At 28.4% G+C, this 57,671-nt stretch carries 53 protein-coding genes (1 of these 53 running past the window's edge); 51 read left to right on the top strand and 2 right to left on the bottom strand.

All coding sequences use genetic code 11. The features are described from left to right. The 12 genes from VLM92_RS04590 to nhaA form a co-directional block, all read left to right on the top strand. Nucleotides 1-238: the 3' portion of a hypothetical protein gene (locus tag VLM92_RS04590; protein WP_325275177.1), read on the top strand. 137 nt of this gene lie to the left of the window's left edge; only the last 238 of its 375 coding nucleotides appear in the window; its start codon lies beyond the left edge, outside the window; its stop codon occupies nucleotides 236-238. 109 nt (nucleotides 239-347) lie between these two features. After that, on the top strand, nucleotides 348-2,309 hold the full coding sequence (locus tag VLM92_RS04585) for a fructose-1,6-bisphosphatase (protein WP_331681682.1): 1,962 nt from the start codon (nucleotides 348-350) through the stop codon (nucleotides 2,307-2,309). A gap of 448 nt (nucleotides 2,310-2,757) precedes the next feature. Then, nucleotides 2,758-3,597, top strand: coding sequence for a BglG family transcription antiterminator LicT (licT, locus tag VLM92_RS04580; protein ID WP_325275175.1), 840 nt, complete (start codon nucleotides 2,758-2,760; stop codon nucleotides 3,595-3,597). Between the two features lie 301 nt (nucleotides 3,598-3,898). Continuing rightward, the gene (ptsG, locus tag VLM92_RS04575) at nucleotides 3,899-5,935 is read left to right on the top strand and encodes a glucose-specific PTS transporter subunit IIBC (RefSeq protein WP_325275174.1); all 2,037 of its coding nucleotides are present in this window, start codon (nucleotides 3,899-3,901) and stop codon (nucleotides 5,933-5,935) included. A 167-nt stretch (nucleotides 5,936-6,102) separates the two neighbouring features. After that, entirely contained in the window at nucleotides 6,103-7,317 is a 1,215-nt protein-coding gene (locus VLM92_RS04570; protein ID WP_325275173.1) for a carboxylate--amine ligase, read from the top strand. Between the two features lie 15 nt (nucleotides 7,318-7,332). After that, entirely contained in the window at nucleotides 7,333-8,037 is a 705-nt protein-coding gene (locus VLM92_RS04565) for an aspartate/glutamate racemase family protein (protein ID WP_325275172.1), read from the top strand. 187 nt (nucleotides 8,038-8,224) lie between these two features. Further along, on the top strand, nucleotides 8,225-9,724 hold the full coding sequence (locus VLM92_RS04560) for a UDP-N-acetylmuramoyl-L-alanyl-D-glutamate--2,6-diaminopimelate ligase (RefSeq protein ID WP_325275171.1): 1,500 nt from the start codon (nucleotides 8,225-8,227) through the stop codon (nucleotides 9,722-9,724). Between the two features lie 111 nt (nucleotides 9,725-9,835). Then, a complete protein-coding gene (locus VLM92_RS04555) occupies nucleotides 9,836-11,494 on the top strand; it encodes a sensor histidine kinase (protein WP_325275170.1) in 1,659 nt (552 codons plus the stop codon). A gap of 13 nt (nucleotides 11,495-11,507) precedes the next feature. Further along, the gene (locus tag VLM92_RS04550) at nucleotides 11,508-12,245 is read left to right on the top strand and encodes a LytTR family DNA-binding domain-containing protein (protein ID WP_325275169.1); all 738 of its coding nucleotides are present in this window, start codon (nucleotides 11,508-11,510) and stop codon (nucleotides 12,243-12,245) included. A gap of 129 nt (nucleotides 12,246-12,374) precedes the next feature. Next, complete coding sequence (locus tag VLM92_RS04545) at nucleotides 12,375-13,811, top strand: carbon starvation protein A (RefSeq protein WP_325275168.1); 1,437 nt, start codon at nucleotides 12,375-12,377, stop codon at nucleotides 13,809-13,811. A gap of 185 nt (nucleotides 13,812-13,996) precedes the next feature. After that, nucleotides 13,997-14,275, top strand: a complete 279-nt coding sequence (locus tag VLM92_RS04540; protein WP_331681681.1) for a hypothetical protein — start codon at nucleotides 13,997-13,999, stop codon at nucleotides 14,273-14,275. A gap of 106 nt (nucleotides 14,276-14,381) precedes the next feature. Beyond that, nucleotides 14,382-15,578 (top strand): Na+/H+ antiporter NhaA, encoded by a 1,197-nt coding sequence (nhaA, locus tag VLM92_RS04535; protein WP_325275167.1) that lies wholly within the window; start codon nucleotides 14,382-14,384, stop codon nucleotides 15,576-15,578. Nucleotides 15,579-15,876: 298 nt separating this feature from the next. Here nhaA and ychF read toward each other — a convergent pair whose 3' ends face one another. Continuing rightward, nucleotides 15,877-16,974, bottom strand: coding sequence for a redox-regulated ATPase YchF (gene ychF / locus VLM92_RS04530; protein ID WP_325275166.1), 1,098 nt, complete (start codon nucleotides 16,972-16,974; stop codon nucleotides 15,877-15,879). 388 nt (nucleotides 16,975-17,362) lie between these two features. Between ychF and VLM92_RS04525 the strand changes: the two genes are divergently transcribed. From VLM92_RS04525 to VLM92_RS04510, 4 genes are all read left to right on the top strand, one after another. Next, complete coding sequence (locus tag VLM92_RS04525; protein WP_325275165.1) at nucleotides 17,363-18,481, top strand: hypothetical protein; 1,119 nt, start codon at nucleotides 17,363-17,365, stop codon at nucleotides 18,479-18,481. Between the two features lies 1 nt (nucleotide 18,482). Beyond that, a complete protein-coding gene (gene yfmF / locus VLM92_RS04520) occupies nucleotides 18,483-19,748 on the top strand; it encodes an EF-P 5-aminopentanol modification-associated protein YfmF (protein ID WP_325275164.1) in 1,266 nt (421 codons plus the stop codon). Between the two features lie 14 nt (nucleotides 19,749-19,762). After that, nucleotides 19,763-21,055, top strand: a complete 1,293-nt coding sequence (yfmH, locus tag VLM92_RS04515) for an EF-P 5-aminopentanol modification-associated protein YfmH (RefSeq protein WP_325275163.1) — start codon at nucleotides 19,763-19,765, stop codon at nucleotides 21,053-21,055. A gap of 394 nt (nucleotides 21,056-21,449) precedes the next feature. Beyond that, on the top strand, nucleotides 21,450-22,967 hold the full coding sequence (locus VLM92_RS04510) for a BCCT family transporter (protein ID WP_325275162.1): 1,518 nt from the start codon (nucleotides 21,450-21,452) through the stop codon (nucleotides 22,965-22,967). 205 nt (nucleotides 22,968-23,172) lie between these two features. On the opposite strand, the gene VLM92_RS04505 is transcribed toward VLM92_RS04510, so the two are convergent. Next, nucleotides 23,173-23,817 carry a TrkA C-terminal domain-containing protein gene (locus VLM92_RS04505; protein WP_325275161.1) on the bottom strand — a complete coding sequence of 215 codons (645 nt, stop codon included), beginning with the start codon at nucleotides 23,815-23,817 and terminating at the stop codon, nucleotides 23,173-23,175. Between the two features lie 266 nt (nucleotides 23,818-24,083). Here VLM92_RS04505 and lgt point away from each other — a divergent pair, with 266 nt between their 5' ends. The 35 genes from lgt to spoIVA form a co-directional block, all read left to right on the top strand. Next, nucleotides 24,084-24,821 (top strand): prolipoprotein diacylglyceryl transferase, encoded by a 738-nt coding sequence (gene lgt, locus VLM92_RS04500; protein WP_325275160.1) that lies wholly within the window; start codon nucleotides 24,084-24,086, stop codon nucleotides 24,819-24,821. Between the two features lie 118 nt (nucleotides 24,822-24,939). Further along, a complete protein-coding gene (gene rsmH, locus VLM92_RS04495) occupies nucleotides 24,940-25,875 on the top strand; it encodes a 16S rRNA (cytosine(1402)-N(4))-methyltransferase RsmH (protein WP_325275159.1) in 936 nt (311 codons plus the stop codon). Nucleotides 25,876-26,036: 161 nt separating this feature from the next. Beyond that, a complete protein-coding gene (locus tag VLM92_RS04490; RefSeq protein ID WP_325275158.1) occupies nucleotides 26,037-26,393 on the top strand; it encodes a hypothetical protein in 357 nt (118 codons plus the stop codon). A gap of 12 nt (nucleotides 26,394-26,405) precedes the next feature. Beyond that, the gene (locus VLM92_RS04485; RefSeq protein WP_325275157.1) at nucleotides 26,406-28,385 is read left to right on the top strand and encodes a stage V sporulation protein D; all 1,980 of its coding nucleotides are present in this window, start codon (nucleotides 26,406-26,408) and stop codon (nucleotides 28,383-28,385) included. A gap of 173 nt (nucleotides 28,386-28,558) precedes the next feature. Beyond that, nucleotides 28,559-29,932, top strand: a complete 1,374-nt coding sequence (locus VLM92_RS04480) for a UDP-N-acetylmuramoyl-tripeptide--D-alanyl-D-alanine ligase (RefSeq protein ID WP_325275156.1) — start codon at nucleotides 28,559-28,561, stop codon at nucleotides 29,930-29,932. Between the two features lie 38 nt (nucleotides 29,933-29,970). Beyond that, the gene (gene mraY, locus VLM92_RS04475; protein WP_325275185.1) at nucleotides 29,971-30,942 is read left to right on the top strand and encodes a phospho-N-acetylmuramoyl-pentapeptide-transferase; all 972 of its coding nucleotides are present in this window, start codon (nucleotides 29,971-29,973) and stop codon (nucleotides 30,940-30,942) included. A 15-nt stretch (nucleotides 30,943-30,957) separates the two neighbouring features. Continuing rightward, complete coding sequence (gene murD, locus VLM92_RS04470) at nucleotides 30,958-32,316, top strand: UDP-N-acetylmuramoyl-L-alanine--D-glutamate ligase (protein WP_325275155.1); 1,359 nt, start codon at nucleotides 30,958-30,960, stop codon at nucleotides 32,314-32,316. Nucleotides 32,317-32,350: 34 nt separating this feature from the next. Then, nucleotides 32,351-33,481 (top strand): stage V sporulation protein E, encoded by a 1,131-nt coding sequence (spoVE, locus tag VLM92_RS04465; protein WP_325275154.1) that lies wholly within the window; start codon nucleotides 32,351-32,353, stop codon nucleotides 33,479-33,481. 14 nt (nucleotides 33,482-33,495) lie between these two features. Continuing rightward, nucleotides 33,496-34,734: an undecaprenyldiphospho-muramoylpentapeptide beta-N-acetylglucosaminyltransferase gene (gene murG / locus VLM92_RS04460; RefSeq protein WP_325275153.1), complete on the top strand. Its 1,239-nt coding sequence runs from the start codon at nucleotides 33,496-33,498 to the stop codon at nucleotides 34,732-34,734. A gap of 75 nt (nucleotides 34,735-34,809) precedes the next feature. After that, complete coding sequence (gene murA / locus VLM92_RS04455) at nucleotides 34,810-36,090, top strand: UDP-N-acetylglucosamine 1-carboxyvinyltransferase (RefSeq protein ID WP_325275152.1); 1,281 nt, start codon at nucleotides 34,810-34,812, stop codon at nucleotides 36,088-36,090. A gap of 71 nt (nucleotides 36,091-36,161) precedes the next feature. After that, complete coding sequence (locus tag VLM92_RS04450) at nucleotides 36,162-36,896, top strand: cell division protein FtsQ/DivIB (protein ID WP_325275151.1); 735 nt, start codon at nucleotides 36,162-36,164, stop codon at nucleotides 36,894-36,896. Between the two features lie 30 nt (nucleotides 36,897-36,926). Beyond that, nucleotides 36,927-37,628 (top strand): DUF881 domain-containing protein, encoded by a 702-nt coding sequence (locus VLM92_RS04445; RefSeq protein WP_325275150.1) that lies wholly within the window; start codon nucleotides 36,927-36,929, stop codon nucleotides 37,626-37,628. A 3-nt stretch (nucleotides 37,629-37,631) separates the two neighbouring features. Then, on the top strand, nucleotides 37,632-38,324 hold the full coding sequence (locus VLM92_RS04440) for a DUF881 domain-containing protein (RefSeq protein WP_325275149.1): 693 nt from the start codon (nucleotides 37,632-37,634) through the stop codon (nucleotides 38,322-38,324). A 61-nt stretch (nucleotides 38,325-38,385) separates the two neighbouring features. After that, on the top strand, nucleotides 38,386-38,739 hold the full coding sequence (locus tag VLM92_RS04435) for a small basic family protein (RefSeq protein ID WP_325275148.1): 354 nt from the start codon (nucleotides 38,386-38,388) through the stop codon (nucleotides 38,737-38,739). Between the two features lie 105 nt (nucleotides 38,740-38,844). After that, entirely contained in the window at nucleotides 38,845-39,993 is a 1,149-nt protein-coding gene (gene ftsZ, locus VLM92_RS04430) for a cell division protein FtsZ (RefSeq protein WP_325275147.1), read from the top strand. A gap of 351 nt (nucleotides 39,994-40,344) precedes the next feature. Then, a complete protein-coding gene (locus VLM92_RS04425; protein WP_325275146.1) occupies nucleotides 40,345-41,181 on the top strand; it encodes a sigma-E processing peptidase SpoIIGA in 837 nt (278 codons plus the stop codon). A 27-nt stretch (nucleotides 41,182-41,208) separates the two neighbouring features. After that, on the top strand, nucleotides 41,209-41,931 hold the full coding sequence (sigE, locus tag VLM92_RS04420; protein WP_325275145.1) for an RNA polymerase sporulation sigma factor SigE: 723 nt from the start codon (nucleotides 41,209-41,211) through the stop codon (nucleotides 41,929-41,931). An 87-nt stretch (nucleotides 41,932-42,018) separates the two neighbouring features. Then, nucleotides 42,019-42,792: an RNA polymerase sporulation sigma factor SigG gene (gene sigG / locus VLM92_RS04415; RefSeq protein ID WP_325275144.1), complete on the top strand. Its 774-nt coding sequence runs from the start codon at nucleotides 42,019-42,021 to the stop codon at nucleotides 42,790-42,792. A 141-nt stretch (nucleotides 42,793-42,933) separates the two neighbouring features. Further along, nucleotides 42,934-43,398, top strand: a complete 465-nt coding sequence (locus VLM92_RS04410) for a hypothetical protein (protein WP_325275143.1) — start codon at nucleotides 42,934-42,936, stop codon at nucleotides 43,396-43,398. Nucleotides 43,399-43,409: 11 nt separating this feature from the next. Further along, nucleotides 43,410-44,063, top strand: coding sequence for an accessory gene regulator B family protein (locus VLM92_RS04405; RefSeq protein ID WP_325275142.1), 654 nt, complete (start codon nucleotides 43,410-43,412; stop codon nucleotides 44,061-44,063). 95 nt (nucleotides 44,064-44,158) lie between these two features. After that, nucleotides 44,159-44,278 carry a cyclic lactone autoinducer peptide gene (locus tag VLM92_RS04400; RefSeq protein WP_325275141.1) on the top strand — a complete coding sequence of 40 codons (120 nt, stop codon included), beginning with the start codon at nucleotides 44,159-44,161 and terminating at the stop codon, nucleotides 44,276-44,278. A gap of 80 nt (nucleotides 44,279-44,358) precedes the next feature. Continuing rightward, nucleotides 44,359-46,032 carry a diguanylate cyclase gene (locus VLM92_RS04395; RefSeq protein ID WP_325275140.1) on the top strand — a complete coding sequence of 558 codons (1,674 nt, stop codon included), beginning with the start codon at nucleotides 44,359-44,361 and terminating at the stop codon, nucleotides 46,030-46,032. A 75-nt stretch (nucleotides 46,033-46,107) separates the two neighbouring features. Next, nucleotides 46,108-46,371: a YlmC/YmxH family sporulation protein gene (locus VLM92_RS04390; RefSeq protein ID WP_325275139.1), complete on the top strand. Its 264-nt coding sequence runs from the start codon at nucleotides 46,108-46,110 to the stop codon at nucleotides 46,369-46,371. Nucleotides 46,372-46,392: 21 nt separating this feature from the next. Then, a complete protein-coding gene (gene nrdR, locus VLM92_RS04385; RefSeq protein WP_325275138.1) occupies nucleotides 46,393-46,851 on the top strand; it encodes a transcriptional regulator NrdR in 459 nt (152 codons plus the stop codon). Nucleotide 46,852: 1 nt separating this feature from the next. Continuing rightward, nucleotides 46,853-47,563 carry a peptidoglycan editing factor PgeF gene (pgeF, locus tag VLM92_RS04380; protein WP_325275137.1) on the top strand — a complete coding sequence of 237 codons (711 nt, stop codon included), beginning with the start codon at nucleotides 46,853-46,855 and terminating at the stop codon, nucleotides 47,561-47,563. A gap of 18 nt (nucleotides 47,564-47,581) precedes the next feature. Continuing rightward, nucleotides 47,582-48,271 carry a response regulator transcription factor gene (locus VLM92_RS04375; protein WP_325275136.1) on the top strand — a complete coding sequence of 230 codons (690 nt, stop codon included), beginning with the start codon at nucleotides 47,582-47,584 and terminating at the stop codon, nucleotides 48,269-48,271. Nucleotides 48,272-48,298: 27 nt separating this feature from the next. Beyond that, a complete protein-coding gene (locus VLM92_RS04370; RefSeq protein ID WP_325275135.1) occupies nucleotides 48,299-49,585 on the top strand; it encodes an ATP-binding protein in 1,287 nt (428 codons plus the stop codon). A gap of 97 nt (nucleotides 49,586-49,682) precedes the next feature. Beyond that, nucleotides 49,683-50,612: a YIEGIA domain-containing protein gene (locus VLM92_RS04365; RefSeq protein WP_325275134.1), complete on the top strand. Its 930-nt coding sequence runs from the start codon at nucleotides 49,683-49,685 to the stop codon at nucleotides 50,610-50,612. A gap of 18 nt (nucleotides 50,613-50,630) precedes the next feature. Beyond that, complete coding sequence (locus tag VLM92_RS04360; RefSeq protein ID WP_325275133.1) at nucleotides 50,631-51,560, top strand: YIEGIA domain-containing protein; 930 nt, start codon at nucleotides 50,631-50,633, stop codon at nucleotides 51,558-51,560. 1 nt (nucleotide 51,561) lies between these two features. Beyond that, complete coding sequence (locus tag VLM92_RS04355) at nucleotides 51,562-51,762, top strand: capping complex subunit for YIEGIA (RefSeq protein ID WP_325275132.1); 201 nt, start codon at nucleotides 51,562-51,564, stop codon at nucleotides 51,760-51,762. A gap of 105 nt (nucleotides 51,763-51,867) precedes the next feature. Continuing rightward, complete coding sequence (locus VLM92_RS04350) at nucleotides 51,868-53,196, top strand: DUF512 domain-containing protein (RefSeq protein WP_325275131.1); 1,329 nt, start codon at nucleotides 51,868-51,870, stop codon at nucleotides 53,194-53,196. Nucleotides 53,197-53,210: 14 nt separating this feature from the next. After that, complete coding sequence (gene der / locus VLM92_RS04345) at nucleotides 53,211-54,536, top strand: ribosome biogenesis GTPase Der (protein ID WP_325275130.1); 1,326 nt, start codon at nucleotides 53,211-53,213, stop codon at nucleotides 54,534-54,536. 23 nt (nucleotides 54,537-54,559) lie between these two features. Continuing rightward, nucleotides 54,560-55,168: a glycerol-3-phosphate 1-O-acyltransferase PlsY gene (gene plsY, locus VLM92_RS04340; RefSeq protein WP_325275129.1), complete on the top strand. Its 609-nt coding sequence runs from the start codon at nucleotides 54,560-54,562 to the stop codon at nucleotides 55,166-55,168. Nucleotides 55,169-55,195: 27 nt separating this feature from the next. Then, nucleotides 55,196-56,218: an NAD(P)H-dependent glycerol-3-phosphate dehydrogenase gene (locus VLM92_RS04335; protein WP_325275128.1), complete on the top strand. Its 1,023-nt coding sequence runs from the start codon at nucleotides 55,196-55,198 to the stop codon at nucleotides 56,216-56,218. Nucleotides 56,219-56,321: 103 nt separating this feature from the next. Next, a partial coding sequence (gene spoIVA, locus VLM92_RS04330) for a stage IV sporulation protein A (RefSeq protein WP_325275127.1) occupies nucleotides 56,322-57,671 on the top strand: 1,350 nt, incomplete at its 3' end.

Here is a 57,671-nt window from a genome sequence, read left to right as displayed (position 1 = left end):
TATAAAAGATCTTAAGCCGATATCTAAAGCAAATGTAATAAATATACTTAAGGCAGAATATGGAGATGTTATATCTGTATCAGAAAATCAAATAAAACAAGTAGGAGATGAATATTTAGTAGAAGTTTATCTCAACGATGAAGGTGAAGATGAACATGAAGAGGAACATATGCATGACACAAGTTTAGGAATACATAAAATAAATAGATTTACAGGAGAACTTATATTGCCGAATTAACTGCTATATAAAAAGTATACACTAAATTATGATACAAGTTAATTAGTGTATACTAATTAAAAATATGATATAATAAAATAAAGTGTGGGATGAGTTTGGAGGGATGAGAATGAAAACGGTAGAAAGTGAGATAAAATACCTGAAGTTGTTATCAAAACAATACCCAAGTATATCAAAAGCAAGTACTGAAATAATAAATTTAGAAGCAATACTAAATCTACCAAAAGGAACAGAACATTTTATAACAGATATACATGGAGAGTACGAGCCGTTTGTTCATGTATTAAAAAATGGTTCTGGTGTTATAAAAAGAAAAATAGAAGAATTATTTTTAAATACAATGAGAGAAAGTGAAAAAAAAGCTCTAGCAACTCTTGTATATTATCCAGAACAAAAAATAGAATTAGTAATTAAAGAAGAAGAAAATATAGATGATTTTTATAGAATAAATATATATAGGCTTATAGAACTATGCAAGTATGCATCTAGTAAATATACTAGATCAAAGGTAAGAAAGTTATTACCAGAAGATTTTAAATATATAATAGAGGAACTTCTGCATGAGGATATAGATGGTCAACATAAGAAGGGTTATTATAAAAGTATAGTAGAAACTATAATAGAAATAGATAGAGCTAAAGAATTTATAATAGCTATATCAAAAGTTATACAAAAATTAGTAGTAGATAGATTACATATACTAGGAGATATATATGATAGAGGTCCAAGACCGGATATAGTAATGGACACTTTGATGGATTATCATTCAGTAGATATACAATGGGGTAACCATGATATACTATGGATGGGAGCGGCAGCAGGAGAAAAAACATGTATAGCAAATGCACTTAGAATATCTGCTAGGTATGCAAATTTAGACATTGTTGAAGATATTTATGGAATAAACTTATTACCGTTAGCTACATTTGCAATGGATATTTATAAAGATGATCCATGTAATTGCTTTGTGCCTAAAGTAAGCGATCAAGATGTATCAAGTACAGAAAAATCATTAATAGCAAAAATGCATAAAGCGATAAGTATAATCCAATTTAAACTCGAAGGTCAAGTAATAAATAGAAGACCAGAGTTTGGCATGAAACATAGATTGTTACTTAATAATATAAATTATGAAGAAGGAACTATAACTTTAAAAGGAAAAAGCTACAAACTAAAAGACTCTTATCTGCCAACTATAGATAAAAATGATCCATATAAATTTACAAGAGAAGAAGAAATAGTAATAGATAAATTAGTATTTTCTTTTAAAAATAGTGAAAAACTTCAAAAACATGTATCATTTTTATTTTCAAAAGGAAGTATTTATTTAACAGCAAATTCAAATTTACTAATACATGGATGCATACCTTTAAATGAAGATTCTAGTTTTATGGAGATTAAATTACAAGGAAAAGAATATAAAGGAAAAGCATTAATGGATAAGATGGAATCTTTAGCTAGAGAGGGTTACTTCTTTAAAGACAATACAAGTCAAAAGCAATACGGAATGGATATGATGTGGTATCTTTGGACTGGAAAATGTTCATCATTATTTGGTAAAGATGATATGACAACTTTTGAAAGGTACTTTATAGAAGAAAAGGAAGCTCATAAAGAAAATAAAAATCCATACTTTAAGTTAAGAGAAGATGAAGAAATGTGCGAAAAAATATTTAAAGAATTCAATTTAGACAGCAAAGATGCACATATAATAAATGGTCATGTGCCTGTAGAAAGCAAAAATGGAGAAAGTCCAATAAAAGCAAATGGTAAAATATTGGTTATAGATGGAGGATTCTCAAGAACTTATCAAAAGAAAACAGGTATAGCTGGATATACATTAATATATAATTCATATAGTTTACAATTAGTATCTCATAATCCGTTTACTTCTGCAGAAGAAGCAATAGTAAATGAAAGTGATATACTATCTACAACAGAAGTAGTAGAGCACAAAGATAAAAGAAAAACAGTAAGAGACACAGATGCAGGCATTAAATTACAAGAAGAAGTAGAAGATTTAAAATTACTTTTAATGGCGTACAAAAAGGGTCTAATAAAGGAAACATAAATCATTTAGTTTAGATGTTGCTCAAATGCTTATTGGTATAAATTTATAATATGTAAAAAAGAAGTCGAAAGGCTTCTTTTTGTATTAAGTAATAAATTTAGGGAATTATAAATAATAAACTTCTAAGTGAATGTTTGAAAATTAAAAAAAATTAGAATATAAATTTAATTTAAAAAAATATAGAGAAAAAGTTTTCAGAATACTTGACAGGCTTATGTAATTATTATAAAATTAATTTACAAGAAGAAGGTAAGACAAATATCGACTTTAAAATAAATTAATAAAATTGGATTGTTACTGATAGAGCAGGCAATACCTAAGTTAAGATATATGATATTTTGTATCTTGGTTTAGGTATTTTATGATTTATGCGGTAGTTAGTCAAATATGAAGGTATAAATAAAGTGAATTCCAATTCAATTTTAATTAAAGGAGTGAGTAAATAGACATGATTATTGAAAAAATTTATAACAACAATGTAGTATTGGTTATAGATGCAGAAAGTAAAAAAGAACTAGTACTCACTGGATGTGGAATAGGATTTCAAAAAAAAGTAGGACAAGAAGTAGATCAAAGTAAAATAGAAAAGAAGTTCATCACTGAAAATGATGGGTTAACAAAAAAAATAACTAAAATAGCAACTGAAGTTGATGAAAATATATTTAATGCAAGTTCTAAAATAATAGAATATGCAAAACAATATCTAGGATCAGAATTAGATGACTACATATATGCATCACTTACGGATCATATATCATTTGTCTTTAAACGATACGAACAAAATATTGAAATAAAAAACGATTTACTATATGAAATAAAGAGAATTCATAAAAAAGAATTTGAAGTTGGAAAATGGGCTATAGAATATATAAATAAAGAATTCAATGTTAAGCTTCCCATAGATGAAGCTGGATTTATAGCAATGCATCTAGTAAATGCAAATTATAAAGAAAATACAAGCGAATCATTTTTAATGACTAAGATTGTAAAGGAAATACTTAATATAATAAGATACTATTATTCTATAGAATTTGAAGAAGATGATTTTAATTATGATAGATTGGTTACTCATTTGAAATTCTTTGCTAAAAGATTAATAAAAAAGGAACAAGTAAAGGATAAAGATAATGAACTTATAAATGTAATAAAGATGCAATATAAAAAAGCTTATGATTGTGCATGTAAAATAAAACAATTTATAGAACAAAATCATGAGTATATAGTAACAGAAGATGAATTATTATATCTTACATTACACATTAACAGAGTTATATCTGCGATAAGCTAAATTAAAAAATTTAATAATAAATATAAAGTAAACGATAAAAGATTGTTACTGGTTAAGCAGGCAAGACTTAGGTTTATAAGAATATGAATGTACTTTAACGTTTATGTTATTAATTAAGTAAATATTTTAATAATAATATTGTATTTGATTAATAATATAGTAAAGGATATCTGTTTTTATAAATTTAAGTCTTTTTTTATTAACTAATAAGGATAAAGAAGCAATAAAATTTAGTCAATAATGGAATATATAAATTCCTAAAATAAATAAAAAAAATAAAAGATATATAAGGAGATACAAAATGAAAAAACTATTTGGTGTTTTACAAAGAGTAGGAAAAGCATTAATGTTACCAGTTGCGCTACTTCCAGCAGCAGGTATACTGCTAGGAGTAAGTAATGCACTTGCTAACCCAGCATTGATAGCTAGAATGCCTTTTCTTGCAAACGATACTTTCCAACTTATAGTTAGCATAATGGAAAAATCAGGTGGAATAGTATTTGGTAACCTACCTTTATTATTTGCAGTTGGTGTAGCTGTAGGTTTAACTGAAGGTGAAGGAGTTGCAGGTTTAGCTGCAATAGTTGGATTCTTAGTAATGAATACATCTATGGGAATTATGGCTGGAGTTACTCCTGATATGATGGGTAACCCAATGTATGCTACAGTTGATGGTATACCAACTCTTCAAACTGGAGTATTTGGTGGTATTATAATAGGTATTATTGCAGCTGGTTTATACAAAAGATTCTATAAAATTGAGTTACCTCAATATTTAGGATTCTTTGCAGGTAAGAGATTTGTTCCAATAGTAACAGCAGCTAGTGCTATTCTTGTAGGTATACTATTATCATGGATATGGCCACCTATACAAGATGGACTATTAAACTTCTCAAGAACAGTTATAGACGCAAATATAACAGTAGCAGCATTTATATTTGGTATAGTTGAAAGAGCATTAATACCATTTGGATTACACCATGTATTCTATAATCCATTCTGGTATCAATTTGGAGAATATGTAGATAAAGCTGGTAATTTAGTAATGGGTGACCAAAGTATATTCTTTGCACAACTTAAAGATGGTGTACCATTTACAGCAGGTACTTTCATGACTGGTAAATTCCCATTCATGATGTTTGGTCTTCCAGCAGCAGCGCTTGCTATAGTTCATACTTCTAAGCCTGAAAAGAGAAAATTTGTTGCAGGTATAATGGCATCAGCAGCACTTACATCTTTCTTAACAGGTATAACTGAGCCGATAGAATTTGCATTCTTATTCGTTGCTCCAGCGTTATTCGGAGTACACTGTATATTTGCAGGGGTATCATTCATGTTAATGCAAATACTTGGAGTTAAAATAGGTATGACATTCTCAGGAGGTCTTATTGACTTTATGTTATTTGGAGTTTTACCAAATAGAACACCTTGGTACTTAGTATTAGTTGTAGGTGCAGTGTTTGCAGTAGTATACTACTTCGGATTCAGATTCCTAATAACTAAGTTCGATTTAAAAACTCCAGGTAGAGAAGATGAGACTGAATCAGACTCAAATGTGACTTTAAGTAACAGTGAATTAGCATTTGGAATATTAGAAGCATTAGGAAATAAAGAAAATATAAAGAATTTAGATGCATGTATAACTAGACTTAGAGTTGCAGTTGAAGATATAAATAAAGTTGACCAAGATAAGTTAAAGTCTCTTGGAGCAGCTGGGGTTATGGTAGTTGGTAATAATCTACAAGCTATATATGGACCTAAATCAGATACATTAAAATCTGAAATAAATGAAATAATATCGGGAAAAGTTAAAGTAGCAAAACCTAAAAAAGTTGAACCGGTAAAAGTTGAAGAACCTAAAAAAGAAGTAGCAGCAACAACTTTAGATGAAGAAATAGTTTCATTAGTAAATGGTGAGTTATTAGATATATCTCAAGTTCCAGATGAAGTATTCTCAACAAAATTAATGGGAGATGGATTTGCAATAAAGTCTAAAGATGGAGATATATATGCACCAGTAGATGGAACTGTTGAAGTTATATTCCCTACAAAGCATGCGATAATAATAAAATCAACTGCAGGTAGAGAAGTACTTATACATTTAGGTATAGAAACAGTTAAATTAGAAGGTAAAGGCTTTGATATGTTTGTAGAAGTTGGACAAGAAGTTAAAGCTGGAGATAAATTAGTTAAAATGGACTTAGATTATATTGAAAAAAATGCAACATCAACAATAAGTCCAATTGTATTTACTAACTTAGAAGGAAGCGAAAAAGTTAGCATAAAAGCAGGTGCTATAAAAGCCAAAGAAGGAAATAGAATAAGTATAATAAAATAATTAAAAACTAAAACTAGTTATATAGCAATTAAAAAACTATATAGCTAGTTTTTTTATATAAATAATGTTATATCGAATAAGTTAGGATTTTGACATAATATATAAAATACAGTATAATTAACAGGTGAATTTAATTAGAAAAGATGATCTTTAAAGAGGTGGAAAGTGTGGATAATATAGTAATACAACCAGTATTGGTTGGTGGAGATATAAACTGCTATAGTGTAGCAAGAGCATACCATGAAGCTTATGGAGTTAAGTCTATAGCTTTTGGTAGATATGCATTAGGAGCAACTAAAGATAGTAATATAATAGATTTTAGAATTGACCCAAGAATAACTGAAGAAGAAGAGTTTATACAAGTATTATTGAAAACTGCAGATGAATTGGCAGCACCTAACAAAAAGTTAATAATAATGGGGTGTACTGATGAATATGCAGAACTAATAATAGACCATAAAGATATATTAAAAGAAAAATATATAGTACCTTATATAGATAGTGACCTAAAAAATAAGTTAATAGAAAAAGAATTATTCTATCAAATGTGCGAAGAAAAAGGGTTAGATTATCCTAAGACCTTCATATACTCAAAAGGTGATAAAATAGAAGAGTTTGGATTTAACTACCCAGTTATAATAAAGCCTTCTGACAGTGTATTGTACTGGCAATTCCCATTTGAAGGTATGAAAAAAGCATATGTAGCTAACGATGAAAAAGAATTTATAGAAATAACTAAATCAATATATGCTGGTAAGTATGATAAAAATTTAATAATACAAGACTTTATACCAGGTGATGATTCACATATGAGAGTTTTAACTTGTTATTCAGACCAACATGGTAAAGTTAAAATGATGTGTTTAGGACATGTACTATTAGAAGAACATACTCCAAAAGGAATAGGAAATCATGCAGCTATAATAACAGAGTATGATGGACCTTTAATGGAAAAGTTCAAAACATTCTTAGAAGATATAAACTATACAGGGTACTCTAATTTTGACATAAAGTTTGACACTAGAGATAACACGTATAAAGTATTTGAGATAAACTTAAGACAAGGTAGAAGTAATTACTATGTAACAAGTTCTGGGAATAATATAGCTAAATACATAGTAGAAGACAGAGTATTCAATAAAGAGTTAGATTTAAAAATTCAAAAGGATCCATTTTTCTGGCATGTTATACCAAACAATGTAGTTTACAAGTATGTTAAGAATAAAGACCTAGTTAACAAAGCTAAAGAATTAAAGTCACAAGGGAAAAGCGCAACATCATTTGGATATGACAAAGATTTAAAAGGAAACTTCAAGAGAAGTTGGTATATATTCTTATATAATATAAACCAAATGAGAAAGTTCAAAAAATACTGCAAATAGATTGGTGATATGATTATGGAAACTAACAAGACAGTTGGAGTGATTGGTGGGCTAGGGCCTATGGCTACGGTTTATTTTTATGATATGATAGTTAGATTGACAGATGCAAAATCTGATCAAGAACATATTGATATGATAATAACTAATCGTGCAACAACACCTGACAGAACTAATTATATAATTGGAAAGTCTCCAAACAGTCCTGTAGAGGTACTTATAAAAGATGCTAAAAAACTAGAACAATATGGAACTGATTTTTTAGTAATTACATGTAATACAGCACACTATTTTTATGGACAGATAGCAGGAAGTGTAAATATACCAGTTATAAATATAATAGAAGAAACTGTTAAATATGCAAAACAAAAGGGTCATAAGAAACTAGGTATACTGGCTACAACGGGAAATATACAGACAAAACTTTATCAAAATATGTGTGAGAAATATGATATAGATTACTTAGTATTAGATAATGAAAAACAAGATCATATAATGGATATCATTTATAAAGATATAAAAAGTGGAAAAAGTGCAGATATGGATAAATTCAATAGCGTTATTAAACATTTAAAAGAAAATAATTGCGATGGTGCTATACTAGGCTGTACAGAACTTTCTATTTTAAAAAATGATAATGATTTAGATAATGAATTTTATATAGATTCTCTAGAAGTTTTAGCTAGAAAAACTATAAATTCATGTGGAAAAACAGCTAAGTAGTTATTTATTCAGTTAATAAAATATATTTTATTAACTGAATAAATATAAAATAGAGTAGTTAAAGCTACTCTATTTTTCTAGAAATTATTATGAAAAAAATCTCATATTTAGTAACAATTTGCAATTAAAAATATAGAGAATTTATGTTATACTACATACTTAAGAACAATTAGGAGGAGAGCTGGGTATGAAATTACTAGAAATAATGAATGAGGTAATATTTACTTGCAATAAGCTTTGGGATGATGTAAAAAACACAGAGATAAAAGATTTAGCATACAATTCTTCAAAATGTGAAGATGGATATATATTTGTAGCGATAAAAGGTGAAACAGTAGATGGACATAAATACGCACAAAAGGCATATGAAAGAGGAAGTAGAGTATTTATACTACAAGATGATATAGAACTTAATGAGGATGCTATAAAACTATTTGTAGAAGATAGTAGAATCGCTTTATCAAGGATGTCATCAAATTATTTTGGTAATCCATCAAAAGATTTAAAGATTATAGGAGTTACAGGTACAAAAGGAAAAACTACTATAACAAATTATATAAGTGAAGTTTTAAATAAAGCAGGGTTAAATACAGGTGTTATAGGAACTAATGGAACTTTTTACAACGGCAAAAGTGAAAAAACTGTTAATACAACACCAGAAAGTTATGAGTTACACAGAATATTTAGGACTATGCTAGATAGTGGTGTTAAATGTGTATCTATGGAAGTATCATCAGGTGGAATAATGATGGAGAGGGTTAAAGATATTGAATTTGATATAGCAATATTCTCAAACTTATCAACGGATCATGTAGGACCAAAAGAACATCCAACATTTGAACACTACTTAGAATGTAAAGCAAAATTATTCACATTAGCAAAGCATGGTATTGTTAATATAGATGACAAATATGCAAAACAAATAATAGAAAAATCAACTTGCGATATAGAAACTTTTGGTATAGAAAATAAAGCTGATATAGTTGCAAACGATATAGACTACTCTAGAGCCCTAGATTCATTAGGTGTAAGCTTTAATGTACAAGCGAAAAATGAAGAATTTAATGCATATATATGTTCACCAGGAACATTTAGCATATATAATGCTTTAGCAGTTATATCAGTTTGTAGATATTTAAAAGTTGATCAACACATAATGTTAGACGCATTAAGAAATGCAAAAGTAAAAGGAAGGGTAGAAGTATTGCCAATTCTTGATTATGCAACTATAATAATAGATTATGCTCATAATGGAGTAAGTTTAGAAAATATATTACAAACATTAAAAAAATATGATCATAATAGATTAATATGCTTGTTTGGGTCAGTAGGTGGAAGAACAGAGCTAAGGAGAAAAGAACTTGGAGATGTAGCATCAAGAGAATGTGATTTGTGTATACTAACAAGTGATAACCCAGATTTCGAAGACCCAATGAATGTAATAAAAGATATAGCAGATTCATTTGAAAACTCAGATTGTGAATATATAGTAGAGCCAGACAGAAGAGTAGCTATTGAAAAAGCTATAGAAATAGCTAAAGAAGGCGATATGATAGTATTTGCAGGAAAAGGTCATGAAGAATATCAGCTTATAAAAGGTCAAAGGATACCTTTTAGTGAAACTGAAATAGCTATAAATGCATCTAAAAAAATCATGGCAAATAAAGAGAGAAAACAACTTTCATAATAAAAACAAACTAGAAAAGAGAAGTTTTATTACTTCTCTTTTCTATATAATAAAACCTGATAATCTATACAGATTATTATTGAAAAATGTAGAATAGATAGAGGTGAATTTATGGATAAAGAAACTATATTTTTAACATTGCTTGAAAAATCAAGCTTAATAATAGTTTTATTTATAATAATAACTAAGATAAAAAAATTTAAATACATATTTCAAAAAGAAAATTATAAGAACCATGATTTAGCAGTTATATCAATGATATTTAGTTTATTAGCTATTTTAGGAACATATAATGGTATTAGTGTAGAGGGATCATTAGCTAATACAAGAATAATGGCTATAGTATCTGGAGGTATATTATTTGGACCATTAGTAGGAGTAACATCAGGTTTTATATCTGGTTTTCACAGATATTTTATAGATATAAATGGAATTACATCTTTTCCATGTTTTATATCTAGCATATTTGCGGGTATATTATCAGGATATTTTAGTAAGAAATTAAAGGAAAAATATAAGTGGATTTGCGGAATTATGTGTGGAGTAATATCAGAAAATGTAACTATGGTTTTAATATTTTTTATGTCCAAACCGCATAATGTAGCAGTATCAATTATAAGCAAGATATATGTACCTATGATAGTTGGACAAATTGGAATAGGTTTTTTAGTTTCTATAGTACAAGCTATAAAAAAAGAAAAAGAAGAAATTGCTGCTTTTCAGTCCAAGTTAGCCCTAGATATAGCTAATAAAACTTTGCCATACTTTAGATGTGTTAATGAAGAGTCTTTAAAAGTTATATGTAGGATTATAAAAGAAGAGATAAATTCAGATGCAGTAGCGATAACAGATACAGAAAAAGTATTAGCATATGTAGGAGTTGGAGAAGAAGCCTTTGATAATCCTAATATAGAGCTTAGTAACACAACTAAAGATGCAATGAAAGAAAATAAAATATTAAATATAAAGGTATGTAAAGAAGAATATTCTTTAAGTGAAAAAGTAAACCTAAAAACAGGTATGATTATACCGTTAACAGATTCTCAAGGGGTTATGGGAAGTTTGAAAATATATTATACAAAAAAGTATGATATAAGTTATTCGAAAAAATCTTTAGCAATAGGATTATCTCATATTATATCTACACTAATGGAAATATCAAAGATTGAAAAAATTAAAGAAGCTAAGAATAAAGCAGAAATAAAAGCATTACAAACTCAAATAAATCCACATTTTTTATTCAATGCATTAAATACCATAACTTCTTTTATAAGAATCAATCCGGATAAAGCAAGGCAACTTATAATAAATTTAGCTACATATATGAGGTATAACTTAGAAGTGAATGATAATCTTATAAATATACATAAAGAATTAGAACAAGTAAAGGCATATGTAGAAATAGAAAAAGCGAGATTTGGAGATAAATTAAGTGTAGTTTATAATATAGATGAAGATATAAAAATAACAATACCAAGTTTAATAATACAGCCATTGGTAGAAAATGCAATTATACATGGAATAAGAAAAAATAGTGAACGTGGAACTGTTATAATAGGTGTAAATAAATCTGAAAATGGAGTTAAAGTTTGGGTAGAAAATGATGGTATTGCTATAGATGAAGATATAATTAAAAAAGTATATAATGACGATATGCCAGAAAACAAGATAGGACTTTATAATGTTCATTTGAGATTGAAACTAATTTATGGACAAGGATTAAATATATATAGATTAAGGCATGGAACTAAAATAGAATTTGAGATTTAGGATGGAGGATATTATGAGATCAATAATAGTTGAAGATGAATTTCCTGCAAGAGAGGAGCTTAAATATTTTATAAACAACTTTAGTGACATAGAGATTATTAATGAGTTTGATAATGGATTAGATGTATTAAAATTTATACAAGAAAATAGTGTAGATGTTATATTTTTGGATATTAATATACCGTTACTAGATGGCATGTTACTTGCAAAAACTATAAAGCAATTTAAGAGAAGCCCTAAAATAGTATTTATTACTGCATATAAGGAGCATGCAGTAGATGCATTTGAGCTTGAAGCGTTTGATTATATACTAAAACCATATTCAGAGAAAAGAATAGTTTCTACGTTGAACAAGCTTAAAAAAAGTAATGAAATAGATAATAAAAGCACAAAAGTAAACTCATTAACTAAAGAAATTGCATTATCAAGTGTAAGTTTATGGAAAAATGATAAATTAATTGTGATAAATATAAGTGATATATACTACTGTGAAGCTAAAGAAAGAGAAACTATAGTATTTACCAAAGACAGTGAGTATATAGTAAAAACGTCTATAACAGAATTTGAAAAAAATCTGAAAAATAATTTATTTTTTAAAACTCATAGATCTTATATAGTAAATACCTCTAAAATAAAAGAAATAATACCTTGGTTTAATAATACCTATAAACTGAAATTAAAAGATATAAATTCAGAGATACCAGTTAGTAGAAGTAAAATAAAAGATTTTAGAAAAATTATGAATGTATAAATGTATTTTATGTATGAATTTATGCATTTCATGTAAAAACAAATCTTCTTCATATAAATAAACGTTATTATATTATTAGAAATAATAAATATTGAAAATAATTAAAAAATTTATGGAGGAGAAAACGATATGATGACATTTTTAGGTTGTTTAGCATTTCTTGTAGGTGGATATTTCATATATGGTTCGATTGTTGAAAAATCAGTGAAATTAGATGACTCAAAGGCAACACCAGCAACAAGGCTTCAAGATGGAGTAGACTTTGTTCCAATGCCTTGGCATAAAGTATTTCTAATACAATTTCTTAATATAGCAGGGGTAGGTCCAATATTTGGTGCAGTATCGGGGGCATTATTTGGTCCAGTAGCATTTTTATGGATAACGTTTGGTACTATCTTTGCAGGAGGAGTTCATGACTTCTTATCAGGAGTAATATCAATGAGACATGATGGTAGTTCTATATCAGAAATAGTTGGTATATACCTAGGAGATAAGATGAAGGTAATGATGAGAATATTCTCAGTAGTATTACTAGTTTTAACAGGTACAGTATTTGTTACATCTCCAGCTGGTTTATTAGCTGCAATGACAGGAAAGACAATTCTTTTCTGGACAGTGATAATAATTGTTTACTATATAATAGCTACTATATTACCGGTTGATAAAGTTATAGGTAAAATATATCCATTATTTGGAGCAGCATTACTTACTATGGCTTTTGGTTTAGCAGGAGCACTAATAATAGGACAAATTAATGGAACTATGACAATGGCTGAATTAACTTTAGATAACTTACATCCAGGAGGGTTATCTGTATTCCCATTCTTATTTACTACAATAGCATGTGGAGCATTATCAGGATTCCACTCAACGCAATCGCCAATGATGGCTAGGTGTATAAATAGAGAAAGTGAAGCAAAAAGAGTATTCTATGGAGCGATGGTTGCCGAAGGTGTTATAGCTTTAGTATGGTGTGCTGTTGCAATAGCATTCTTTGGAGGAACTGAAGGGTTATCTGGTGGCTTAGTGGAATTTGGAGGACCATCAGGTGTTGTAACTCATATATCAAAATCATTATTAGGTCAAGTAGGAGCAATTCTTGCGATATTAGGAGTAGTTGCATGTCCTATAACGTCAGGAGATACTGCATTTAGAAGTGCTAGACTTACAATAGCAGATGCTTTTAATATAAAGCAAGAAGGTTTAAAAAATAGATTTATATTAGCAATACCACTATTTGCAGTTTGTATAGGACTTACTTTCATAGATTTCAATGTAATCTGGAGATACTTTGCTTGGTCTAACCAAACATTAGCCACTATATTTTTATGGACGGGTACAGTGTACTTGCTTAAGAATAAAGCTAACTACTGGATAACTTTAATACCTGCAACATTTATGAGTGCTGTATGTACTGCATATATATTACAAGCAAAAGAAGGATTTAAGCTAGATGCTATATTCTCTAATTCAGTAGGTATAGTTGTTGCAACAATATTATTTATAGTGTTTATGATAAATAAATCTAAAGTTCAAGAAAATAAAAAATCTACAAGTATAGTTTAATAATATAATGTAAAATAAAAAGCCTTCTTTATATAGTTATAAATATAGAGGGTTTTTTTATATACTAAGAATATATACTCAGCAGGAGACTGTGCAACTATAAAAATATAGATACGTATGTACCATTAGCAACAGGAGCTAACAATGCATTCCAAGGTTCATTAGGTTCAATTTGCTTAAATGTTATGAACATGGAAGCAGGCTCAACTGGTATTACAGAAAGTCAATCCAAAAAATTAGGATCAGATTTTAACCAAACTAACTACTATCCAGGTAGAGATAAGATATATGTAAAGCTTGTTTATGATGCAAAGACAAAAGTAATATTAGGAGAGCAAGTGGGTGGATTTAAGGATTCAGTTCAAAGAACGAATGTAATAGCTGCAGACATATTTGGTAAATTAGCAACTGTCCAATTAGGTTATGTTAGACGCCACCATTTTCTAGAACGTGGGATGTATTAAACGTAGCAGGAAACGGATGTAAATAATAAATAAAAATCATTACAATGAACTTATGCTAAAATGTAGTTTTATAGAGTGCGTAAAACAAGAAAGGGCTGATATAAATATGAAATCAAAATTTAAACAAATAGTAAAATCAGAGACATTAACCGGTATACTACTTATATTTGCTACAATAATCTCGCTAATAATAGCAAATAGCAATTTAGGGCAAACTTATCATCATCTATTTAGTGAAGTTGAACTATTTGGTCATTTTAATATTCATATGATAGTAAATGATTTCTTTATGGCAATATTCTTCTTATTAGTAGGATTAGAAATAAAACACGAAATATTACACGGACATTTATCAAGCTTGAAAAAAGCTACGTTCCCAATAATAGCTGCACTTGGTGGAGTTTTAGTTCCGGCAATTATATTTACAATATTTAACCATGGTACGCTATTTGAACATGGTATAGGTGTTCCAATATCAACTGATATAGCATTTGCTATTGGTATATTTATGATGTTAAAAAGTAAGATGAACCCTTCGTTAAAAATATTCCTATTATCATTAGCAATAGTTGATGACTTAATATCGATATTATTAATCGGAATTTTATACTCATCAAATATAAACTTTGAATTCTTATCATTAGCATCAGCTATAATGCTTGTACTAATTCTTATGAACAAAAAATTTAAAGTGAATAAAGTAACACCATACATGTTAATCGCTTTAGTATTATGGTTTTGCATATATGAAAGTGGTATTCATGCCACTATAAGTGGTGTATTGTTAGCACTTGCTATACCAACAAAAGTATTAAAAAATGAAAAAGAATCGGTGTCTCAAAAATTAGAGCATAAGCTAAATCCTTTATGTAACTTATTTATATTACCTTTGTTTGCCTTAGTAAATACAGCTATAAGCTTAAGTATTGATATAGACTTAGCTTCTTCGAATACTTTAATAGTAGGTATAGTTTTAGGATTGGTGATTGGTAAACCGTTGGGTATAATATTGTTTACATTTATAGCGGCGAAACTTGGAATAACAGAAAAACCTGAAAATGCAACTTGGGTATCTATATTTTCAGTATCATTACTTGCAGGTATAGGATTTACTATGGCTATATTCGTAGCTGAAATAGCATTTGAAGCTACTCCAGAGTATATAAGTATAGCTAAAATTTCTATATTAGGAGCATCTATATTGTCTATAATATCAACTTATATAGTTGCAACTATTTCTAGCAGAGTAAGTACTCATAATATGAAAATTTCTAACAATACTGAATCTGAAAGCGTAGCATAATAGTTTGTTAATTTAAGTGTAGCACTTTATTATCATGCTAAAACAAATACCTTAGAAGGTACCTTGTAATTTAGACACTTTCTAGGTCTATTATTTATTAAATTAATCATTAAAATTCAAATTAAGTTCTAACTGATCATATCCAATTGTTATATTTTTAAAAATAGTAAAAAGTATGTAGCAGAGCCATTAAAGATCAAAGTGGTAGAGTCAATGAAAATGATAACTGTAAATGAAGAAAAAAATATTAAAAAAGCTTATAGAATATGGTAAAACCATAACTATAAGCCTTTTATTATTATACATTAAATCTGAATAATATAACATCTCCATCTTTAACTATATATTCTTTACCTTCAAGTCTAACAAGGCCTTTTTCTTTAGCAGCACTCATAGTACCAACTCCAACTAAGTCGTTAAATGCTATAGTTTCTGCTCTTATGAATCCTCTTTCTATATCTGAGTGTATCTTTCCACCAGCAGCAGGAGCTTTTGTACCAACTTTTATAGTCCAAGCTCTAACTTCTTGAGGACCAGCTGTTAAGTAAGACATTAGTCCAAGTAAAGCGTAAGAAGACTTTATTAACTTATCTAATCCTGATTGTTCTAGTCCTAATGTTTCTAAGAATTCTTTCTTTTCTTCATCAGTATCAAGCTCAGCTATTTCTGCTTCTATTTGAGCACAAACAACAACAACTTCTGCATCTTCTGTAGAAGCAAATTCTCTAACCCTATTAACGTATTCGTTACCTTCAGCCTCATCAGCTAAATCATCTTCACTTACGTTAGTAGCATATATTACTGGCTTAGAAGTAAGTAGGTTTAATGAATCAACAAAAGCCTTTTGGTCATCATTAAAGTCCATAGTTCTAACACATTTACCATCTTCTAAAGTAACCATTATTTCTTTTAAAAATTCAAGTTCAGCAGCAAGTGCTTTATCAGCTCTAGCAGCTTTAGCTCCTTTTTGTATTCTTCTTTCTAATATCTCTATATCAGAGAATATTAATTCTAAGTTTATAGTTTCTATATCTCTTAAAGGATCAACAGAACCATCAACATGGACAACATTAGGATCTTCGAAGCATCTAACAACGTGAACTATAGCGTCAACTTCTCTTATGTGAGATAAGAACTTGTTCCCAAGACCTTCACCTTTAGAAGCACCTCTAACTAATCCTGCTATATCACAGAATTCTATAGCTGTAGGAACTACCTTTTTAGAATCATATAATTCCTTTAATTTGTTTAACCTCTCATCTGGAACAGAAACAACACCAACGTTTGGTTCTATTGTACAGAAAGGGTAGTTTGCAGATTCTGCGCCTGCTTGAGTTATTGCATTAAATAGTGTACTTTTACCTACATTTGGTAAACCAACTATACCTAATTTCATAGTCATCGTCCTCTCTTTTGTGATATTTATATATTATAAATTTAAACAACCTATTAAGGCATCAAATTGGGTTAAAAAGCCAATTTCGCAAATTTACAAAATTCTATTATAGACATACATATTGATTATACCTCATATATATAATAGATGTAAACTACACATTTACATCTATAATTTTATATACTAAGGATTTAGAACCTATCTGGTTTGTGGGGAAGTTCTAAATCCAACAACTAAACTTGAAGTAATTCGTTAATACGTTGTTTAGGTAATGGACCTGTTTTGCAACATTTTAGGCGAAATGAGTAAAGTGGTTCGCCCACACGTGGCTCAAAATGTTTCGCCTATATATAGCTCAAAATCGAATTTTTTTATTGGGGTTGATTTTATGATGTTTTCAATTATTTTATTTACATCGATAGCCTTAAGTTTAATACTTAATGGATATATGGAAAATATACTTATAATCTTGTCAACAGTAATAATTTATAAGCAAATAATAATTAACAAAGATTATAAATATATGATTTATGCTCTTATTATTTCCTTTATTGGTGTAAACTTAATGGTAACTTTTGGATTTAGAGATTACATAAGCTTTAGAGATATACAGCCAGGAGAAGATGAAGAAGAAACATTAATATTATTAGTTTCAGAAGGAGAGTATAAACATTATAATTTAAGAGAAAGATCTACACAAATTCACTATGAAAAAGGATACGAATCTTTATTCAGAGGCATCAAAGATTTATACAAATACAAAAGTTATTATAATGAGTTAGGAGATAGTGATTTTAAAGAAGAGGCAGAAGAAGTTGCAACAAAGTTAAGTTATCAATTAGATGAAGGATATAAGGTAGTTAATTCTTACATGTATACTCAACCATATTTTGAACATTCATTGGAAGATATAGTTTCTAAAGGGTACAAAAAAATAATTATTTGTCCATTATTCATGACAGAAGGAAAAGATTATGAAATATTTAAACAAAGGTATGAAAAATTAAATTTAGTATCTTATAATTTAGTAGATATAGAAATACTAGAACCTTTTTATAAGTCAAATAACTTGGCAATGGTTTATAAAAATGAAATATTAAAAAATATAAGGAGCTTAGAAAAAGATTCGGGTGTATTATTAATAGGATTATACAATAAAAATAATTTAGAGCAAGATATATTATTTAGAGAAAAAATAAAAGAATACATAGAACATGAAGAAAAAAACATAGACATTCAAATAAAATTACCTCTTTTAGAAAATAATAAAAAAGATATAATAAAATCAGGAGAAGAATTGCTAGAATATGGAATTAATACCTTGTATGTTGTATTACCAACATGTACAATTGACACTATGTATACTAAACATTTAGTTGAAAGTATACTTGAAGACCTTGATATGGGGAATACTAAGTTTTATTATATAAATCCTGAGAAAAAAACGGATGCAATAGTAGACGAAATTTTTAAAAGAATATCATTAATGAATCAAATAGGAGGATAAAATGGAAAAAGACATTAAGAAAATAAATCTAGGTAAAAATATTAATCTAACATTAATACCAGCTACAAAGTTTAAGTCTAATCTTGTTAGCATTTACATACAAAGGATACTAGACAGAGAAGAAACTACAAAGAATGCATTAATACCAGCTATTATCACTAGTGGATGTGAAAAATATCCAAGTTTAAGAGAAATATCAAATAAGTTAGATGATTTATATGGTTCTTCTATGGTAGGAGATGTTTCTAAAAGAGGAGAGCGTCAAGTAATTACTTTTAAAATAATAAGTACTAATGAAAGATATTTAGATGAAAAAATATTTACAAATGTAATAGAATTTTTCAATGAGGTTTTAAATAATAATTTAGTGATTGATGGTGGATTTAATAACGAATATTTAGACATAGAAAAAACTAACTTAAAAGATAGAATACAAGCAAAGATAAATGATAAAAGTAGATATGCACTTGAAAGAACTTTTGAAGAAATGTGTAAAGGTGAAAGATTTAGTATAAGTGAACATGGTTATGAAGAAGATTTAGATAAAATAAATGCTAAGGGCTTATATGAACACTATAAAAACATAATAAGAACTTCTCCTATAGATATAGTTGTAGAAGGTGACTTTGACGAAAAAGAAGTTATAGATATAATAAGTAAAAACTTCACTTTTGAAAGAGGAGAAATAATACAAATTCCTAGAGAAGAATATAAAAAAGATATAAAAGAAGTAAAAGTAGTTGAAGATAAGATGGACATAACTCAAGGTAAGCTAGTTATGGGATATAGAACTAATATAGACTTTAAAGATGAAGATAAATATTATCCTTTAATAGTAGGGTGTAATGTGTTAGGTGGCGGACCACATTCTAAAATGTTTATAAATATAAGAGAAAAAGAAAGTTTATGTTATTATATTTATTCATCAGCTGAAAAATACAAAGGAATACTATTTGTATCATCAGGAATAGAAGTACAAAACTATGAAAAAACTGTAGAACTAGTTAAAAAACAATTAGAAAGCATAAAAGCAGGAGAAATATCACAAGATGAAATAGAAAATAGCAAAAGCGCATTAATAAATTCAATGAAGTCATTATCTGATAGTATAGGTGGAATGTCTGATTTTTATTTTGCACAAGGTATGAGTAATACAAATTCTACAATAGAAAAAATAATAGATAATGTAGTTAAGGTTAAAAGTGAAGATATAGTTAAAGCTTTTGAGAAAATAGAACTTGATACTGTTTATTTCTTAAGAAACTAAGTGAGGTGATATATATGAAAAAAATAACTAATGATATATTAAAAGAGCAAATTTATTATGAGAAATTAGAAAATGGATTAGACGTTTACTTTATGCCTAAACATGGATTTACTAAAAAGTATGCAGTTTTAGCAACTAATTATGGTTCTAATGAATTAGAATTTATTCCAATCGGAGAAAATGAAAAGATTAAGGTTAATGAAGGTATAGCACATTTCTTAGAACATAAAATGTTTGAACAGCCAGATGGAGGCAATGCCTTTGATAAATTTTCTAAGTGGGGAGCAAGTGCAAATGCCTTCACAAATTTTACAACAACTGCATATTTATTTTCAGCAACTGAAAATTTTTATGATAGTTTAGAGCATTTAATAGATTATGTGCAAACTCCTTATTTTACAGATGAAAATGTAGAAAAAGAAAAAGGAATAATTGAACAAGAAATAAAAATGTATGATGATGACCCTGAGTGGAATGTTTACTTTAATTGTTTAAAAGCATTATATGTAAATTACCCTGTAAGAGTTGATATAGCAGGAAGTGTTGAAAGTATCTACAAAATAACAAAAGAAGAATTATATAAATGCTATAATACATTTTATAACCCAGGGAATATGGCGTTATTTGTTGTAGGAGATTTAGAAGTTGATAAAGTTATAGAAGTAGTTAAGAAAGTTAATCATTATGATGTAGCTAAATTATCTAATGAAATACAAAAATTTTATCCGGAAGAACCAAACAGAGTTAATGAAAAAGAGAAAGTAGCTAAATTTCCTATATCAATGCCTATGTTTAACATAGCTTTTAAAGATAATAAAGTAGGTATAAGAGGAAATCAACTTTTAAGAAAAGAGATAGTTACAGAAATATTAATAGATATAATATTTAAAAGAGGTAGTAGATTATTTGAAGATTTATATATGAAAGGTCTTATAAATGACAACTTTGGTGGAGGGTTCTCCTCTCAAGTAGATTATGGATTTACTATAATTGGAGGAGACTCTAAAGATCCTAAAGAAGTTAAAAGAATAATATTAGAGCATATAGAAAAATATAAAAAAGATGGATTAAATAAAGAAGAATTTGAAAGAGTTAAAAAGAAGAAAATAGGAAACTTTTTAAAATATTTTGACTCAGTAAACTTTATAGCGAATAATTTTATATCTTATAATTTTAAAGGGATAAACTTACTAGATTATTTAGACGTAGTGAAAGATGTTACTTTTGAAGAGGTAGAAGAAAGATTAAATTCTCATTTAAAAGAAGAATATTGTATAATATCTATAGTAGAACCAACTAAAAATTAAACTATATAAAAGGGATGTATCAAAATAAAGATTAGCCCGAAGCAAAAATGAACTCTAATGATTAGAGTTCATTTTTTATGTACAGAATTAATTTATGCAAAAATATAGATATATTTTATTATTTATACAAAAAGAGAGTATCTCTTTTAATAAATTTTAAAAATCATTTTGAGACACTCCCTTTTGTACTTAATTAGCTAATAAAAAACTAAAAAAATTCTAAATGCAGATATATCAATATATAAGATAGGATTATAAACTTAAGAAATCATTACTGTTAGTTGACAAAAGATACAACTTTATCATAACATAAAGTTGCATCAAGAAAAAACTTGTATAAAAAATAAAGTTGTTTCTTGGATGATTTAAAAAATAAGGGAGATTAATTAAAAATATGATAAACAAAGCAAAAAAAAATAATTGTGTATTTATAATATCTTTAATATTAACCAGTGTAGTAGTAGTTACAGGAATGGTTTCACCAAATATGTTTGAAAAGATATCAAGATCTATGTTTAATATAGTTATAAATAATTTTAGTTGGGTTTATATAATTGGAATGCTTGTACTTGTATTCTTTGCTTTATTTTTAGCATTTAGTAAATATGGAAATATAAGACTAGGTAATGATACTGATAGACCTGAGTTTAGCAATCTATCATGGTTTTCTATGTTATTTGGTGCAGGAATGGGTATAGGATTAGTATTCTTCGGATCAGTAGAGCCTATGAAACATTTTATAAAACCAATAGGAGCACAACCAGGATCTGGTGAAGCTGCAAAATTTGCAATGCAACAATCATATATACATTGGGGACTGCACCCATGGGCAGCCTACTCTGTAATGGGATTAGCACTTGCATACTTTCAATTTAGAAAGGGCGCGCCAGGTCTTATAAGCAGTATATTTTTACCTATATTAGGAGAAAAAGGTGTAAGAGGACCTATAGGAAAGGCAATAGATATATTAGCGGTATTCACAACAGTAACTGGAATAGCAACATCATTAGGTATGGGAACAATGCAAATTGCTGGTGGATTAGAATATATGTTTAATATAGAAAATACTATTAAAACACAAATAGTTATTATAGCAATTACTACAGTTTTATACATAATAAGTTCAACTAGTGGTTTGGATAAAGGGATAAAGATGCTTTCTAATGTAAATTTAAGTTTAGCTGCATTTATATTGATTGGATCTATATTTATAGGACCAAAATTAGATATGATAAAAAATTTAGGGAATGGTGGAGTAGCATATTTAACAGAGTTTATATCACAAAGTTTATATATGGATCCTACTAAAGCTTGGATTAGCGAATGGAGAGTTTTCTATTGGGCACTATGGATAGCATGGATACCTTTTGTAGGTATATTTATAGCTAGAATTTCCAAAGGAAGAACAATAAGAGAATTTATAATAGGAGTAACTATAGCTCCTGCACTGGCATGTATAATATGGTTTACTGTATTTGGAACTTTGGGAATGAATTTAGGAACAGAGTTTGCAGCTACGGCCACATCAGTAACAGAAACTGCATTATTTAAAGTATTTTCAAATTATCAATTTGGGAATATATTATCTATTGTAGCAATGATATTATTATGTACATTCTTTGTATCATCGGCAGATTCAGCAACATATGTATTGGGAATGTTTACATCAGATGGAGATTTAAATCCAAGCAATGGTAAAAAGATAGTGTGGGGAATAATTCAAGCAGGTATGGCAATTTCACTTTTGTTATCAGGTGGACTTAAGACATTACAGACAGTATCTATAGTATCAGCATTTCCATTTACTATAATAGTTAGTATAAGTATTATATCTATTGTTAAGGCACTTAGAGAAGAAGTTAAACAAAAACACAAGTCTTTGTCATATAGACATACAGAAAAGAAGTATTAAACAAATTAAATGATATAGCACATAGTAAATCAAAGATATCCATATAAATAAGTATAATTAAATATTTTATATTTATATAAATTTTAAAATTAAATATAATTTCATGTAGGTATAAAAAATAAAAATAGAATGGTGGACTTACAAATTTATCATTCTATTTTTTATTTCAAAATTATGTTTATATAAAAATTAAGTAAACATACTTTTAATTATTTTCATATTCATCGGATAGGTCGTATAAAAATGCAGGAACTGAATGATGTATACTAGTATCTCCAACAACCATAAGGATATCACTTTCTCTAAATTCAATATAAGGGCCAGGCGAAAGTATAAGCTCTCCGTTGCGTTTTATACCGACTATGGTTGCACTTGTATGTTGCCAAAATTTAGTTTCTGCAGCTGTTAAACCTATGAACTTACATTCTTTTGTAATTTCAAATTCAAACGGTATAAGAGGATTGATATTAGATAATCTACTAGAATAATCTATTATCTTATTTATGTTATCAATAATTTCATTTTCTAATTTAGATTTTGATATCAGTAATTTTTGTAAATTAGATTTATATGAGGATATATTGGTAATATTCTGATTTTTATTTAAAAAAGACAATGCTTTTTCGGCGGATAAAACTAAAATTCCTTTACCTTTAACGCTAGAAACTACTTCTAAATCCTCAAGTACCTTCATAGCTCGGCGTATTGTTTCGGGAGAAACATTATATGTTCCTGCTAAAGAAGACCTTCCACGAAGTAAGCTTCCCTCTTGTATTTCTCTAAGGTGTATCTTGTTGGCTATATCTAACGCAATCTTATGATAGATAGGTAATGAGCAATTCTTTTCCATTTTTCCTCCTGAAATATATATTTTAATACATATTATTTTATACTTTATATATAAATATGTCTATATGATTAAAATTAATTAAAGCATTAATGATATTAAAGGTACAATTGAATATAATGTATGTTATTATTATGAACAAACTGTTATAATATTACAATAAACTTCATAAAAAATACAAGTTATATTTGCATACTAAGGAAAAGATATATAACCACGAAATAAAAAATATTAGAGGTTGAAAAATATTAAAAATAAGAGGTGATAGTATGGATAGAGTAGCATTTAGTATATTTGGAATAGACGTTATGTGGTATGGTGTTCTTATGGCTACTGGCATGATTTTAGGAACTTTAATAGCCTTAAAAGAGGCAAAAAGAGTTGGAATAAAAGAAGATGATGTATTAGATTTAGCTATAATAGCTATACCAATAGGATTATTAAGTGCAAGATTGTATTATGTAATATTTAATTGGGAATATTATTCTCAAAACACTTCTCAAATTCTAAATTTTAGAGGTGGAGGAATGGCAATTCATGGTGCACTTATTGGTGGTATACTTACAGGGTACATTTTTACGAGAATAAAGAAAATGAATTTCTTAAAAATAGCAGACATTGTTATAATAGGGATGCCACTTGCACAAGCAATAGGTAGATGGGGAAATTTCATAAATGGAGAAGCACATGGAGGTCCAACAAATTTACCATGGGCAATAGTAGTAGATGGAGTTAAAGTTCATCCAACGTTTCTATATGAATCAATATGGGATTTAGGTATATTTATATTTTTATGGATATTTAGAAATAAAAAACAATATGAAGGACAAATTATAGTATACTATGTAACATTATATTCTCTAGGAAGATTTTTTATAGAAGGACTTAGAACAGATAGTCTAATGATAGGACCACTTAGAATGGCTCAAGTTATAAGTTTAATAGGTGTAGTTGGTGGTATAGTTGCTCATATATATTTGTCAAAAAGAAAAAACAAAGTAAAATAGAAGAATAAAATTCGCTTTACATGTCGCTTAAGTGGTTAGCCCGCACATGGCTCAAACGAGCTATAGATTAGGCATGTTGCTCAAATTTAACGAAAAGCAATTAAGGAGAAAATACAAAATGGAATTTCATCACGTATCTGTACTCTTAAATGAGTGCATAGAAAATTTAAATATAAAACCAGATGGAGTCTATGTAGACTGTACAATGGGAGGAGCAGGACATTCTAAGGAGATAGTAAAAAGACTATCAGATAAAGGACTATTTATAGGATTTGATCAAGACAAAAATGCTATAAAAACTGCAAAAGAAAGATTAAGTGAATATAGTGATAGAGTAAGATTTGTTCATAGTAATTTTGAAAACATAAAAGAAGAATTAGCTAAAATAGGTGTTCATAAAATAGATGGAGTACTTGCAGATTTAGGAGTTTCATCTCATCAATTAGATGAAGCTGATAGAGGTTTCTCTTATATGCAAGATGCACCACTTGATATGAGAATGGATGTAAGATGTGAATTTTCTGCATATGATGTGGTAAACACTTATAGTGAAGAAGAACTTGCAAAAATAATAAAAGATTACGGTGAAGATAATTGGGCTAAACGTATAGCTAAGTTTATAGTAGAATTAAGAGCTGAAAAGCCAATAGAGACTACTGGAGAACTTGTAGAGACAATTAAGAAGGCTGTTCCTAAGAAAGCTAGAATGGATGGACCACATCCAGCTAAAAGAACATTCCAAGCCATAAGAATAGAAGTAAATAATGAACTTGGTGTAATAACTAATATGATAGATGATGCAGTTTCTATAATGAATGAAGGTGGAAGAATTTGTATAATAACATTCCACTCTTTAGAAGATAGAATTGTAAAAAATGAATTTAGAGATTTAGCTCTAGACTGTATATGTCCATCTCATTTACCAATATGTCAGTGTGATAAGGAGTCTCTTGTAAAAGTTATAACAAGGAAACCTATATTACCAACTGATGAAGAAATAGAAGTTAATCCAAGGTCAAGAAGTGCAAAATTAAGAGTTGCAGAAAGAAAATAGTATAAAAATGATAAATAGACTACAACATTAAAGTTACATTTAGTGTTATAGTCTATTTTTTTGTTTTTTATTGTATTAATTTTACGATGAAAGTTTAAAGGAAGGTTACTTATAAATCACAAATATATATATACAGTTAATAAAATATGAGGGTGGCATATATGAAAAAAAATAATAAAATTAAGAACATAAATGAATATAAAAAAGAAAAAAAGAATAAACATAAAAATAAAAGACGGATGAAATTTAAAAAGAGAATATCTATATTTCTCATATCTATTAGTACTTTAGGATTTATGATATGGAATATAGGTGGGTATGTAATTGTATCTGACCTTAAGTATGAGATTCATTATTTAAAACAAGAGTTACGAAAAGAAGAAATTAGATTAGGAGAATTAAAGGCTAAGATCGATACAAGCACAACGATACAAGAAATAGAAAAAAGAGCTAAAGAAGAACTTAATATGGACTATCCTGAAAAGAATCAAATAAGATACATAGAGGTTGAGAAGTAAGGGGGAAAACGCTTGAGTAAAAATATAAAAAGAGTAAGCAAAAAGAGATTAGTTCTTGTTCTTATACTAGCATGTGTTCTATTTTTAGGCCTTACGATTAGAACGGGATATATTCAGTTGGTAAAAGGAGATTGGTTAAGTACTAAAGCTACAGACCAACAAACAAGAGAAATTCCTATAGAACCTAAAAGGGGAACTTTATATGATAAGAATATGAAAGAACTTGCAGTAAGTGTTACAAAATATACTGTATGGTGTAAACCTGTAGAGGTTAAGGATAAGGAAAATTCAGCAAAAAAAGTTTCTGAAATGCTAGGGAAAGAGTATGAGGATGTTTATAAACTAGTAAGTAAAAAAAATATGGCATTAGTTAAAATTGAAAGATGGATAGACGATGATAAAGCAACTAAAATAAGGGAAGCTAAAATTCCGGGAATTTGGGTAGCAGAAGATAATCAAAGATACTATCCATATGGAAACTTTGCTTCTTATGTATTAGGGCATACATCGGCAGACTCTCAAGGTATAGCTGGTATAGAAATGAAGTATGATAAACATTTAAAAGGAAAATCTGGAAAATTAATAGTTAGTACAGATGCATCAGGAAGAGAAATACCAAGAGGGATGGAAAAATATTATGAACCGACTCAAGGTAATGGATTAGTGCTTGCAATAGATGAGGTAATACAGCATTATACAGAAAAAGCAGTACAAAAAGCATATGAACTTAATAATGCAAAAAGAGTTACAGTGGTGGCAATGGATCCAAAGACTGGGGATATATTATCATTAGCATCAAAACCAGATTATGACCCTAATGATCCAAGAACACCTATATACCCATATTATCAAGAAGAATTAGATAAATACGAAGAAAAAGATAAATTAAAAGGATACTATCAAATGTGGAGAAATCCTGCAGTAAGTGATACATATGAACCAGGATCTACTTTTAAGTTAATTACATCTTCGGCAGGATTAGAGGAGAATGTAATTAAAGAAAATGAGAAATTTACTTGTACAGGAAGTGTAACTATTGGAGGAAAACGAATAAAATGTTGGAGACATTATAGACCTCATGGAGAACAAACATTTAAGCAAGCAGTACAAAACTCATGCAACCCAGTATTCGTAGAAGTAGGAAGTAGATTAGGCGTATCAAAGATGTATGATTACATAGAAGCATTTGGCTTTATGGATAAAACAGGTATAGATTTACCTGGGGAAGCAAAAGGGATTTTGTATAATGAAAAAAATGTAGGTCCAGTAGAACTTGCTACAATATCTTTTGGTCAGTCAATATCAGTAACACCGATTCAACTTATAACAGCAATATCATCAATAGCAAATGAGGGGAATCTTATGGAACCAAGAGTTGTAAAAGCATATACAGACAATCAAGGAAACATAGTAGAAGAAATTGCACCAACGGTAGTAAGACAGGTGATATCACAAGAAACATCGAAAGAGATGATGGACATCGCAGAATCTGTTGTTAGTGAAGGTTCAGGGAAAGCTGCATATATCCCAGGATATAGAATAGGTGGAAAAACAGGTACTGCACAAAAGGTTATAGATGGAAAGTATGCTCAAGGTAAATATATATGTTCATTTGTAGGGATAGCTCCGTGTGATGACCCTCAAATAGTAGTTCTTGCTATAGTAGATGAACCAACGGGAGTAAGTGCATTTGGTAGTACTACAGCTGGTCCTATAGTTAAAGAAATAATGAATGATTCATTAAAATATTTAGGAGTAGAACCAAAATATAGTGAAGAAGAGAAAAAAGAATTTGAAAAAGATCAAGTAACAGTTCCGGATGTAAGAGATTTAGACATCGAAGAAGCTGTAAAATCATTAGAAGAAGCTAAATTAAGTCCAAATATAGATACGGATATAGAAATACCTAAAGGAACTAAGGTCATAGATATGTTTCCTAAACCAGGTGTCAAAGTAGCTGAAGACTCTAGTATAATACTATACTTTAGATAAATAAAAAGTAACAGATTATTAACATATAATTAGAAATACCTTCAAAAAAATAAAAATATAGTATATAATTATAAAGTTAAGATTAGTGGGGGGCAATGTATATGTGGGTATACATTGCCTTTTATTAAGATATTTAGTCAAATAATATCATAAGACCTAAAGGAGGATTGAATATGAAGAGTCTAACAATAGCTGAGTTAGTACTTGCAACAAAAGGTAGATTAGTAATTGGTAATGAAAACGACCGTATAGATGACGTTGTTATAGATAGTAGAGGTACAAATGAAAACAGTGTATTTGTAGCTATAATTGGAGAAAATTTAGATGGACACCAATTTATGCAATCTGCATATAAAAATGGATGCAGGACTTTCATAAAAAATGAAAGTAGTCGCATAAATTTAGATAGTTCGGACATAAATTTAATAACAGTTAAAGATACTGAAGTAGCTATGGGAGATATAGGTAGATACTATAAGGCGAAATTTGATATACCATATATAGGAATAACAGGTAGTGTTGGAAAAACAACTACTAGAGATATGGTTTATGCTACAGTTTCGGCAAAATTTAATACTTTAAAAAATGAAGGCAATTTAAATAATCAACTAGGAGTACCTTTAACGTTATTTAATTTAGATGAATTTCATGAATGCGCTGTAATAGAAATGGGTATGTCAGGCTTTAATGAAATAGAGTATCTAGCTAATATAGTGAATCCTCAAATAGGAGTTATATCTAATATAGGTTTATCTCATATAGAAAATCTAGGCTCACAAGAAGGAATCTTAAAAGCAAAAATGGAAATAACAGCAAAATTTAATTCTTCAAGCACATTAGTAGTGAATGGGGATGATAAGTTTTTATCTACGCTAAAAAATAAAAATCATGAATATAAATTAAAGACATTTGGATTTAATAAAGATAATGACATTTATTGTGAAGGCTATGAAATGAATGAAGATAATATAACATTTACATGCGTAATAAATAATAAAAAAGAAGAAATATTTATACCTACAGTAGGTGAACATAATATATATAATGCAATGGCAGCTATATTAGTAGGAATGAGTTTAGGGCTTTCTTTAGATGAAATAAAAGAAGGTTTGAAAAATTTCAAAGCTACAAAAATGAGATTAGATATATTTAAAACTGATAAATTAACAATAATAAATGATGCATATAATGCAAGTCCAGATTCTATGAAAGCAGCTTTAAAAATTTTAGGAAGATATAAAAATAGAAGAGTTGCAATACTTGGAGATATGTTTGAAATGGGTAAACATGCAGAGTATGGACATAGATTAGTTGGAGAATCAGTTATAGATAATACAGATTTACTAATAACTATAGGAAAAGATTCTAAGTTTATAGGAAAGGAAACAATAAAGTTAGGATTTGATCAAGAAAACATACACCATTTTGATACAAAAGAAGATGCTATTAATAAAATAGATGATTTACTAAAAGATGGAGATATTATATTAGTTAAAGCTTCTAGAGGTATGGAATTAGAAAAAATAGTAGAACATCTTAATAAGTAATAAAACCAAAGAAATAGCCAGCAAGGGAGAGGAGATATATTATGTTAGGAATAACAGAACTTACTTATACAGCATTGATTTCATTTCTAATAGTAGTTATATTAGGCCCAATATTTATACCTATGTTAACTAAATTTAAATTCGGTCAGACGGTTAGAGACGATGGACCACAAACACATTTATCGAAAAATGGAACACCAACTATGGGTGGAATAGTAATGATAGTAGCAATACTTATAACAGGTCTTACTAGAAGCAAAGTTGGGCCAGATATGGTAATAGGGTTAATATCTATAGTAGGATTTGGTCTTGTAGGATTTATTGATGATTTTATCATTGTAAAGAAAAGAAGATCTTTAGGATTAAAGGCATGGCAAAAAATAGTGCTTCAATTTGCGCTAGCTTTATATATATCGTATTATCAATATACAGCATCACCTAGTGCAACACAACTTATAATACCATTTACAGATGCAGTGATAAATTTAGGAATATTATATGTACCAATAATGACATTTATCATAGTGGGTATTGTTAATGCAGTAAATTTAACAGATGGATTAGATGGATTAGCATCAGGTGTAACTTTAATAGTTTCTACATTCTTTATGTTACTTGCAGCATATACTGGAGCAGCGAATTCAGATGTCGCAGTTTTAGCAGCAACAACAGTTGGAGCATGTTTAGGGTTTTTAGGATTTAACTCATATCCAGCAAGAATATTTATGGGTGATACTGGTTCTATGGCTCTAGGAGGAGCAGTGGTTGCATTTGCTGTATTAACAAACTCTATTTTATTAATACCATTAGTTGGAGGTATATATTTTGCAGAAGCTCTATCTGTAATACTTCAAGTAGCATCTTTTAAATTAAGAGGTAAAAGGATATTTAAAATGGCGCCAATTCATCATCATTTTGAGCAGTGTGGGTGGCCTGAAACTAGAGTAGTATTTGTATTCTGGATAACTACTATAGTATTAACATGGATAGGTATAATAGCAATATTCTAAGTTGGGGGTATAAAAATGAACCTAAAAAATAAAAAAGTTATATTAGTAGGACTTGCAAAAACTGGTGTGTCTACAATTAAACATTTAGATAAACTAGGAGCAAAAATAATAGTTAATGATATAAAAGATAAAGAAAAGCTAAGTGATATACTTAAAGAATTAGATGATTTAAGTAATGTAGAATATATATTAGGACATCATCTAGAGAATGTTGATGATATAGATATGGTAGTGGTATCACCAGGTGTACCACTAGATTTACCTTTTATACTAAAGTTAAAATCAAAAGAGATAGAAATTATAGGAGAAGTCGAGTTAGCTTATAGGCTATCTAATAATCCTATATTTATAGGTATAACAGGAACAAATGGTAAAACAACAACAACAAGCTTAGTAGGAGAAATATTTAAAAAAGCTAAGGTAGATACTCATATAGTAGGAAACATAGGAAACCCTGTTATAGACACTGTAGGTATTGCAAATGAAAAATCAGTTTTAGTAACTGAATTAAGTAGTTTTCAACTTGAAAGTATAGATACGTTTAAACCTAAAGTAAGTGCTATATTAAATTTTACAGAAGACCATTTAAATAGACATCACACTATGAAAAATTATATAGAAGCTAAAGCTAGAATATTTATGAATCAAAATAATGAAGATTTTTGTATTTTAAACTATGATGATGAGCAAGTAAGAGCTTTAGAAAATAAAGTTAAAGCTAAAAAAATATTCTTTTCTAGAAAAAAACAATTACAAGAAGGAATATATTTAGATAAAGACAATAATATAATTATAGATATAAATGATAAAATAGTGCTTCTAAATAAGGAAGAATTAAGTTTACCAGGAAATCATAACTTAGAAAACTGTATGGCAGCAATAGCTATATCATATGTATCTAATATAGATATAGAAGTTATAAAAGAGGTATTAAAAACTTTTGCAGCAGTAGAGCATAGGCAAGAATTTGTAAGAAATCTAAATGGAGTAATGTTTGTTAATGACTCTAAAGGGACTAATCCAGATTCAACTATAAAAGCGATACAGTCTTATAAAAATCCAATAATACTAATAGCAGGTGGAATGGATAAGCAAAGTAATTTTGATGAATTATTAGAAATTGCAAAAGAGAATGTTAAAGCTTTAGTACTTTTAGGAGAAACTGCTTCTAAGATAGAAGGTAGTGCAAAAGAAAGAGGATTTGAAAGAGTATATAAAGTAAAAGATATGAAAGAAGCTGTGAATATATCTTACCAAGTAGCTCAAAAAGGAGATGTGGTGCTTCTTTCTCCAGCTTGTGCAAGTTGGGATATGTATAAAAGTTTTGAAGTAAGGGGTAATGACTTCAAAGATAATGTAAACAATTTAAAATAACCTCTTATCTCGAGAATGGAGGTAAGTCTATCAAATGCCTAAGGAAGTCTTGAAAAAACAAATTGATAAAGGAATGAAGACTGAGTTTGATAGTGTAGTATTTTATACTACTATGCTTTTAGTATTTATAGGAATCATCATGGTGTTTAGCGCAAGTTTTGTTCAATCTTCGTTTAAGCACCATGATGCTTATTATTTTCTAAAAAGGAATATAATCTATGCAATATTAGGATTTATTTGTATGATGACCATATCTAATATAGATTATAGATTTTGGAAGAAAAATGCTAAGCCTATAGGTATTATATCAGTTATATTATTGTTATTAGTTTTAACTCCATTAGGAATAAAGGCAAATGGAGCTAGAAGATGGCTTGGTGTAGGGGCATTTACCATACAACCAGCAGAAATTGCAAAGTTTGCAGCTATAATAATTACAGCAAAACTAATAGAAAAAAAATATGACAATATAAAATCTTTGACAAAAGGTGTTTTACCACTTATCGTAATCCCTGGGTTATTCTTTGCATTAATAATGTTACAACCAAATATGTCAACAGCAGGAACAATAATATTAGTAACTTTCGTTATGATATTTGTAGCAGGGATGGATATGAAATTTGTAGCTGCGATGTTTGGTAGTGGCGTTGCATTATTTTTAGCTTTAGCACTAACATCAGAGTATAGGCTAAAGCGTATACTATCATTTTTAGATCCATTTCAAGATCCATTAGGAAGTGGATATCAGGTTATACAAGGACTTTATGCACTTGGTTCGGGTGGTTTATTTGGAATGGGACTAGGAAAGAGCCAACAAAAATGGTTTTATATACCTGAACCACAAAATGATTTTATATTTGCCATAATAGGTGAAGAATTAGGTCTTGTAGGATGTGCAGTAGTAATAATGCTGTTCGTTATATTAGTATATAGATGTATAAGAATAGCTTTAAGGTGCTCAAATATATTTACATGTATGGTTGTTATAGGTATAGGAGCTCAAATAGGAATTCAAGCAGCTTTAAATATAGCTGTAGCAACTTCATCGATGCCAGTCACAGGGGTTGCGCTACCATTTATAAGTTATGGAGGAACTTCTCTAATAATCTTTATGAGCGCAGTAGGAATAGTGTTAAACATCTCAAAACACGTCAAAATTAATTAACAGGAGACGATTTAATGAAAGTTTTATTATCAGGCGGTGGAACTGGAGGTCATGTTTATCCAGCCATAGCAATTGCAAACAGAATAAAAGAAGAACATCCAGATGCTGAAATAGTATTTGTTGGAACTGCAAGAGGAATAGAATCAGAGATTGTTCCCAAGTATGGATATGAATTAAAAACTGTTACAGTGCAAGGGTTTAAAAGAAAAATAGATTTTGATAACGTGAAAAGAGTTTTTAAACTATTTAAAGGATTAGAACAATCAAGAAAAGTAGTTAAAAAATTTAAGCCGGATATAGTAATAGGTACGGGAGGATATGTAAGTGGACCTGTATTATTTAATGCATCTATGAATAAAATTCCAACTGTTATACATGAACAAAACTCTTTTCCAGGAGTTACAAATAAGATATTAGCAAAAATGGTAACAACAGTTTTAACAAGCTTTGAAGACTCACATCAAAGATTCCCACAAGGAACTAGAAATAAATTAGTACTTACAGGAAATCCAGTAAGAAAAGAAATACTAGTAGCTAGAAAAAAATCTGCTAGAAGAAATTTAGGTATAACAGAAGATAAGAAAATGGTGCTTTGCTACGGAGGTAGTGGAGGATCAGAAGATATAAATAATGCGATGAGGTTAGTTATAGAAAATATGGTAAAAGATGATGTGGCATTTATATTTGCTACAGGTAAATATTACTATGAAGAATTTTCAAAGAGTATATCACATATAACTTTAAAACCATATCAAAGAGTTGTTCCATATTTAGAAGATATGGCTAATGCTTTAGCTGCAAGTGATTTAGTAATTGGTAGTGCAGGTGCAATATCTTTAGCTGAAATAACAGCACTTGGAAAGCCTTCTATAATAATACCTAAAGCATATACTGCTGAAAATCATCAAGAATACAATGCTAAGAGTATTGAAAAACAAGGTGCTGGGATAGCAATATTAGAAAAAGATTTAAATCCAGAATGCCTAAATAATGAGGTGTTTAAGCTTTTAGGAAATAAAGAGAATTTAATAGATATGGCAAATGCAAGTAAAGCGATAGGAAAACCAGAGGCGATAGAAATTATATATGCTGAAATAATGAAAATATATAATAATAATAATAAACAAAAACTTTCATCGAAAAAAGAAAATAAAAAAGTTGAAAATGATAAAAAAATAGAAGAAAGTAAAAACGATGAGAATAAAGTATCAGAAGAAAAACAAGCTAAAGTAATAGGAATAAAGAAAAAGTAACATATACCCCCTCTAGTACATAATATTTAAATTATAGGCATTATGATTTAATATACAACACTAGGGGGGGTAACTTTGTCTAAGTATATAATTAAGGGAGCAAATAAAATAGAAGGTAGATTATCAATAAGAGGAGCTAAAAATTCTATACTACCTATAATAGCAGCAACTATACTTAATGAAAATGTAAGCACAATCCACAATGTACCTGATATATCTGATGTATATGTTATGATAAAAATATTAGAAAGTATTGGATGTAAGGTTAAGTATGATAATGGAACTTTAGTTGTGGATAGTTCAAATATAAATTGTATGGAAATAGATGATCAATATGTTATAAAAATGAGGTCTTCAATAATTGTAATGGGGGCAATGATAGGAAGGCTTGATTATACAAAAATAAGTCATCCAGGAGGATGTGCTATAGGTTCAAGGCCTATAGATATGCATCTAAAGGCTTTGAGAGAGCTAGGTATAAGAATTGAAGAAGAAAATGGATATATAAGATGTTTTAAAGATGAGTTAGTAGGCAGTACTATAAACTTTGAATTTCCTAGTGTAGGTGCAACAGAGAATACAATGCTAGCAGCTGTGAAGGCTAAGGGTATAACAAAAATATACAATGCAGCAAGAGAACCAGAAATAGAAGATTTGCAAGAGTTTTTAAATTCAATGGGGGCGAAGGTTAAAGGAGCAGGAACTAACTATATAGAAATTGAAGGTGTTGATTCGCTACATGAAGTAGAGCATAGTGTAATACCGGATAGAATAGCTATAGGAACATATATGGTCGCTTCAGCTATGACTGGAGGTTTCTTAGAGGTGGATAATGTGGTAGTACCGCATATGGAACCTATAAGTGATAAATTAAGAGCAGCTGGGTGTGAAGTAGAATATACAAAACAAGGTCTTAAGCTTAAAACACCAAAGATTATACAAGCTATAGATTTAATAAGAACTTCTCCTCATCCTGGATTTCCTACAGATATGCAAGCGCAATTAATGGCGCTTATGTCAATATCTGATGGAACGAGTGTATTTCATGAAACAATTTTTGAAAATAGATTTATGCACTGCGCTGAATTGACTAGGTTAGGTGCTAATATTAAATATATAACAGAAAATATTTGTATGGTAAAAGGTGTGAGTCATTTGCAAAGTGCAAGTGTAAAGTCTCCTGATTTAAGAGGAGGAGCGGCATTAATATTGGCAGCTTTAGCAATAGATGGAGAAACTGAAGTATCTAATATTTATCATGTTGAAAGAGGATATGAGAATATTGAGAATGTATTAAGGCAGTTAGGAGCAAATATAATAAAGGTTGAAAGTATAGAAAAAATAAAAGGCTATTAAGCCTTTTATTTTTTGAAGGAAAAGTACAGATTTAGTTGTATTTATTATTTATAGTAAAAAGGAGGATATATATGAAAAAGAAGAAAAAAATTAATACAACTAAATTAATGATCTTACTAAGTTTTATATTAATGATAATAATATTTATATTACTGCTATTAAATAGCAGCATATTTAATAGTAGTAATATAAATATAGAAGGTAATAAAAGAATTTCAACTAATGAAATAATAAAAATATTAGATATAAAAGAAAATAAAAATATATTTATGTACAATACAAAACAAATGGAAAAATCTCTTATGAATAATAGCTACATAGAAAGAGTAAAAGTTAAAAGAAATATTCCGAATAAGTTACAAATATTAGTTATAGAAAAAGAAATAGTAGCAATTCTTAAAGAAGGAGAAAATTATTGTTACATAGACAATAAAGGGGATTTAATACAACAAATAAAGGAATTAGATAGTAGTGAAAAAAAGGTTATCATAGAAGCTAAATACAATTTAACAGATGATAAAAAAATAGAATTTCAGAATGAAGAAACTAAAAAAAGGTTACTCTATTTATTAGAATGTACAAGGAAATATAATCTTCATAAAAAAATAAATAAAATTAATTTCGAAAAAAATGATATTATAAACATATATACAAATGATAAGATAAAAATAATATTACCAAATAATAATAAAACAGGTTATAATATTGCAATGATGAGCCCTATTTTATCAGATTTACAAAGTAAACATATAAAGGGAGGAACGGTGGATTTTACTTGTGGCAATAATCCCATATATAGACATTAAAAGATATGTTTAGATAAGGAGTGAATTTTAATGCATAAAAAAACAGCTTATAAAAGTTTAGTTATCTGCAGTATAATACTAGGAATTTTTATAAGTTTACAGTTAAAAACTATAAATATAGAAAATAATGGAATGACTACCTCTAAAAAAGGACAGCAATTAGCCGTAGAATTAAGAAGACTAAAAAAAGAAGAAAAAAATCTCAGATTAGAAATCGACACTATAAAAGAAAGCATAGATGAATATAAAGGAACTCAAGGTGATAACAAACTTAAAAGCGAAATAAAAAAATACGAAATATTAGCTGGATATACAAATGTTCAAGGACCGGGAATAGAAGTTAAAATAAAACAAAATAAAGATATAAATTCAGACAGTAATCAAAGCATAATTTATAATTATGATTTATTGTTATCGATGATAAACAAATTGAATTCGGCACAAGCCAATGCCATATCAATAAATGGTGAAAGAATTGTAGCAAATACATATATACATTTAAAAGAAGATAACTTATTTATAAATGACATAAAAATAACTCAACCTATATTAATAAAAGCGATAGGAAAACCAGAGACATTGGCATCAGCTTTACAAATAAAATATGGTATCGTTTGGGAAATGGAAAAATATTACAATATGGATATACAAATAAATAAAAAAGAAAATTTAAAGATAAACAGACATAGTGGAGTAGTAAGTATAAATGATTCTGATATAAATAAGAGGTAATATATGTATAAAATAACAAAACAAAAGATGGTTATATTAGGTGCATTTATACTAGGTATTTTAATATCTATGTATATTAAGTCTTTAGATGCTAGTAAGGTATATATAACCTTAGAAAAGAAAAAAGAGATTGAAAACCAAATAGAAATTACTAAAAAAGAAATAAAAAAGCTAAAAAAATCTAAAATTAACTATGAAAATAGACTAAAATATTATGATGATGTAATTCAAGATGACAATAAATCAATTGATGATTTAATGAAAGAGGAATTAGAAAATTTAAAAGAAATAAGTGGATTTTCTAATGAAGTAGGTGAGGGTATTATAATTACCATAAAAGATAGTGATCAAGAATTATCCAATAATCAAAATCCAAATGATTTGATAGTTCATGATATAGATATTCTTAGGATTATAAATGATTTAAAAAAATCAGGCTCAAAAGCAATATCTATAAATGGAGAAAGAATACTACCTCTAAGTAAAATAAAATGTTCAGGAGCTACTATAACTGTAAACGATAGAACATATGGACAACCTTTTATTATAAATGCTATAGGAGATAAAGAAAGTTTAACAGCATCGATAATTTCTCCACAATCTTATGCAAGTTTATTGAAGGATGGATATGGAATTTATATAAAAGTTGAAGAAAAAGATGAAATAATAATAAATTCTTACAAAAAATCTAAATAAAAACATTAAAAAACTTGAAAAATGTAGGCGTTTCAAAGTAAAATAAAGAAGGTGAATATTTATGATATTGATACTAGGGGGATTAGCACTTGGAGTAGTAGTTGGATACTATATTCCATTTACTTATCCTATGGATTATTCATTATATATGTCTGTGGGAATACTTGCAACAATGGATTCAATATTTGGTGCAGCTAAATCAGGATTTGAAGGTAAATATGATAATCTAATATTTTTGACTGGATTTATAGGCAATGCAGCGTTAGCTATAATATTGACATATATAGGAGATAGATTAGGATTACCGCTTTATTATGTCGCTATATTAGTCTTTGGGTCGAGATTATTTGACAATTTATCAATAATTAGGAGACAGATTGTTACAAATATTAGGAATAAAAAAAGAGGAAAGTAAATATTTTTGTGGAATAACTTAGTTAAATATTAACAAAATTAAAAGATTAAATGATATAATTAATACATACATTTACTTATAATCATAAAATAAGGAGGTCTATAGATGCTAAACTTTGACGTAGAAACAGATGGTCTTGCGCAAATTAAGGTAATAGGCGCAGGTGGCGGAGGAAACAATGCTGTTAATAGAATGGTTGAAGCACAACTTCAAGGTGTTGAATTCATAGCCGTTAATACAGATAAGCAAGCTTTACTTACATCAAAAGCTGAATATAAGATTCAAATAGGTGAAAAATTAACAAGAGGACTTGGAGCGGGAGCAAATCCTGAAGTTGGAAAAAGAGCTGCAGAGGAAAGCAAAGATGAAATAGTTAAAGTACTTCAAGGCGCTGATATGGTATTTGTAACAGCCGGCATGGGCGGTGGAACAGGTACTGGAGCAGCACCAGTTGTAGCTCAACTTGCAAAAGAAATGGGGATACTTACTGTAGGAGTAGTTACAAAGCCTTTCGTATTTGAAGGTAAAGTAAGAATGAAGAATGCAGAAAATGGTATAGCTGAATTAAAATCAAAAGTTGATACATTAATAACTATTCCAAATGATAGGCTATTACAAATAGTACAAAAAAATACATCTATGTTAGATGCATTCTCTATAGCAGATGACGTATTAAAGCAAGGTATACAATCTATATCAGATTTAATAGCAGTTCCAGGTCTTATAAACTTAGACTTTGCAGATGTTACTTCTGTAATGAAAGAACAAGGACTAGCTCACATGGGATTAGGTAATGCTACTGGTGAAAATAGAGCACTTGAAGCAGCTAGACAAGCTATACAATCACCACTTCTTGAAACATCAATAAGAGGTGCAAAAGGGGTTTTACTTAACATAACAGGTGGACCTAATTTAGGATTACTAGAAATAAATGAAGCATCAACTTTAGTTAATGAATCATGTGATCCAGAAGCTAATATTATATTCGGGGCGTCTATAAGAGAAGATTTAGGCGAAGAAATAATTATAACTGTAATAGCCACAGGGTTTGATGACAATAAAGATATGGGTTTTGATATAGCTGAAAAACCAAAAGTGGTACAAAGACCTGTTTTAAATACAGCACCAACACCAAAACCAAGTGTTGTAGAAGAAAAAGAAGAAATAGTAATGACAAAAGAAGAACCTAAAAAAGTGAATGTTATGGAAGATGACGATATGGAAATTCCAACATTCTTAAGAAGAAGAAGATAAATTTAAAGAAGTCTATATGACTTCTTTTTTTATATAATAAATTATTTCTAAATACTACTTGTAAAGAATTATTTCTACAAATTAGTTCAAACAAGAATATAAAAAAATATAAGAATAAAAAGCTTAATTACTGAATAAATATTAATAAGAAACAACGTAAGCATGTGGATTTAAAAGACTGAGTGTGGAGAACGAGTATAATTTTAAAAACAAAAAGAAAGCAGAATGCTTTCTTTTTTTGTGTTTTTTTATAGTAAAATAAATGCATTTCGACTGTTAAAAATGACATAAAATTGTGTGAATACTAATTTATAATATATACAAAGGCTAAAGGGGGACTATGCAATGTATATGGAGTACTACATTATAGAAAACCTATTAATAAATTATATTATTATAAGTTGTACTTCTATTCTAACAAAAAAGTATAATAGCAATAAAAAAAAATGGATAGGAGCTTCCTTAGGAGCTATATACTCTATAGCATATATTTATCCACAATTAGATATATTGTTTACATTACCATTTAAAGTATTGATTATGACTCTTATAACGCTTGTATCATTTACATATAAAAATAAAAAAGAGTATATAAGCATAATTCTTGTATTTTATTTAGTAAACATATTTATATCTGGAAGTACTTTTTTTATAATTTATTTTACAGGTATAGATCATATGAAAATATCTTTTTTAATAGTCTGTGTATATCTAAGTTGTGAATTATTAAAATACATATATAACGATATAAAGGCACTTAAACAACTTAAAGAATTTACCAAGAATATAAATATAACGCTTCTAGATAATAGTTGCAGTTGCAAAGCCTTGGTAGATAGTGGAAATTTATTAAAAGATCCTATAAGTAACAATGATGTTGTTGTAGTTAAACCTAGTGAACTAAGGGGGGTATTACCAGAATCACTTCTGAGTTATGATTATGAAAATATAGACATTATGAAAGCAGAAGAAATTATAAATTTATTAGATGATGAAATTTCATCTAGAATAAGGTTAATTCCATATAAACATGCTGGAAGTAGTAAAGGTAGCATTATATTAGGCATAAAAGCAGACTACATAGAAATAGACGAAAATAAAATAGGTAATATTATATTGGGTGTTTCTAATTTTAATGATTCAGAATACGGTGCAATATTAAACCCTAGTATATTGCCAGAAGTTTAGATATAAAAAATCGAAGGGGGGATAAAAATGAATTCATTGATATCAAAAATATTTAACAAATTTATATCTATATTAATTAAATTAGGTATAATAAAGCCAAAAGGAATTTATTATATGGGAGGAGTAAACATACTTCCTCCACCATTAAAAGCAGATGAAGAAAATGAATTATTACAAAACCTAGAGCATGATGAAAGTGTTAAAACTATTTTAATAGAGAGAAACTTAAGATTAGTAGTATATATATCTAGAAAATTTGAAAATACAGGTATTGATGTCGAGGATTTAATATCAATAGGAACAATCGGTTTAATTAAAGCTGTAAATACATTTAAACTAAATAAAAATATAAAATTAGCGACATATGCTTCGAGATGTATAGAGAATGAAATATTAATGTATCTTAGAAAAAATAATAAAAAGAAGATAGAGGTTTCTTTTGATGAACCTTTAAATGTTGATTTAGATGGTAATGAACTTTTATTATCAGATGTATTAGGAACTGAAAATGATGAGATATATAAAATTATCGAAGAAGAAATAGATAAGGATTTATTAGTTATGGCACTTGATAGATTGTCAGATAGAGAAAAGCAAATTATGGAATTAAGATTTGGATTAACTAATAGGGGTAGAGAAAGAACTCAGAAAGAAGTGGCTAATATGCTTGGTATATCTCAGTCGTATATTTCTAGGCTTGAGAAAAAAATAATATCAAGATTAAAAAAAGAAATGAAAAAATTTGTATAAATAAATAATTCAGTCTTAAAAGTATAAAAATATATGATGTGTAAATAATTTCATATAGATAAAACTTTTAAGAGAGGACTGAAATGTATGCAAATTAATAAAGTTGAAATCTGTGGTGTAAATACATCTGAGCTTCCAGTTCTTAAAAACAACCAAATGATGGAGCTTCTTCTAAAAATAAAAGGCGGAGATGAAGAAGCAAGACAACAATTTGTAAGAGGCAATTTAAGATTAGTTTTAAGTGTAATACAAAAATTTAATAACAGAGGGGAAAATATAGACGATTTATTCCAAATAGGATGTATAGGACTAATAAAGGCTATCGATAATTTTGATTTAAGCCAAAATGTAAGATTTTCAACTTATGCAGTCCCTATGATTATAGGTGAAATAAGACGATATTTAAGAGATAATAACCCTATAAGAGTTAGTAGATCGTTAAAGGACATAGCATATAAAGCTTTACAAGTTAGGGAAAGACTAGTACGAGCTAATGCAAAAGAACCAACAGTATCAGAAATAGCAAAAGAACTAGAATTAGCAGTAGAAGATGTAGTTATGGCATTAGATGCAATACAAGATCCTATATCATTATTTGACCCAGTATATCAAGATAATGGAGATGCTATATTTGTAATGGACCAAGTTCAAGATAAAAAAGACACAGATGAAAATTGGTTACAAGAAATAGCATTAAAAGAAGCTATTAAGAAATTAAATAGTAGAGAAAAATTAGTATTAGACTTAAGGTTTTATAAGGGAAGAACTCAAATAGAAGTAGCCGACGAAATAGGCATATCTCAAGCTCAGGTATCGAGAATAGAAAAGAATGCATTGAAAAACATGAAAAAATATATATAAGAAATAGAAAAATCGTTGATGCAAATATATCAACGATTTTTCTATTTCTTATATTAACATATTTATCCTAAAAAAAATTGGAAAAATATATATAAAATGATATAATTAAGAAAAAGAATGATTATTTATAAGGAGAAAGATATGCTAGAATCATCAATAACGTATATTTTACTAAGAACATTTCCAGAAAGCATAGTATTAGTTTTATCAGGATTAATACTGCTAGGTATAAAAATAGATACAAAAAATGTAATGAAGAAAGGAATGTTGTTAGGAATTTTAATAACTTTTATAAGATTATTGCCTATAAATTTTGGTGTTCATACTATATTATCAATGATAGTTGTTGAAATTATTTTATATAAAAGCTCAGAGAATCAGCTGGTAAAATCTATGATTTCTACGTTTATGATATGGATTTCACTAGCATTAAGTGAAGGTATATATATACTTATAGCTACTGGGATTTTTAAAATACCATTTGATAAATTAGCTAACAATAAATCATTATATGGAGCTTTAACTACATTACCATCGCTATTGATATTGATAGGTATTGTATTTATATTTAAAGCTATAATTAAAAAAATAAATACTTTGATGTAAAGAGGTCAATTATGGGGGGAATAGAGAAAATTTCATTAAGTATATCTGATAAATTAGGGGATAAATTAAAAAAAAGTGATGATGAAAAAGCAATTTTGAATTACGGTTTATTTATTATTATACATACTAGCTTAGCTATATTGGCTACAATTTTTGTTGGAATTTTAACAAATATGGTTATAGAAATTATGGTTATATCTGTAACTGCAGCATATATGAAAAGATATTCTGGAGGAATACATTCTAGCAGTCCATTAAGATGTGTAATAACAGGAGTACTATTTAGTTTTATATTATCTGTAATATGTAAATATATCATGTGTAACTTTAGTAATAATTTAATAGCTATAATATTGGGTATAGGGTTATGTTTATCATATTATATATTGTACAAAAAATGTCCAGTACCGTCTAAGAATAAACCATTAAAAAAAGAAAGCACGAGAAAAAAGTTAAGAAAAAAGTCATTTAAGTTAATAAATATATACCTAATAGTTATAATAATGCTTTATATATTAAATATAATTCATGGGTTATATTGGGCAAAAACATGTATGATATCAATGTTTTTAGGTATATTGTTGCAAATTTTTGCTCTTGCAGAGATAGGAAATTCAACTCTAAAGAGTTTAGAAAAAATATATGATTTTATAAATATATACTAAAAATAATAAAAAATTTTAATCAGTTTTGAAATAATTTATTATAAAATTATTTTAGAAAAATATATTATATTGCAAATTAATAAGGGGGATTTAAAATGGACTTTTTATTTAACATGGCATCTGAACTATTATCAAAAATAGGTACAGGAGCATCAACTTTCTGTGCGTTTGTATTCTATGAGCCAGAAGTACCAAAATCATTAAGAGAAGAGTAAATTTTTAAAAACCATTAGGGAATATTATCTCTTATGGTTTTTCACATTATACAAAAAAATATAATTTTAGGTGAGATAAAATGAGTAATTTTGACCAAATTAGAAATAAAAAAGTATTTGAGGTAATAGTGGTACTAAAAGTTATATATATGATACTGAGCATAGTTGCTATACTTAGTTTTTTAAGTCCTAAAATGAATGTTAACAATATAATTATAATTGCTATAATAGGAAGTATCATACTTATTTTAATGATAGTATATTTCTTATTGTTGTTGATACAATATAAAAATAAAAAAAATATATCACCGAGATTAGTGGATTATATAGAAACTATTATTATGCTATTTATATTTTTTATAGTGTTAATTAATACAGGATTTCAAGATAGTGATTACAAATTAATAGGAATATTTGTAGTATTAATAGCTGCTATACAATTTGGTAGAAATTATAGTATCGGAGTATCTATATTATGTTCTACGATTATAATGGCTATAAATTTTTCTAGTAATGCTATAACAAAGGCACAGCTAAGTGTTTATTTTGAAAGAGATCTAGTTCTTATAACTGCTGTTTTCGTAGTTGCATTTATATCGGGGATGTATGTAGATATAGAAAGGGAACATAGTAAGGAACTTAAGAAAATAGCTAATAAAGATGAGCTCACGGGATTATATAATCATAGATACTTTCAAGAATGTCTTCAAAATAATATATCTGATTCAGAGGAAAATAATAAAGAATTATCTTTGTTATTCATGGATATAGATTATTTTAAAAATTACAATGATATAAATGGACATCAAGCAGGAGATTTATTACTTAAGCAAATAGGACGAATTCTAAAAAATAGCATAAGGCAAGGTGACGTAGTAGCTAGATATGGAGGAGAAGAATTTGCAGCAATACTTCCGAATACTAGTGAAGAAGATGCTATAAAAGTGGGGGAAAGAATTAGAACATCTATACAAAATACAACGTTTAAAGGACAAGAAAATCAGCCTGATAAAAATATTACTATATCAATAGGTGTGTCGTCTTATCCAAGAAGAGCAATAAATAAACATCAACTTATAAACACTGCAGATGACGCTTTGTACAGAGCAAAATCATTTAATAAGAATAGAGTAGAGTCATATCATAGTGTTTTAGATGATTTGTGTAAACAAATGAATATACCAGAAGATACCATAAAATCTTTAAAAACATTTATTAGTATGATAAATTTAAAAGATAGATATACATATGGCCATACTGAAAGAGTTGTAATATATGTAAAATGGTTTGCCCAGATACTTAAATTAAAAGAAGAAGATCAAGTACAAATTCAAATAGCAGCATATTTACATGATATAGGTAAATTAGAAATACCTGAAGAGGTATTAAATAAAAAAGGAAGACTTACAGATGAAGAATTCCAAATGTTTAGAGAGCACCCACAAGTAGGGGTGGATTTAATACATCATATAAAACCATTTACACCGTTTATACCGCTTATAAAACATCACCATGAACGATATGATGGAAGAGGATACCCAAGTGGTTTAAAAGGTCAAGAAATACCTTACTTGGCTAGGATTCTTACTATTGCAGATAGCTTTGATGCAATGACTTCTAATAGACCATACAATGTAAGAAAAAATCATGAAGAAGGTATACAAGAACTAAGAGCAAATGCAGGTACACAATTTGACCCTGAATTAGTCGAAAAATTCATAGAAATGTTAGAAAAATATAAAGATAATTTTTAAAAATATAAAAATGACCTATAAAGGTCATTTTTTTTTGTCCAAGCACATATTTATTTTTAAAGGGAGGGGATTATAATGATAAGAGTATCTGATATAATGGAAAAGGAAATTATAAATGTTAAGAATGGAAAAAGAATGGGTTTTATAACGGATATAGATATGGATATAAATGAAGGTAAGATAATGTCATTTACTATAACTGGAGATGGAGGAAGAGGCTTATTTTCTAGAGGTGGTGAAGGACAAGTTATATTCTTTAGTGATATACTAAAAATAGGATGTGATACTATAATAGTAAATATAGGTTCAGAACTTAACATAGACGAATTTAATATATAGCTAACTAAGGAGGAAGAAAAAGTGCAATGCCCTTATTGTAATTATAAAGAGTCTAAAGTAATAGATTCAAGACATACAGATAGTAAATCTATCAGAAGAAGAAGAGAATGTGAATCATGTAAAAAAAGATTTACAACTTATGAAAAAATAGAAACAACGCCAGTGATGGTTATAAAAAAAGATGATAGTAGAGAATATTTTGATGGGGAAAAAATAAAGAGTGGTATATTAAAATCTTGTGAAAAAAGGCCTGTATCGTTGGAACAAATTGATGATATAGTAGCTTATGTTGAAAATGAAATAAATAAATTTTACATATCAGAGATAGAAACGCAAAAAATAGGTGAAATGGTTATGGATAAATTGAAAGATGTAGATGAAGTAGCATATGTAAGATTTGCATCTGTATATAGACAATTTAAGGACATAAATACATTTGTAATAGAATTAAAAAACATATTGATGGAAAAGGGAGACTAATATGAATGGTTTTATAAATGTTAAAGAAATACAAGAAAATATAGACTTCATAAATTTAGCAATAACACTTAAGAATATAGATGCAAAATCTAAAGAAGATATGTTAAAAGTATGTAAAGATGGAAATTTTACTTTTAAAAATTTAACAAGTAATGTGCAAATTCATTCAGATATAGTCAATGTAGTTGATGAAAGTAATATAGGACAAAAAAAAGATGGTGATTCGCTGATAACTAATTTAAAAAATGTACCTTTGTTAGTATTTACAGCAGATTGTGTTCCGATAGCTATTATAGATAAAAAGAATAAAGCAGTAGGATTAGCACATGCAGGTTGGAGAGGAACATATGAAAAAATAGCTCAAAAGACGATAGAAGGTATGGTTAACAATTATAAGACTAGTGTAGAAGATATTGTATGTATAATAGGTCCATCAATAGGACCATGTTGTTATGAGGTATCAAAAGAATTAATTGAAAAATTTAACACAATTCTTACAAATGGCGAAGAAAAATTCTATATAATAAAAGGAAGTAGTTATTATTTAGATTTATGGAGAATTAATGAATATATATTACAAAGAGCTGGTGTAAAAGAAAAAAATATAATTAATTTAAATATATGTACTAGTTGTAGGTGTGAAGAATTTCATTCTTATAGAAAACATGATAAAACACCTAATAGAATAGGAATGATACTAGAGATAAAATAGAGAGGAGATTAGCCAAAGATGAAAATTAAAGTACTTGTTATAGATGATGAAATACACATAGTAGAGCTTCTGAAATTTAATTTAGAAATGTCTAATTATAAAGTGGAATACGCATATGATGGGGTAGATGGATATATAAAAGCTAAAGAAATTAAGCCGGATTTAATACTTTTAGATTGGATGTTACCAAATATAAGTGGAATTGATGTATTAAAAAAGATTAGAAATGATAAAGATTTAAACCAAACACCTGTAATAATGCTGACTGCAAAAAATATGGAAAATGATAAAGTGGAAGGTCTTGAGATAGGCGCAGATGATTATATAACTAAGCCATTTAGTATAAAGGAGTTACTAGCAAGAATAGGTACTATTCTAAGAAGATGTAATGTAAATATGCAGCCGGGAGAGTCTATATTAACAACTGGAAATTTAAAAGTAGATTTACACAAGCATGAAGTATACAAAGGATCAGAAAAGATAGATTTAACACTTAAAGAATTTGAATTATTAAAGTTATTACTAGAAAATAAAGGCAAAGTTCTTTCTAGGAATCATCTATTAGATAAAATATGGGGCTATGAATACTACGGTGAAACTAGAACTGTAGATGTTCATATTAGATATTTAAGAAAGAAAATAGAGGAGGATAGTACCTCAGAAAAATATATTCAAACTATAAGAGGTGTTGGATACAAAATTGACTAGAATAAATATACGTAGGAGAACTATTTTATGGAACAATTAACAACTATAATTTTCTTTATTGTATTAGTATCAGTAATAGTTGCAATACTATCTATTAGGTATACAGTGAGATTGAGACGATATTTAGAAGAATTTATTTATGTTTCTAAAAAAATCAGTAATAAAGAATTTCAATCAAGGTTAAATCTATCGGTCCAAGGAGAGTTAGGTGAATTGGCTAAGAATTTTAATGAAATGATAGAAATAATGGATAGTACGATTAGTGAAGTTGAATATAGCCACCTTCAAATGACATCTATATTAAAAAGTATATCTCATGGGATTTTAGCGATAGACATAGATGGAAATATAATGCTAATAAATGAAGAAGCTAAAAGAATGCTGAAGTGTGACTGTGATAAACCAATAGAAGGTACAAATGCAAGCATACTAATAAATGAGGAAAAACTGCTTAAAGAAATAGTTTCTTTTAAAGGATCAAAGAAAAACAAAAGAAAAGAAATTAGAATAAACGATGATTTAGTATATAAAATTAGTTTAGACCCGATATATCTTCAAAATATTAATAATATAATAATAGGTTCTATCATTAATATACAGGATATAACAGAAAAGGTTAGACTAGAAAATATGAGAAGTGATTTTGTAGCTAATGTGAGCCATGAGCTTAAAACACCTTTAACATCGATAAGTGGTTTTATAGAAACTTTAAAGTTGAACGAAAATATAGATCAATATACAAGAAATAGATTTTTAGATATTATAGAAAGTGAATCTAATCGATTAAAGAGACTTATTGATGATATATTATTATTATCATTCATAGAAAACAAGGATAATGTGTTAGTAGATAGTGTTTGTATATATGAAGTCTTTATGGAAGTTTATGATATGACTAGCTATATAGCAAAATCAAAGAATATAAAATTAACGTATGAGTTTAGTGATAAATCTATAAGAGTATTTTCAAATAGGGATTATATAAAACAAGTATTCTTAAACCTCATAGATAATGCAATAAAATATACACCAGAGAACAAGGATGTTCATATTAATGTTGGTATAAAACAAAATTCAATTGTTATTAGTGTAAAAGATGAAGGTGTAGGAATACCAGAAGAAGATATAGATCGTATATTTGAAAGATTCTATAGAGTTGATAAGGCTAGAAGTAGAGATGTAGGTGGGACGGGTCTAGGATTAGCGATTACTAAGCATATAATTAAGTATTTAGGTGGAAGTATAAATGTAAAAAGTGAATTAGAAAAAGGTAGCGAATTTATTGTTACTATACCTCAAAAAAATTTCCTTTAATATAAGGAGATTTTTTTTTATTTTTGTGCAAACTATTATTATAAAAAAATAGAAAAAATTAATAATAAAATTCAAGAAAATAAAAGGAGTTGAGATAATGAAAGAACATTTACTAAGAGAAGATTTGTTTAGACATTCATTTATAGTAGCGTCAATTTTAGGCATATTGTGTAGGGCATTTGTGTTAAGAATAACTGACAAACAATATCCTACAAGACCTCAAGATTATTTAGAACAACTGATAACGTCTGCATTAGCATCATCATTAGGAGCTATAGCGCTACCTGCTCTTATGGATAAGGAGTTCGCTGCCTTAACTTTTTTTGCTGTTGCTATTCAGCAATTTCAAGGTTTAGCTGAACAAGAAAGAATAACATTAGAAAATATAGATAATGATGAAATTGTGAAAAAAGGTTCTGCATATGTAGAGGAAATAGCATCAACATATGAAGCTAGGAGTTATATAAGTTTACTATCTTCATTGGTAGCATCAGGATTATTTATACTATTTTCTAAGAAATTTGATTTTAGATTTGTAGGATGTACAATAGTAGCAACAATTGGAGCTTGTATTGTAGGAATATTAATAAGAAGATATCTAAGAAGAGATAGCGTAGGAGATATAGCTGATATATATCCAGCTAAAATCCATTTTGATGATTCAATATTAAAAGTAAATGATGCAATTGTAACTAACATAGGTTTAGAAGATACAAGAAAAAGATATTTAGAAGAAGGCATAGCTATAGAAATTGTACCTAAAAGTATAGGTGACTTTGGAATAATCAGTGATATAGGACAAAGACAAGCTATTATACATAACATTTTTATACATATGGGGGTAAATAAAGATGTAGATGAAAAAGACATTTTGACAATATCTAAGATGGATTTAAATAAACATACAGTTGTAATACCGTTTATACCTATAATGAAAGATATAAATACTATGGTAAAAATTGCAAAAAGTACTCCGATTATAGAAAATGCAAAAAGTAAAAATAGTGACTATAAGAAAAATGCATAATTAAAAAGAGGTGATATAGTGGATAGAGTATTTGTAGTAGCATTAACAATAGGAGTTTTATCAAGGATAATAATGTTGAATTTAGATAAAAAACAATATCCTACACAACCTAATCTCATATTAACTCAAATGGTATTAGCTTTTGTAGCTTCAGCATTAGGTGCATTAGTAGTACCTGCTTTAATAGCAAAATCATATACTTCAATAACGTTTTTATCATTAGCAGCAGAACAATTTAGAAAGGTTAGAGAAAATAGAAGAGATAGTCTTCAAAACTTAGAAGATATACAGCTTGTAAAAAGAGGCAGTGCATTTATAGAGGAAATTGCTAGAACATATGAGGTAAGAAATTACATGTGTATATTAACATCCTTTATGACGATAGCTTTACATTATTTATTAATTAAGGACTTTAACTTTACTTCAAATGTAAGTTTAACAGTAAGTGCAATTTTCGGGATAACATTAGCGCTAGTAATGAAGAAATTACTTACTAGAAAAAGCATTGAAGATATAGCTGATGTTCGTGAAGTTAAAATAAGTTTTGTAGATGAATTTATAATGCAAGTTGGAGATTTGAAAGGTATTACTAATGTAGGATTGGAAAGTGAAAGAGAAAGATACCTTTCTAAAGGAGTAGGTATAGAAATAATACCTAAAGATAAAAATTATACTAATGCAAGTATATTATATGATCCAGGACAAAGACAAGCTATAGTATATAATATTTACTCAAGAATGGGCCTTCTTAGGGAAGATGATGAGCCAGCATTTGTTCCTCTTCCAAGGAGAAACCCTAAAAATGAAAGCATAATATTAGCATATATACCAATAGAAAGAGATCCTCAAAAGGTAATACAAGCAATAAAATCATGTCCTATTCTTTCAAGTTCTAAAGGTAAAAATTTATCTATTAAATATAAAATAGGCGAGAAAGGAAGTGTATAAAATGGGAAGTAATACGAATTTAACAGAATATACATTGGCAATAGTAACAACAGATAAAAATATGCAACATGGCGGAGGATGTCCAATATTTTATGCTAATGATGAAAAAGATTTACAACATAAAGCGATGTTAATGGCAAAAAGTGTTGGAGGTATGGTTCATGATATGACAAACGGAACTTTAATTATAGTCAAACATTAAAAGGTACCTATAGGTACCTTTTAAATTATAGGGAATATTGACTATTTTTATCAAAACATGATATTATAATATGATGTATGTACTAAAGAAAAGTGGTGACAATGTATGGAAGTAAATGTTAAAAATGTAAATAATATAATAAGTAAAGTATATAAAGATAGTATTGCAGAAGAAATAGGCATAGAAGTTGGTGATTTACTTATTTCTGTAAATGATCAAGCAATACATGATATAATAGAATATAGGTTTTTATTAAGTGATGAATATTTAGAAGTTGAGATACAAAAAATTGATGGAGAAGTATACATATACGAAATAGAAAAAGACTATGATGAAGATTTAGGAATTGAGTTTACAAATCCTATAATAGACCAAGCTAAAAGCTGTAGAAATAAATGTGTATTTTGTTTTATAGACCAACTTCCAAAGGGAATGAGAGAAACTCTTTATTTTAAAGATGATGATTCAAGACTATCATTCTTACAAGGAAACTTTGTAACTCTTACAAATATGAGTGAGGAAGATATAAATAATATAATTAAGTATAGAATAAGCCCTATAAATATATCAGTGCATACTACTAATCCAGAACTTAGACAAAAAATGATAAAAAATAAGTTTGCAGGTAAACTGTATGGTATAATGAAACGTCTAGCAGATGCTCAAATTCAAATGAACTGTCAAATAGTATTATGTCCAGGATATAATGATAAAGAAGAATTAACAAGAACGATAAAGGATTTAGAAACATTATATCCATACGTAAATAGTGCAGCGATTGTTCCAGTAGGAATAACTAAGCATAGAGGACATTTACCCAACTTAGAAATATTTAATGAAAAAACTGCAAATGAAACAATACAGCAAATACATGAACTTCAAAAAATGTATTTAGAGAAAATAGGAACTAGATTTGCATTTTTGTCGGATGAATTTTATATAATAGCTAATAGAAAATTATTAGAATATGATGAATATGAAGGATTTATACAGCTTGAAAATGGTGTAGGGATAATAAGTAAATTAGAAAGCGAAATACAAGATCATCTAAAAACATTATGTAAATACCAAACTTCAAGGAAGAAAAAAGTTTCTATAGCAACTGGATATTCAGCATTTGAATTTATAAAAAATATGGCTAAAGAAATAATGGATGTATGCCCAAATGTCCAAATAAATGTATATAAGATAGTAAATAATTTCTTTGGGAATACAATAACTGTATCAGGACTTATAACAGCTACAGATATAATAGAGCAATTAAAGGATAAAGATCTAGGTGAGACTTTATATATTTCAAGAAGTATGCTTAAAGCAGATGAAGAAATCTTCTTAGATAATATAACATTAGAAGAATTAAATGAAATTATGAAAATTGAAGTTGTACCATGCTTAAATGAAGGTAACGACTTTGTAGATAAAATATTGAAATAGGAAAGGAGATTATTATGAGTGATAATAGACCAATAGTTGCAGTAGTAGGAAGACCTAATGTTGGAAAATCAACATTATTTAATAAATTAGCAGGAAAAAGAATATCTATAGTAGAAGATACACCAGGAGTTACTAGAGATAGAATATTTACAGAGGTAGAATGGTTAAATAGATACTTTACATTAATAGATACAGGAGGTATAGAACCAGAAAATGGAGATATAATACTATCTCATATGAGAAATCAAGCTATGCTTGCTATGGATATGGCTCATATTATACTTTTTGTAGTTGATGGAAAAACAGGCTTAACACCAGCAGATAGAGAAGTAGCTCAGATACTTAGAAAAACTAAAAAGCCAGTAATTTTAGTAGTTAATAAGATAGATAATCAAAATCAATTTGATAATGTGTATGATTTTTATGAATTAGGACTTGGAATGCCATTTGCAATATCAAGTGCTAACAGTATGGGTCTTGGAGATTTATTAGATGAGGTTATTCAAAACTTCCCAGAAGGATTAAACACAGAGTACGACGAAGATATGATAAGAGTAGCTATAACTGGTAAGCCAAATGCAGGAAAAAGTTCGATACTTAATAATATATTAGGTGAGGAAAGAGTTATAGTAAGTCCTATTGCAGGAACTACTAGAGATGCAGTTGATACTTATGTAGAAAAAAATGGTCAAAAATTCCTTCTTATAGATACAGCAGGTTTAAGAAGAAAAAGTAAAATATATGAAAGTGTAGAAAAATATAGTGTAATAAGATCTATGGCAGCCGTAGATAGAGCAGATGTGGTACTTATAGTAATAGATGCTGCAGAAGGATTTACAGAACAAGATACAAAGGTTGCAGGTATAGCCCATGATGAAGGTAAAGCATGTGTATTTGTAATTAACAAGTGGGATTTAATAGAAAAAGATAATAAAACTTTAGGTAATTACACTAAAGAAGTAAAAGAAAAATTCCCATTCATGATGTATGCACCAGTTATATTTGTATCTGCTAAAACTAATCAAAGAATGAGTAAGGTATTAGAAATAGCTGAGTATGTAGCAAGTGAACATGCTAAGAGAGTTTCAACTTCAGCATTAAATGATGTAATAGGTGAGGCTGTAATGCTAAACCAACCACCATCAGATAAAGGAAAGAGATTAAAGATTTACTATGGATCTCAAACTGGAGTTAAGCCACCTAAGTTTACATTATTTATAAATGATAAAAGCTTAACTCACTTCTCATATCAAAGATATCTTGAAAATAAAATAAGAGAAAACTTTGGATTTGAAGGAACACCTGTACAATTTGAATACAGAGAAAAAAATAGAAAATAACAGTACTTCTTAAGGGGGTTAATATGCTTAGCTATATAATAATTATTATAATTGCATATCTTTTAGGAAATATATCAACATCTTATATAGTGACTAAAAGATTAGCAGGAATAGATATAAGAACTCAAGGATCTGGAAATGCAGGTTCTACAAATGTACTTAGAACACTTGGAAAAAAAGCAGGTGCAATGACATTTTTAGGAGATTTACTTAAAGGTATAATGGCTGTACTACTATCACAGTTAATAGCTAAATTTACAGGACTAGATGTAGTTACAGCGGGATATATAGCAGTTGTAGGTGTAGTCTGTGGACATAATTGGCCAGCATTTTTAGGTTTTAGAGGTGGGAAAGGTGTAGCAACATCATTTGGAGCTATGATAGCAGTGAACCCTATTATTGCACTGTGTTGTTTTGCTATATTTTTAATAGTAGTATTAATAACAAAATATGTATCATTAGGATCTGTAGTCAGTATATCAATGTCACCAGTAATAATGATGTTGGTTCAAAATAAAAGAGGTGTAGTAGTAACCTTATTCTTAGCAGGATTAATTATATATACTCATAGAGAAAATATAAAAAGATTGTTAAAAGGAACAGAAAGAAAGATAGGACAAAAGAAAGAATAATTTTAGCGTGGTTAGGTGGTGTTTAAGATGGAAAAGATATGTGTACTAGGAGCTGGAAGTTGGGGGAGTGCATTAGCACTAGTCTTAGCTAAAAAAGGCTATGAAGTAAGCATGTGGACCTTAAATGAAGAGCAAGCTAATAAAATAAATAAGACTAGGGAAAATATAGATTATTTACCAGGAGTATTATTTCCTAACAATATAGCAGTAACGACAGATATAGAAGAGGCTGTTGTAGATAGTAAAATAATAGTTTTAGCAGTTCCATCACAAGCTATAAGAAGTGTATCTAAGCAAATAAAACCATTTGTTAAAGAGAAGCAAATATTAGTAGATGTTGCAAAAGGACTTGAAAAAGGAACTGGACTTAGATTGTCAGAAGTTTGTGAACAAGAATTACCGAATAATCCATATGCAACTTTATCAGGACCTTCTCATGCAGAAGAAGTTGCAAAAGATATACCAACTACAGTAGTAGTAGCATCACAAAATTTAGAAATAGCTCAAATTGTACAAGATATATTTATGAGTCCTAAGTTTAGAGTTTACACGAATCCTGATATAGTAGGAGTAGAACTTGGTGGAGCATTAAAAAATATTATAGCTTTTGGAGCTGGGATATGTGATGGATTAGGTTATGGAGATAATGCTAAAGCAGCTCTAATGACTAGAGGAATCACAGAAATAGGAAGACTTGGAGCTGCAATGGGTGCAAATGTATCTACATTTGCAGGGCTTTCAGGAATTGGAGATTTAATAGTTACTTGTACTAGTATGCACAGTAGAAATAGAAGAGCTGGAATACTTATAGGTCAAGGTAAAAACTTAGAGGAAACTCTTAAAGAAGTAAAAATGGTAGTTGAAGGTATAACGGCAACAGAAGTAGCATATGAAGTTGCTAAAAAATTAAATATAGATATGCCTATAACTAACGCTATATATTCTGTATTACATAATGGATCAAATCCAAATGAGGTAGTAATAGAATTAATGATGAGAAACAAAACTCATGAAATGGAAGAAGTAGTAGATGAAAAGCTAGGATTTTAATCCTAGCTTTTTATTATGTTGAAAACAAAAATAAAATTTAGTAATAATAGTCCCAAACCTAAAATATAATTTATTAAGAAACTATATGCAGGAGGGGAATTTAATGAACAACATATATGAGGATATCGCAAAAAGAACTCAAGGAGATATATATATTGGTGTAGTTGGCCCTGTAAGAACAGGTAAATCTACATTTATAAGAAAGTTCATGGAAAAATTGGTATTACCAAACATAGAAAATGAATTCAAGAGAGAGAGAACACAAGATGAAATACCTCAAAGTGGCTCAGGAAAAACAATAATGACAGTAGAGCCGAAGTTTGTTCCAGCTGATGGAGTGGAAATAAAAATAAGAGAAACAGTATCTTTAAAAGTTAGAATGGTTGATTGTGTAGGATACATAGTAGACGGAGCTTTAGGGCATGAAGAAGAAGGTAAACAAAGACTTGTTTCTACTCCGTGGTCACAAGAAGCTATGACATTTGAAAAAGCTGCAGAGATAGGAACTAAAAAGGTTATAAGAGATCATTCTACATTAGGAATAGTAGTTTTGACAGATGGTTCTGTGACTGGAATAGATAGAAAGAATTATCTTTCAGCAGAAGAAAGAGTTATAAATGAATTAAAATTATTAAACAAACCATTCGCTATTGTTTTAAATACATTAGACCCTGATAGTGAAGAAACAGAACTTTTAAGAGCGGAGCTAGAAGAAAAGTACGATGCTCCAATAGTTCCATTAAATGTTCTTGCTATGGATGAAGAAGACATAGAAAATGTAATGGAAACTGTACTTTATGATTTTCCATTAAATGAAATAAGAATAAATTTACCTGAGTGGGTAGAAGGATTAGAAAGAAACCACTGGATTAAAAATAATATAATATTTACATTAAAACAAAGTATAGCAGAAATAGGTAAAATAAGAGATATAGATGATATAGTAGCAGGATTTTCTGAATTAGAATTTTTAGAAGATACAGCAGTAGATAATGTGGAACTTGGAGAAGGGGTTATAAGTATCGATTTAACTGCAAAACAAGGACTATTCTACAATGTATTAGAAGAAAAGAGTGGATTTAAAATAGAAGGAGATCACCAGCTATTAAGTCTTATAACTAAACTATCAAAAGTAAAAAATGAGTATGATAAAATAGAATATGCATTAATAGATGCTAAGACAAAGGGTTATGGTGTTGTAGCTCCATCTTTAGAAGAACTTAGCTTAGAAGAGCCAGAAATAATAAAACAAGGAAAACAGTATGGTGTTAAGTTAAAAGCTAATGCTCCATCACTGCATATAATAAAAGCGGATATATCAACTGAAATATCTCCAATAGTAGGAAGTCAAAATCAAGGTGAAGAAATGGTAAAATATCTTCAAGAAGAATTTGAACAAAATCCTAGTGAGATATGGGCTTCAAATATGTTTGGGAAGTCTTTACATGATTTA

Origin of the sequence: Romboutsia sp., from assembly GCF_035470145.1 — a bacterium.
GTDB lineage: Bacteria > Bacillota > Clostridia > Peptostreptococcales > Peptostreptococcaceae > Romboutsia_D.
This window is presented reverse-complemented; position numbering and strand designations above follow the sequence as displayed.

Bases quoted from the DNA above. Each gene is read 5' to 3' on its own strand.
- VLM92_RS04490 (WP_325275158.1), top strand. From the start codon at position 26,037: ATGAAAAAAAATAATAAAATTAAGAACATAAATGAATATAAAAAAGAA.
- VLM92_RS04545 (WP_325275168.1), top strand. From the start codon at position 12,375: ATGATGACATTTTTAGGTTGTTTAGCATTTCTTGTAGGTGGATATTTC.
- VLM92_RS04555 (WP_325275170.1), top strand. From the start codon at position 9,836: ATGGATAAAGAAACTATATTTTTAACATTGCTTGAAAAATCAAGCTTA.
- murG (WP_325275153.1), top strand. From the start codon at position 33,496: ATGAAAGTTTTATTATCAGGCGGTGGAACTGGAGGTCATGTTTATCCA.
- VLM92_RS04565 (WP_325275172.1), top strand. From the start codon at position 7,333: ATGGAAACTAACAAGACAGTTGGAGTGATTGGTGGGCTAGGGCCTATG.
- VLM92_RS04365 (WP_325275134.1), top strand. From the start codon at position 49,683: ATGAAAGAACATTTACTAAGAGAAGATTTGTTTAGACATTCATTTATA.
- VLM92_RS04585 (WP_331681682.1), top strand. From the start codon at position 348: ATGAAAACGGTAGAAAGTGAGATAAAATACCTGAAGTTGTTATCAAAA.
- VLM92_RS04525 (WP_325275165.1), top strand. From the start codon at position 17,363: ATGATGTTTTCAATTATTTTATTTACATCGATAGCCTTAAGTTTAATA.
- VLM92_RS04510 (WP_325275162.1), top strand. From the start codon at position 21,450: ATGATAAACAAAGCAAAAAAAAATAATTGTGTATTTATAATATCTTTA.
- VLM92_RS04375 (WP_325275136.1), top strand. From the start codon at position 47,582: ATGAAAATTAAAGTACTTGTTATAGATGATGAAATACACATAGTAGAG.
- yfmF (WP_325275164.1), top strand. From the start codon at position 18,483: ATGGAAAAAGACATTAAGAAAATAAATCTAGGTAAAAATATTAATCTA.
- rsmH (WP_325275159.1), top strand. From the start codon at position 24,940: ATGGAATTTCATCACGTATCTGTACTCTTAAATGAGTGCATAGAAAAT.
- yfmH (WP_325275163.1), top strand. From the start codon at position 19,763: ATGAAAAAAATAACTAATGATATATTAAAAGAGCAAATTTATTATGAG.
- ptsG (WP_325275174.1), top strand. From the start codon at position 3,899: ATGAAAAAACTATTTGGTGTTTTACAAAGAGTAGGAAAAGCATTAATG.
- VLM92_RS04505 (WP_325275161.1), bottom strand. From the start codon at position 23,817: ATGGAAAAGAATTGCTCATTACCTATCTATCATAAGATTGCGTTAGAT.
- sigE (WP_325275145.1), top strand. From the start codon at position 41,209: ATGAATTCATTGATATCAAAAATATTTAACAAATTTATATCTATATTA.
- VLM92_RS04540 (WP_331681681.1), top strand. From the start codon at position 13,997: ATGAACATGGAAGCAGGCTCAACTGGTATTACAGAAAGTCAATCCAAA.
- der (WP_325275130.1), top strand. From the start codon at position 53,211: ATGAGTGATAATAGACCAATAGTTGCAGTAGTAGGAAGACCTAATGTT.
- VLM92_RS04480 (WP_325275156.1), top strand. From the start codon at position 28,559: ATGAAGAGTCTAACAATAGCTGAGTTAGTACTTGCAACAAAAGGTAGA.
- nhaA (WP_325275167.1), top strand. From the start codon at position 14,382: ATGAAATCAAAATTTAAACAAATAGTAAAATCAGAGACATTAACCGGT.
- VLM92_RS04400 (WP_325275141.1), top strand. From the start codon at position 44,159: ATGGACTTTTTATTTAACATGGCATCTGAACTATTATCAAAAATAGGT.
- spoVE (WP_325275154.1), top strand. From the start codon at position 32,351: ATGCCTAAGGAAGTCTTGAAAAAACAAATTGATAAAGGAATGAAGACT.
- VLM92_RS04410 (WP_325275143.1), top strand. From the start codon at position 42,934: ATGCTAGAATCATCAATAACGTATATTTTACTAAGAACATTTCCAGAA.
- lgt (WP_325275160.1), top strand. From the start codon at position 24,084: ATGGATAGAGTAGCATTTAGTATATTTGGAATAGACGTTATGTGGTAT.
- VLM92_RS04445 (WP_325275150.1), top strand. From the start codon at position 36,927: ATGCATAAAAAAACAGCTTATAAAAGTTTAGTTATCTGCAGTATAATA.
- licT (WP_325275175.1), top strand. From the start codon at position 2,758: ATGATTATTGAAAAAATTTATAACAACAATGTAGTATTGGTTATAGAT.
- murD (WP_325275155.1), top strand. From the start codon at position 30,958: ATGAACCTAAAAAATAAAAAAGTTATATTAGTAGGACTTGCAAAAACT.
- pgeF (WP_325275137.1), top strand. From the start codon at position 46,853: ATGAATGGTTTTATAAATGTTAAAGAAATACAAGAAAATATAGACTTC.
- ychF (WP_325275166.1), bottom strand. From the start codon at position 16,974: ATGAAATTAGGTATAGTTGGTTTACCAAATGTAGGTAAAAGTACACTA.
- VLM92_RS04440 (WP_325275149.1), top strand. From the start codon at position 37,632: ATGTATAAAATAACAAAACAAAAGATGGTTATATTAGGTGCATTTATA.
- VLM92_RS04405 (WP_325275142.1), top strand. From the start codon at position 43,410: ATGGGGGGAATAGAGAAAATTTCATTAAGTATATCTGATAAATTAGGG.
- ftsZ (WP_325275147.1), top strand. From the start codon at position 38,845: ATGCTAAACTTTGACGTAGAAACAGATGGTCTTGCGCAAATTAAGGTA.
- VLM92_RS04355 (WP_325275132.1), top strand. From the start codon at position 51,562: ATGGGAAGTAATACGAATTTAACAGAATATACATTGGCAATAGTAACA.
- VLM92_RS04350 (WP_325275131.1), top strand. From the start codon at position 51,868: ATGGAAGTAAATGTTAAAAATGTAAATAATATAATAAGTAAAGTATAT.
- sigG (WP_325275144.1), top strand. From the start codon at position 42,019: ATGCAAATTAATAAAGTTGAAATCTGTGGTGTAAATACATCTGAGCTT.
- plsY (WP_325275129.1), top strand. From the start codon at position 54,560: ATGCTTAGCTATATAATAATTATTATAATTGCATATCTTTTAGGAAAT.
- VLM92_RS04390 (WP_325275139.1), top strand. From the start codon at position 46,108: ATGATAAGAGTATCTGATATAATGGAAAAGGAAATTATAAATGTTAAG.
- VLM92_RS04550 (WP_325275169.1), top strand. From the start codon at position 11,508: ATGAGATCAATAATAGTTGAAGATGAATTTCCTGCAAGAGAGGAGCTT.
- VLM92_RS04450 (WP_325275151.1), top strand. From the start codon at position 36,162: ATGAAAAAGAAGAAAAAAATTAATACAACTAAATTAATGATCTTACTA.
- VLM92_RS04395 (WP_325275140.1), top strand. From the start codon at position 44,359: ATGAGTAATTTTGACCAAATTAGAAATAAAAAAGTATTTGAGGTAATA.
- VLM92_RS04425 (WP_325275146.1), top strand. From the start codon at position 40,345: ATGGAGTACTACATTATAGAAAACCTATTAATAAATTATATTATTATA.
- VLM92_RS04435 (WP_325275148.1), top strand. From the start codon at position 38,386: ATGATATTGATACTAGGGGGATTAGCACTTGGAGTAGTAGTTGGATAC.
- VLM92_RS04335 (WP_325275128.1), top strand. From the start codon at position 55,196: ATGGAAAAGATATGTGTACTAGGAGCTGGAAGTTGGGGGAGTGCATTA.
- VLM92_RS04370 (WP_325275135.1), top strand. From the start codon at position 48,299: ATGGAACAATTAACAACTATAATTTTCTTTATTGTATTAGTATCAGTA.
- VLM92_RS04560 (WP_325275171.1), top strand. From the start codon at position 8,225: ATGAAATTACTAGAAATAATGAATGAGGTAATATTTACTTGCAATAAG.